Source organism: Kibdelosporangium banguiense (assembly GCF_017876405.1).
In the GTDB taxonomy this organism is placed as follows: domain Bacteria; phylum Actinomycetota; class Actinomycetes; order Mycobacteriales; family Pseudonocardiaceae; genus Kibdelosporangium; species Kibdelosporangium banguiense.
This window is the reverse complement of record NZ_JAGINW010000001.1, coordinates 11,428,689-11,485,812: the sequence shown is the minus strand read 5'-3', so window position 1 is coordinate 11,485,812 and position 57,124 is coordinate 11,428,689. Positions and strand designations below refer to the sequence as shown.

The window sequence follows — 57,124 nt, the reverse complement described above, 5'->3', positions numbered from 1 at the left end:
CCTCAAGACTGCGCCTGCCGACATGCAGCTCCTCGGCCAGTACTCCTTGCTGGGCACACCACGCCGTCACGGTTGAGACTACCTGCGGATCGACGCGGCCGGTAACGATGTATGTACCCAACGCGGCCTCGGCCACGTGGCACCCTTCCGGCAACGCAGCGGTCAGCAGGGAGGTGTCCAGCCCGGCCCGCGCCTTGAACCGCAACTGCTGGCAGTCCGGGTCCTCGGTGGTCAGCTGCGCCGGGCTGCCCTCGGCGACCACCTTGCCGTGATCCACGATCACCACGTGGTCGGCCAGGCTTTCGGCCTCTTCCATCAGGTGCGTGGTCAGCAGGACGCTCACGCCGTCGTTGCGCAGGGCCTGCACGAGGTCCCACACCAGCCGCCTGGCCTGCGGGTCCATCCCGGACGTCGGCTCGTCGAGGAACACCAGCTCAGGCCGTCCGACCAGGGCACAAGCGAGCGACAACCGCTGCTGCTGGCCGCCGGAAAGCCGTTTGTACGGCGTGCGCAGCGCGTTGCTGAGGCCCAGAATGTCCAGCAACCAGTCGGGATCGAGCGGATTGGCCGCGCAGGAGGCCACAAGTTTGAGCATCTCGCCCGCTCGCACGCCCGGGTACGCGCCGCCACCCTGGGGCATCACGCCGATCCGGGGCCGCAGCTTGTCGCCGTCGGAATGCGGATCGAGGCCCAGGACCCGGATCCGGCCCGCGTCGGCTTTCAGGAAGCCTTCACAGACCTCGACCGTGGTGGTCTTGCCCGCGCCGTTCGGACCCAGCAACGCGAGCACGTTGCCGTGCATCAGCCGCAGCTCGAGGCCGTCGACCGCGGTCGTCGAGCCGTAGCGCTTGACCAGTCCGGACACCTCGACGGCAGGACGGGTTTCGGACGCGCTCACATCCGCAGAGCCTAGGGGTTGCTCGTCGTGATGTCCCCAGGCCCCTGGGTAGGAGCGACGCCGGTCACCTTGCGCGGCAGGATCGGCACCTTGCGGTTCAAGAAGAACAGCATCACCAGCAGCACCACGATGGCCGCGATGTAGGCGAACACCAGCACGTACGTCCGGCCGGTGAACGTGCTTCCGGTGGGCGGCAGCAGGACGGCCGCGACCGCGCAGCCCAGCGTGGCCAGGTTGCGGAACCGCTTGGTGCCCGCGAGCGACGCGGCCAGCGGGATCGCCGGGAACAGCAGGTACCAGGGCTGCATCGCCGGGTGCAGGATCAGCCACGCGGCCAGGGACGCGCCCAGGCCGGTCATCACGCTGCGCCGCCCGCTCAGGCTGTCCCACAGCAGTTTGACCGTGATCAGGGCCGCGGTGACGTAGCCGAGCAGGGTGAAGATCTCCAGCACGGCTGTGGTGTGGTTGCCCAGGCCCAGCGTTATGCCCAGGATGCCGCCCAGGTTGCCCAGCTCGGAGATCGGCGACATCCAGCTGCGCACCAGGCTCGGCGTGTCCAGCGCGCCCACCCAGCCGAAGCCCAGGCCGGTGCCGAAGCAGGCGATCGCCATCGTCACGCCTGCCGTGGCCACAAAAAGGAAGCCGACGGCGAAGAACCGGGGTATCCCACCGCCCCATCTGCGGGTCACCGTGACGCCGACGAAAGCAGCCGCCACCAGCGCGGGCAGTTTCACCGCCGCGCCGAGCGTGATCACCGCGACGCCGAGCAGGACGAAGGTCCATTCCTTGCGTAGCGATGCCAGCGGTGGATCCCCAGGCCGTGGCAGGTAGCGCAGGGCGATCTCGAAGCCGGCCATCATCAGGCCGATCGCCAGTGCCTCGTTGTGCACGCCCGCGACCAGGTGGAACAGCACCAACGGGTTCGCGGCGCCGAACCACAACGCGGTCACCGGCTGCACACCGAACCTGCGCGCCAGCCGCGGCAGCGCCCAGACGAACAGCGCGATGCCCGCGATGGCCAGCAGGCGCTGCATGAGCACGCCCGTGATCACGTGGTTCCCGGTCACGGAGTTGAGCAGATGCCCCAGGTAAAGGAAGAGCGGGCCGTACGGCGCGGGCGTGTCACGCCACATGTTGGACACACCGCGTACCAGCGGGTCGTCCTGGCCGAGTGCCTGGCCGGGCCCCAGTTCGTACGGGTCGAGCCCGCGCGACACGATCGAGCTCTGCGCGAGGTAGCTGTAGACGTCCTTGCTGAACAGCGGCATGACGAAGATCAGCGGCGTGCCCCACATCAGCAGCGTCCGGTTGAGCTGGGCCCGGCTGATCAGCCGCGGCCTGCCTGGGTGCGCGAACCGGCCGAGCAGCAGCCAGCTGCTGATGATCATGCCCATGCCCAGCAGCGCCAGCGCCAGCGAGACACCGAGCATGCGGGCGAACAGGCCGAGCACGGGAACGCTCGGCAACGGGTTGTAGACCGGCGAGGCGCCGGCGCCGAGCGCGCCGAACGCCAGCAGCAGCGAGCCCATCGTGCCGAACCGCCGGATCAGATCCAGCCGGCGGCAGTCGTCGTCGTTCAGCGGCGGGGGCTGCTTCACGACAGCCGGTACCGCGACATTGACCGGCACAGGATCGCTCACCACCACGTCCGAAGCGTATCGACCGGCCCCGGCTGAGGGGCCAGGACTCCGGCAATCTTGGGCTGGGCCGGCTGCGCGGGCCGGCGGGAATCAGCCCTTGACCTGAACGGCTGTTCGCCCTTGAGACCGGCAAGCCCACCGCCCGCTCCGGCCGGCTTGGGAGCGGGCGGTGGGCACGTCCTCGCGCATTCAGCCACAGGCGGCGGGATCCACCTGGAACACCGCGGCGTCGGACGTCCCGGCCGCAGGCGTGCGGGCGGTCTCGACGGCGACACCATTGCGAACGGAATATCTGATCCGCTCGCCGGAATAGACCATTGTGGTCTCATTGGTCAGCTGGGCATTCACGACGACCAATTGTCTGCGTTTGCCGACTGACTCGCAGCCATAACGGTTGATCTCGCGGACGCTGCCGCCTTCGATCAAGTACAGCCGTGTCCCGTCGGTTTTCCGCACAGCTCGCAACCGGCCGCCCGTGAGCCCCCAGAGCGAGGAGAATTCGGTGCTGGCTCCAATGACCTCGATGGCGGCGACTTCTTCTCTGCCATCATTGTTGACGTCCGTCACCCGTAACGGCTGGACGCCGTAGTAGGGGTCGACAGGCAGCCGGGCGGAGTATGTCCGGCCCCGCACGGTGGCGGTAAGCACCTGCTCGTTGGGGTTGCTGCCGTCGACCTCGGCGGCCACAAGATCTGCCCGCCCGTCACCGTTGAGGTCGGGCCGGGCGACCACGCCAGGCTGCGTGGCGTACGCCGGTGTGCCGAACGCGAGAAGCCCGGTAAGTCCGAACAGGGCAATGACAGTCTTCATCACGAATTCCCCTCGTGAATTGGTACCGCGTAGGGCGGTCCCATTCTTCACGCAATTCCTGCGCCTACTGTGATGGACGTCACAGTGTGATCCATGTTGTCGAATGTGACGCGGATCACATTCGCCGTTCGCCTTCGCGTGGCGGGTCCGTCCGCGCGTGATCGACAAGGCGGCTCTTGGGTCGGATGGCGTGTTCGCGGCCCTGGCTCGAGGCGTTCGGAGAAGGTGGCGAGGGTGTCCAAACATGACCTGGGTCACTGTTGACCCTCGTTGAGCAGGGTGCGGGCAATTAGGTAACATCAATGTTGTGAAAAAGATCGGGCCTGCTCAACAGGCGGTGGACGGCAGCACGAGGCTTGCTGTCGCCCGGCTGTTGCTTGAGCAGGGACCGGTCAGCGCGGTGGCGATCGCTGAGCAACTTGAGCTGAGCGGACCGGCTGTGCGTAGGCATCTGGACGCGTTGCTCGCCGACAACCAGGCGTGCACCCGGGACGCTCCGCAGGGTAAGACCCGGGGGCGTGGCCGGCCGGCCAAGCTTTTCCTGCTGACCGAGGCGGGGCGGGCGCGGTTCGGTCATGCCTACGACGACCTGGCGGTCGCTGCTATCAGGTTCCTGGCCGAGACCGGCGGGGAGGAGGCCGTGAAGGCCTTCGCGGAGCGACGGATCAAGACTCTCGTCGATCCCCACCGCACCGCCGTGACCTCGGCTGACACTCCGCTTGAAAAGGCGGAGGCTCTCGCCGCCGCGTTGAGCAGAGAGGGCTACGCTGCCTCGACTCGCAAAGTCGGGGCGGGGGAACAGCTGTGCCAGCACCACTGTCCGGTGGCGCATGTCGCGGCGGAGTTCCCCCAGCTGTGCGAGGTCGAGACGGCGGCGTTCGCCGACCTGCTCGGCACCCACGTACAGCGGCTGGCGACCATCGCACGTGGCGACGCCGCGTGTACCACGCACATACCGGTGGAGCCTTATTCCACCTCCTCAGGCCCACCGACTCCGGATGGAGGGAATCCCGCATGACTGCCGCTGCTGAGCAGCGCACACCCACCACAGCTGTGCCGATGACCCAGGACGAGACTCTGGCGACCCTTGGTCGTTACGAGTACGGCTGGGCTGACGCTGACGTGGCCGGGTCCAGCGCTCGCCGTGGCCTGAACGAGGACGTCGTTCGGGACATCTCCGCCAAGAAGAGCGAACCCGAGTGGATGCTGGAAAGCCGCCTCAAGGGCTTGGCGCTCTTCGACCGCAAGCCGATGCCCAACTGGGGCGCGGACCTGTCGGGCATCAACTTCGACTCGATCAAGTACTTCGTGCGCTCGACCGAGAAGCAGGCCCAGAGCTGGGAGGACCTGCCCGAGGACATCAAGAACACCTACGACAGGCTGGGCATCCCCGAGGCGGAGAAGCAGCGCCTGGTGGCCGGTGTCGCCGCGCAGTACGAGTCGGAGGTCGTCTACCACCAGATCCGCGAGGACCTGGAGGAGAAGGGCGTCATCTTCCTCGACACGGACACCGCGCTCAAGGAGCACCCGGAGCTGTTCAAGGAGTACTACGGCTCGGTCATCCCGCACGGTGACAACAAGTTCTCCGCGCTGAACGGCGCGGTCTGGTCCGGCGGCTCGTTCATCTACGTGCCGAAGGGTGTGCACGTCGACATCCCGCTGCAGGCCTACTTCCGGATCAACACCGAGAACATGGGCCAGTTCGAGCGGACGCTGATCATCGTCGACGAGGACGCCTACGTGCACTACGTCGAGGGCTGCACGGCGCCGATCTACTCCTCGGACTCGCTGCACTCCGCGGTCGTGGAGATCATCGTCAAGAAGGGCGGCCGCTGCCGCTACACGACCATCCAGAACTGGTCGAACAACGTCTACAACCTGGTCACCAAGCGCGCCAAGGCCGAAGAGGGCGCGACCATGGAGTGGATCGACGGCAACATCGGTTCCAAGGTCACCATGAAGTACCCGTCGGTGTTCCTGATGGGCGAGCACGCCAAGGGCGAGGTCCTCTCGATCGCGTTCGCGGGCGAGGGTCAGCACCAGGACGCCGGCGCGAAGATGGTGCACATGGCGCCGCACACGTCCTCGACCATTGTGTCGAAGTCCGTGGCCCGGGGCGGTGGCCGCACTTCGTACCGCGGCCTGGTCCAGGTCAACAAGCGGGCGCACCACTCGAAGTCCACTGTGAAGTGTGACGCGCTGCTGGTCGACCAGATCTCGCGGTCGGACACCTACCCCTATGTGGACATCCGCGAGGACGATGTCCAAATGGGACACGAGGCCACCGTCTCGAAGGTCAGCGAGGACCAGCTGTTCTACCTGATGTCCCGCGGCCTGACCGAGGACGAGGCCATGGCGATGGTGGTGCGCGGCTTCGTCGAGCCCATCGCCCGTGAGCTGCCAATGGAATACGCGCTCGAGCTGAACCGCCTGATCGAGCTGCAGATGGAAGGGGCCGTCGGCTGACATGGCGGAGCTAGTCAAGGAGCACTCGCACGGTGCGGGTGCGGTTATCCCGGCTGCCTCCAGGGCCGCCCAGTTCGCGTCGTTCGATGTGGACGCGTTCGAGGTTCCTGGTGGCAGGGAAGAGATCTGGCGCTTCACCCCGTTGAAGCGTTTGCGTGGCCTGCACAGTGGCGCCGTCGCCGATGGCGCGGCCAGTGTGTCGGTCGACGCCGGTGATGAGGTCGTCGTGGAGACCGTTCAGCGTGGCGACTCCCGGCTCGGCACGGCGGGCACGCCGGACGACCGGATCGCGGCGCAGGCCTGGTCGTCCTTTGTGGACGCCACGGTCGTGACGGTTCCCAAGGAGGCTCGTCCGGCCACGATCACCATCACGGTGGACGGCCCGGGTGAGGGCAAGCTGGCCTACGGGCACCTGCAGGTCCGCGCCGAGCAGTTCGCCGAGGCCGTCGTGGTCGTCGACCACCGCGGTTCCGGGACCTACGCGGACAACGTGGAGTTCATCGTCGCCGACGGCGCACGGCTCACTGTTGTGTCCGTTCAGGACTGGGCCGACGACGCGGTGCACGTGTCGTCGCACCACAACAAGCTGGGCCGCGACTCGACGCTGCGCCACACGACGATCACCATCGGTGGCGAGGTCGTGCGGTTGTCGCCGACCGTGACGTACACCGAGCGCGGTGGCGATGCCGAGATGCTGGGTCTTTATTTCGCGGATGCCGGTCAGCACTTCGAGAACCGGACGTTCGTGGACCACGCGGTGCCCAACTGCAAGTCCAATGTGGTCTACAAGGGCGCGCTGCAGGGCGAGGGCGCGCACACGGTGTGGATCGGTGACGTGCTCATCCGCGCGGCCGCCGAGGGCACCGAAACCTTTGAGCTCAACCGGAACCTGGTGCTCACCGACGGCGCCCGCGCCGACTCGGTGCCCAACCTGGAGATCGAGACCGGCGAGATCGCCGGCGCCGGCCACGCCAGCGCCACCGGCCGGTTCGACGACGAGCAGCTGTTCTACCTGCAGGCCAGGGGTATTCCCGAGGAGCAGGCCCGCCGGCTGGTCGTGCGGGGCTTCTTCCACGAGATCCTGGTCAAGATCGGTGTTCCCGAGCTGCGCGAGCGGCTGGAAGCGGCGATCGAGGCCGAGCTCGAGGCGGTCGGCGCATGATCCGGGCCTGTGCACTGTCTGATTTGGACGACAAGAAGCCTCTTGCCGTCGAGGTCGGCGACGTTGCCGTCGTGCTGGTGCGCGAGGGCGACGAGGTGCACGCCCTGCGAGACGAGTGCTCGCACGCTTCGCTGTCGTTGTCGGAGGGCGAGGTCACCCGCAAGGGAATCGAGTGCTGGCTGCACGGTTCGTGTTTCGACCTGCGCACCGGGCAGCCGTCCTCCCCGCCCGCCACCGAACCCGTGGATGTCTACGCGGTTCGCATCGACGGCGACGACGTCTACGTCGACCCCACCACCACCCTGAACTGACTGCGTTAACTGGAGAAGTAGAGCCAATGGCCACCCTGGAGATCAAGGACCTGCACGTCTCGGTCACCGCCGACGAGGTCGAGAAAGAGATCCTGTCCGGCGTCAACCTGACGATCAACGCAGGCGAGACCCACGCGATCATGGGCCCCAACGGGTCCGGCAAGTCCACTTTGTCCTACGCGATCGCCGGTCACCCCAAGTACACCGTGACCTCCGGCCAGATCCTGCTGGACGGCGAGGACGTGCTGGAGATGAGCGTGGACGAGCGCGCCCGCGCCGGCCTGTTCCTCGCCATGCAGTACCCGGTCGAGGTCCCCGGCGTGTCGATGTCGAACTTCCTGCGCACCGCGGCCACCGCCGTGCGTGGCGAGGCCCCGAAGCTGCGCACCTGGGTCAAGGAGGTCAAGACCGCGATGTCCGACCTGGACATCGACCCGGCCTTCGCCGAGCGCAGTGTGAACGAGGGCTTCTCCGGCGGTGAGAAGAAGCGGCACGAGATCCTGCAGCTGGGCCTGCTCCAGCCGAAGATCGCGATCCTCGACGAGACCGACTCGGGCCTCGACGTGGACGCGCTGCGCGTGGTGTCCGAGGGCGTGAACCGCTACCGCGCCTCCGGCGAGGCCGGCGTCATGCTGATCACGCACTACACCCGGATCCTGAACTACATCAAGCCGGACTTCGTGCACGTCTTCGCCGGCGGCAAGATCGTCGAGTCGGGTGGCCCCGAGCTCGCCGACCAGTTGGAGAGCGAAGGCTACGTGCGGTTCACCGGCAAGCGCGAGGAAGCCGTCGCACAGTGACCGACACCCTGGATGTAGCCGCCATCCGCAAGGATTTCCCGATCCTGCAGCGGACGGTCCGCGACGGCAAGCCGTTGCACTACATCGACTCGGGCGCGACTTCGCAGCGGCCGCGTCAGGTCCTCGACGCCGAACGCGAGTTCCTCGAGACCTCCAACGCGGCCGTGCACCGCGGCGCGCACCAGCTCGCCGAAGAGGCAACGGACGCCTACGAAGGCGCGCGGCAGAAAATCGCCGACTTCGTGGGCGCCAACGCGGACGAGCTGGTGTTCGTCAAGAACGCCACCGAGGGCATCAACCTCGTGGCGTACGCGATGAGCAACGCGTCGGTGGCGGGCCCGGAGGCCGCGCGGTTCCTGCTCGGCCCGGACGACGAGATCGTCATCACCGAGATGGAGCACCACGCGAACCTTGTTCCGTGGCAACAGCTCGCGCTGCGCACGGGTGCGACGTTGAAGTGGTTCGGTGTCACCGACGAGGGCCGCCTGGACCTGTCGAACATCGACGAGCTGATCAACGCCCGCACCAAGATCGTCGCGTTCACCCATCAGTCCAACGTGCTCGGTACCGTCAACCCGGTTGCCCGGCTTGTGACGCGCGCCCAGGAAGTCGGTGCGCTGACGGTGCTGGACGCGTGCCAGTCCGTACCGCACCAGAAGGTGGACTTCCACAGTCTGGGCGTGGACTTCGCGGTGTTCAGCGGGCACAAGATGCTCGGCCCGTCGGGCGTTGGCGTGCTCTACGGACGGCGGTCGCTGCTTGAGGCCATGCCGCCGTTCCTGACCGGTGGCTCGATGATCGAGATGGTCCAGATGGCCAAGTCGACCTTCGCGCCCCCGCCGCAGCGCTTCGAGGCAGGCGTGCCGATGACCTCCCAGGCTGTGGGCCTGGGCGCGGCCGTGGACTACCTCTCGGTGGTCGGCATGGACCGGGTCAACGCGCACGAGCACGCGCTCACCGAGGCGGCCATCAAGGGCCTGCTGGAGATCCCGGGCGTCCGGATCGTCGGCCCGACTTGCATGGAGGACCGGGGCGGTGCCGTGTCGTTCGTGATCGACGGCGTGCACCCGCACGACGCCAGCCAGGTCCTGGACAACCTCGGCGTCGCGGTCCGCGTCGGCCACCACTGCGCGTGGCCGTTGCACCGGCGACTGGGAATTCCGGCGAGCATCAGGGCGTCGTTCTACTTGTACAACGACCTCGACGACGTAACCGCGCTGTTGGACGGGGTCCGGGAGACCAAGCGGTTCTTCGGGGTGAGCTGACGATGCAGATGGAGCAGCTGTACCAGGAGATAATCCTGGACCACTACAAGAACCCGCACGGCCGCGGCCTGCGGGACCCCTTCGACGCGGAGTCCTTCCAGGTCAACCCGACCTGCGGGGACGAGATCACGCTGCGGGTGAAGCTCGACGGCGAGACAGTCAAGGACGTCTCCTACGAAAGCCAAGGCTGCTCCATCAGCCAGGCCTCGACGTCCGTGATGAACGACCTGGTGGTCGGACGCACCGTGGGCGAGGCGTTCAAGACCCTGGACGCCTTCACCGAGCTGATGCAGAGCCGTGGCCAGGTCGAACCGGACGAAGACGTACTGGAGGACGCGGTGGCGTTCGCCGGCGTTTCGAAGTATCCGGCCCGCGTGAAATGTGCTCTCCTAGGGTGGATGGCATTCAAGGACGCGGTGTCCCGGGCGGAGGCGGCATAGATGGCAGCACCTTGGAATGACCACCTTCTGACGCTGGAAGAGTACGACGAGCTCCCTTACGACAACAGCAGGCACTACGAACTTCATGAAGGCGTCCTGATCGTGACTCCGCGGGCCATCCCGTTGCATCAGAAAGTGGCCTATCACCTCGAGAAGGCACTGGATGCTCAACTGCCCTACGACTGGGACGTTTTCAACGATGTCGAAATCGTTCTCCGGTCGACCTTCCCGTCCATTGTCCGAGCGCCGGACGTGGTGGTCGTGTCGGCCGAAGCGGCCGAGGCCAATCCCCCTCGTTTCACCCCCGACCAGGTCTTGCTTGCGGTCGAGATCATCTCGCCAGGGTCTCGGAATACCGACACCATCACCAAACCGGTGGAGTACGCCGCAGCGGGAATTCCACACTACTGGGTCATTGACCTTGACCCGCCGTTGTCGCTGACTGCCTACCACCTGGCGGGTGACCTTGGGTATCAAGAAGCGCCGGCTGTGACCCAGTCTTTTAGCACGAGCGAGCCGTTCCCACTGGACATCGACTTGACCGCGTTGCCGGTCTTGCGGGCAGAGCGCAGGAAGAAGGCGGACCAGTGACTGACACCAACGAGACTGAAGTGGTGCGGGGCGCCGCCGGCATGCCGGAAGCCCCGGTGTCCGCGGACGTGGCCGCGATCGACGACGTTGAAGAGGCCATGCGTGACGTGGTCGACCCCGAGTTGGGCATCAACGTGGTCGACCTGGGCCTTGTCTACGACATCAAGGTCGAGCAGGACAACACGGCGACCATCGACATGACGCTGACGTCGGCGGCCTGTCCGCTGACCGACGTGATCGAGGACCAGACCCGGACGGCTCTGACGGGCGGGCCGGGTGGCGGGCTTGTGCAGGATTTCCGGATCAACTGGGTCTGGATGCCGCCGTGGGGTCCGGAGAAGATCACCGAAGACGGTCGTGAGCAGCTTCGCGCGCTCGGCTTCACGGTGTGATCGAACGAGGGTGACGGTTCTTCCTGACGTCATTGCCCCGGGTTTGTCCGTGTTGTTCTGCGGGATCAACCCGGGGCTTTTGTCTGCGCAGCGCAAGCAGCATTTCGCTCGTCCTGGTAACAGGTTCTGGCCGGCGTTGCATCTTTCGGGGTTCACGCCGCGCCGGTTGCATCCGTCTGAGCAGTTCGAGCTGCTGGACTACGGGCTCGGCATCACCAACATGGTGGCTCGTGCCAGTGCGACCGCTGCTGAGCTGTCCAAACAGGAATTCGTCCAGGGGGCCGAAATCCTGACCGCCCTGACTGAGAAGTACGCTCCGCAAACGGTTGCGATCGTCGGGATCGGTGCCTACCGGACCGGCTTCAACCGTCCCAAAGCGACAATGGGCCCTCAGTTGGAGAAGCTCGGCCCGGCCCGTCTCTGGGTTCTGCCCAACCCGTCCGGCCTCAACGCCCACTACCAACTGCCCGCACTCGCCGACGAGTTCCGCCGCCTCCGGGAGGCTGTCCTCGATTGATTACTGTTCGGGGATGGCTGAAGAACAGTACGACGAGGAAACCACCACGCGGGGACCGTTCGACAGGTGGTGCGTCCTGATCGAGGAGACCGTCGGCAGCGGTTCGTACGTGCGCTGGGAACTCACTCACATCAAGTCGTTCGGCAATCGCGCCGACGCGCTGGAGGAAGCCGCGAACCTGGCGAAAGGCCACGCGCCCGAGAACCCGGCGAAGCCGCGCGGCCGCAGGATCTTCCGGTCGGGGGAGGACCTGTGGATCGTTCAGGTTCGGGGTGCCGCCGACCAGAACTTCCATTTCCGGGTGACCCTTGCGAAACCTGAGACGGCGTAGCGGAAAGGGCTTCACTCCGGGTTGTCACGCAGCGTGTTCTCGATCATCTCCCGGGTCGCGGCAGTCGCTGGATGCCCCGCACCCAGTATCCGTGTTCGGTCGGCCAGCAGTTCCCGCAGGATGCGCAGCGCACCGGGGACGTCAGGGACGTCAATGAGCAACGTGGCCAGGTCGTGACGGGCGGCCAGTGCTTCCAGGCGGTCCGGATGCAGAAACCTGCCATAGTCGGCGATCAGCAGAGTGAATTCCCTGATCGCCTCCGTCAGGTATCCGGCCTCGCCGAGCAGCATCGCGATGTTTCGGCGGGTGGTCAGTGTGCGCTCACTGGCGGCGCCCAGCCTCGTCATCTGCTTGGGCAGCAACTGCAGGTATTCCGCGAGTCCGGCCAGGGGATCGAGCTCGCCCACCCAGCTGGCGTGGTTGCTGAGCGTGATGAGCGTCTGGTGATCCAAGGGCCCGCATACCCGGGCGACGAGCGGAACGAGTTCGGAGAACGCCTGGATCGCGCCGGGGATGTCGCCGGCCTCGCCGCGCCAGCGGGCCAGATTGGATCGCGACATCAGGGTGTTGCGATGGTTGGCGCCCTGGATCCTGGTGCGGAGTCCGACCAGGTGCTCATAGTCCCGTACGGCCCCTGCGATGTCGTCGGCGCGGCCACGGTGACCAGCCAGATTGCCCATGTGGTTGAGCGTGGTGGGGTTCTCGATGCCCAATGTGCGTCCGCAGTCGGCGACGATCTGTTCCATTTCGGCGACCGCGAGCTTGGGCTGCCCTGTCTCCTCGAGACAGGTCGCATAGCGGGCCCGGGCCAGATACGTGTCGACGTGCGTGGCCCCCAGGCGCTCGCACGCGGTATCCGCGAGAATTTTGAAGTAGGCGGCGGCGTCGCCGGCATGGGAGAAGCGAAGGAGCATTTCCCCGACGCCGAACAGCACCACGTGTCCGTCGGGCGTCCAGAGCGCATCGCCGCCATGCCCGATCAGTACCTGCGCGTTCTGCCGTAACGAGTTCAGCAGATCTCGGTTCGTGCTGTTGATCCGGTCGTTTCCAGCGGCCGCGATACCGTCCGCGGCCGCGTGGACCAGCTGGTGCCAGGCCTCCGGCGCGGTCAGTTCAGTCCGTGCTGCTTCTCTGGTCGTCCGGTGCACCAGCGCGTGCATGCGAACCATGAGCCCGTCGACGGTGACGAGGTTCAGCCGGTGCAGCACCCATAGAGCCTCGTGCACGGCGTCCGAATCGACCCTCTGGCCGAGATACCGGGCCACCTGGGCGTTGCGCAGCACGCTGTCAGGGATGCCGGTCGGGTCCAGCAGCGACGCCACCGCCAAGAGCGGGCGGGCCAGCCCGGGGGGTGTCAGGGTGTCGGCAAGCTCGATCGACAGCGACCAGATCTCCGCCACCGTGTAGGGCTGGTCGTCGGGGAGGAGCTCGGCCGGGCCGGGCAGCACATCCCTCAGCGTCCTGCGCTGGTCGGTGAGCCGGTCGAGGTACTGATGGCCGGACAGCCGCCGGCTGAGCTGGTAGGCGGTGGCCTGGGCGAGGGCGATCGGGAGATGCCCAAGCGCGGCAGCGAGCTCAGCGGCGCCGTCGCCGAGTTCGGGCGATCTGGCGAACTTGTGGGCGAGATAGGCCGCGGACTCGTCGGGGGTGAATACGTCGACCGTTATTACGCCGCGGTCGGTCCGGTTCCAGGACTCGTCGCGGTAACGGGTGGTGACCACGACCCGGCCTGCCGAACCGGGTTCCGGCCATAGTCCTTGCAGGTCCGCGGGATTCTGCACATCGTCAAGCACCACGACCCAACGCTCGCAGCCGCGCGCCAGCCACGCCTGCAGCTGTTGAGCCGCATCAGCCAGCGGGGCGTCCGCATCGGCCAGGCCAAGTTCGAAGGCCGCCGCGGCATAGGCGGACAGGACCGTGTCACGTGACCCGGCCGAGGCCCACAGCACCAGCCGGATCTCCTGGTCGCCGGCAATCCGGCGAGCGAAGTCGGCGGCAAGCTGGGTCTTGCCGACCCCGCCGGTGCCTTCCAGCACGAGGGTGCGCTGGGTCAGCTCGATGGCTCCCGCGCAGCGCGTCGCCTTGTCCAGCTCCACCACGATGTCGCGCTCCTGGAGCGGGTCGGCCGTCATCGGCAACGGCCACCCGATCCGCACCGGCGACCCGGCGCCCTCAGTCGTGGCGGCTACGAGCAGCAGGTCCTCATAGATGACGCGTCGTTGTTCCCACTCCGCCAGCAGGGCCAACAACGCGTGCCTGGGCGGCTTCGGGCCTCCGTGATACTGGCGCCACGCCACACAGGCCAGTACGAACATCTTGACCGGCCAGGCCGCCGGGCCTTTGACAGTCTTGCAGCTGAGCAGGTCGTGAAGCGTCGATCGACTCAGTTCCTTCGGCGGCGGAAGCCCGGCTTTGTCGGTCAGATTGTTCAGGACGGACCAGTACTTGGACTTCTTTCTCGTACTGGCTACCAGATCCCGGATCGAGGGCGATCCCGACTGCCGCCGCAATCGATCCAGCTCAGTGCGGAACCATTCCCTCGCGACATCTGCCGACACACAGACCTCCGTGACCGCGCGGCTGTGACCGGAGCACGCCGGGCGGACCAGTGAATCTACTCGCACGGCCTGATGTGATCGTCACCGGTTTGTGCGGAGGTAGCCGGTGAGCATCGCTACGAGCTCGTTCTCCAGCCGGGTGATGTCGATGGAGTTGGTCATGGCGATGAGCTGGTGCACGGTCAGCTCCATGGTGAACGCCACGAGCCGCGCGGCGGTGTCCTGGTCGTGGACCTGGACTTCCGGGTGGCGTTCGAACAATTCCCGCAGGTCGGCGATCATCTCCCACTCCACCTGGGTGACCCGCTCCAGCACCTCGCTGGAGCGGGGTGCCTGCTCGATCATGATCCGCAGCAGTTGCGGGTCGTCGAGGTGGTTCTCGATCACTGTTCGCACGAGCACCCGGATGATGTCCTCGAGTGGCTCCGTCCGGTCTTTGTACTGCCGCAGCGTTTCGGTGGCCTTGTCGCCGTCGAGGTGACGGGTCAGCAGTTCGGCGAGGATCGCGTCCTTGTTCGGGTAGTACTGGTACAGCGAGCCGATCGAGACGCGCGCCCGCTCGGCTATCCGATTCGTGGTGCCCGCGGCGTAGCCGTACTCGGCGAAAATGTGAGCAGCGGCCGTGAGGATGCGCTGCCGGGTGAGTTCGGCTCGGACCTGGCTGGGCTGTTTACGTGGCTGAATCCGGCGCTGCTCCGACGTCATGACACCCCTTGTGAACCGGCGCGAAAGCGAGTAGCGCGCAAACCGAATGATTGCTCATAATTGTGCCATGACCAGCAGTAATGTTGTACTGGCGAGTCGCCCGAGACGAATTTCCTTCCCAGAGGTGCGCGCCCGGCTCGGCGAGCCCGAGGCCATGATCAAGGCCAAGGTCCATGATCGGATCGACCGGTATTCCCGCCGCTTCATCGCCCATTCCCCGTTCGTGGCGATGGCCACGTCGGACGCGACAGGCCTGCCGGACTGCTCGCCGCGTGGCGACTACCCGGGATTCGTCAAGGTGCTCGGCGAGCGCATGCTCGCGATTCCCGACCGGCCCGGCAACAAGCTGGCCGACTCGTTCCGCAATCTCGCCGAGAACGACGGGATCGGGCTGATGTTCGTCGTCCCCGGGGTGCGGGAGGTGTTGCGTGTCAACGGTCGTGCGTATCCCACCGACGAACCGGACGTGCTCGCCCGGATGCGGATCGAAGGCAAACAAGCGGACCTGGCACTCGTCGTGGATGTCGCTGAGGTCTTCTTCCACTGTGGACGTGCGCTGATCCGGTCGCGGCTGTGGGATCCGGCGAGCCAGGACCTGGCCGGGGAGCTGCCGTCGGTCGGCGAGATCGCGGCCGAGCAGATGGGGCTGGACGTCGACCCGGCGACGATGGACAAGCTGTTCGAAGTCGGCTACCGGCAACTGTACTGAGGGGAATCCACTGATGCAGCGAACAGTTCTTGAACAGGTGGAGCCGGTCGCCGGGGACACCGTCTCGCTCGTCCTGCGCGGTGCCGATGGCCCGCTGGCACCGTGGGAGCCAGGTGCGCACGTCGATCTGGCCCTGCCCAACTGGCTGACCCGGCAGTATTCACTGTGCGGGGACCCGGCCGATCGCGACAGCTACCGTGTCGCCGTCCGTCATGACCGGCTCAGCCGTGGCGGCTCGGAGTACGTCCACCTTTTCCTCCGCACGGGTCGTACGCTCGAAGTCTCGGTGCCACGCAACAACTTCCCCCTGCTTCCCGCGCCCGAGTACCTGTTCCTCGCCGGAGGGATCGGCATCACTCCCATCGTGTCGATGCTGGCGGCGGCGGTCGAGGCGGGAGCTTTGGCAACGTTGGTGTACGTGGGCAGATCGGTGGCCACCATGCCTTTTGCCGACGAACTCCGGGCTGTCCATGGTGATCGGGTGCGCGTCTACGCCACCGAGGAGGACGGCAGGCCCGACTTCGCCGCGCTGGCGGCAGCGCTGAGCCCTCAAGCACTGGTGTACTGCTGCGGCCCAGCGTCGATGCTGGACGCGGCCGAAGCGGCGTTTGCCGTGCAGCAGCTGCACATCGAGCGTTTCAAGCCGGCGGTCAGGGAGTTCGCGCCCGCCAAGCCGTTCACAGTGGACTGTGTCCGGTCGGGACAGACTGTCGAGGTCGGTGCGCAGGAGTCCATGTTGGACGCTTTGAACTACGCCGGGTACCGGGTGCCGTCCGGCTGCCGCGAAGGGGTTTGCGGCAGCTGCGAGATCGCCGTTGTCGACGGGGAGCCGGAGCATCGCGACGACATCGGCGCGCCGCCCGGCCGCATGTACAGCTGTGTCTCCCGCGCGTTGTCGTCCCGCCTCGCTGTCGACCTCTGACCCGAAAGCGAGGAATGGGAACTTCATGCCCAAAGCACCCGCGGTCATCGGCAGCCTCTTCGAATCCGTTTTCGGACGGCCAAGTCACGTGCTCGATGTCGCCGAACCCGCCCCCGGCTTTCTCGAGCTCGAGGTGCGTGCCGCCCCGCCGATCGGCGGCTGGCATCCCGGTCATGAGATTCAGCTCCGAGTTGCTCCCGGCCTGACTCGCCGCTACACAGTGCGGGCGGTGAGCGGTGCGGATGCCGACCGCATCGGAATTCTCGTTGCCACCGATGCCGAAGGCCCTGGCACCACCTGGATGAGACGCCTGCGGGCCGGCACGGGGACAACCCTCCTGGCTGGCCCTCACCTGCCGCTACGCCAGAACGGAACCCGGCGTCTCTACCTCGGCGACAGCTCCGCTCTGGGTGCGATCAACGCCTATGCCCAGAGCAGCGACGGCCACGTCGTAACCGTTGAGACGTCGGCAGAGGCCGTCTCGTCCCTCACCAGTCGTTGGCCCCGCTATACGTTCCTGGCCGCTACATCGACGCCGGGTGACGCACTACAGGCCTGGCTCGAACGCGCTGTCGACGACGGCACGCTCACAGGCCTGGACGCGGCTGTGTTGCTGGGGCACGCGCAATCCATTCAGCGCCAACGGCGTGTACTCATCGATCGTCAAGTCATGCCGCGTCGCGCCCTCACGACGAAGCCATACTGGGCGAACGGCAAACAAGGTCTGTAAGCGGCTGTTCTTGACGGGATCGATACACCGGCACGCCCACGTGATGGGGCAGCGATGCTCTAGCGTTCGGATGTGACAGCGGAGCGGGAGCGGGCCGATGGTGGCTGATATGTCGCCAGTGGGGCGAATCGGCGTGCTGCTCGTCGCGACTCGAGGTGCCGGCGGGCCTGGTGAGGTCCAGCTCAAAATCCGCGGCGGTACCGAGACATTCCTGGCCTATTCGGACGAACCGCTCCCCAAAGGCGCGACCGTGCTGGTCGTCGGGCAACGCGGCGCCCGCACGGTCGACGTCGTTCCGTGGTCTGATCCGTCGACAGTCAGCTAGGGGAGATACAGATGTTCGGATACCGCGTCCCAGCGCCTGATCAGGCGATGCTCATCTCCGGGGGCAAGATCAAAGGTGCCACGGACGCGCCGTTCCGGGTGGTCACCGGCCATGGCGCCTTCATCATGCCGTTTTTCCGCAAAGTCCGGTTTCTCTCGTTGAGCATGGTGGAGGCCGAGATCGCCGAGACCTGCGTGACCAAGCAGGCGATCGCGCTCAACGTGCGCGCGGTGATCGCGTTCAAGGTCGGCAACGACACCGAGAGCATCATCAACGCAGGCCAGCGGTTCCTCTCCGACCAGAGCCAGATGTCGGTGCTCACCGGCCGGATCTTCGCCGGGCACCTGCGGTCGATCGTCGGCTCGATGACCGTGGAGGAGATCATCACCGAGCGGCAGAAACTGGCGATGGAGGTGCTCGACGGCTCGGCCGCCGAGATGGCCAAGATCGGCCTGACCATCGACTCCCTGCAGATCCAGTCGATCGACGACATGAAACTCGGCTACATCGCCGCGATGGCGGCGCCCCACAACGCCGCCATCCAGCGCGAAGCCCAGATCGCCCAGGCACAGGCCGACCAGGCCGCCGCCGAGGCGGCCCAGGAGTCGCAGCGCAAGCAGGCCGAGTACAGCCGCCAGACCTTCATCGTGCAGGCCCAGTACAAGGCCGAAGTGGACAAAGCCCAAGCCGAGGCCGCGCAGGCAGGTCCGCTGGCCGAAGCCATGGCCCAGCGCGAAGTGATCGCCGCCCGCACGGAACTGGCCGAGCGCGAGGCGACCCTGCGCGAACAGCAACTGGTCGCCGAGGTCGTCAAACCGGCGCAGGCCGAGGCCGAGAAGGTCCGTCTGCTCGCCCGCGCCGACGCCGAAGCCATGGAGATCCAGGCTGCGGCGGCCTCGTCGAACAACCGGGTCGCCCTCGACCAGCTGATCATCGAGCAACTGCCGAAGATCGTCCAGGAAGCGGCCCGAGGTCTCGCCGGTGCCAACGTCAACATCATCAACGGCGCCGACGGCCTCGGTGAAATGGCAGCCGGCCTGGTCGGCCAAGGCCTGGCCATCCTCGACTCGGTCAAACGAGGCCTCGCCGGCACCGAATCGAACACAGAAACCCCGCCCCCGGACCAGATCAGCGGCAAACCGGCCTAACCGGTCACCAGCGACACTGCTGCCTTCTCGATCGTCTCCTCGTCCAGCAGGACGTGGTTTGCTGCTGGGCCAAGGGGGATGAAACTGTCGTCGCTGGTCACGCGTTGCAGGGCGCCCCGATAGCCGCCGTCGATCAATGCCGTGAAGACGGCCTCGGAGACGCCGCCGGTGCGGCGGGTTTCGTCGGCGACCAGGACTCGGCCGGTTTCCGACGCGTGCGCCAGGATGTCGGCCACGGGCAGAGGCGCGAGCCAGCGCAGATCCAGGACTCGGGCTTCGATGCCTTGGGAGGCAAGCCTTCGGGCGACGCGGAGGCTCATCGGGACGCCGTTGGCGAATGTGACGATGGTCAGGTCTGTGCCCGCGCCGTAGACGCGGGCGCGGCCGACTGGGGCGGATTCCGATGAGGATGCGAGCCAGCCGTTGTCGCCGGGGGAGTACAGGTCTTTTGTGTGGTACAGGGCGATCGGTTCGAGGAAGACGCAGACCCGGCCGTCGGTGCGGGCGGCTGAGGCGCAGGTGTAGAGCATGGCGGCGGCGTCGTCGGCGCGGGATGGCGCGGCGATGAGCAGGCCGGGGATGTCGCGCAGGGCGGCGATCGAGTTGTCGTTGTGGAAGTGGCCGCCGAAGCCTTTCTGGTAGGCCAGGCCGGCGATCCTGACGATCATCGGGTTCCGGTACTGGTTGTCGGAGAAGAATCGCAGGGTCGCGGCCTCGCCCCGGATCTGGTCCAGTGCGTTGTGGACGTATGCCAGGTACTGGATCTCGGGGATCGGCAGGAAACCGGTCAGGGACGTGCCCAACGCCATGCCCAGAATGGACTGTTCATCCAGGACTGTGTCGAACACGCGTGCGGAACCGAACTTCTTGTGCAGGCCCCGGGTCACGCCGTACACGCCACCTTTGCGGGCGACATCTTCGCCGAAGACGAGCGCGCCCGGGTCGGAGGACATGATCCAGCGCAACGCCTGGTTGATGCCCTGCGCCAAGGTCCCGGAGACCGGGACGAACGGCGCGTCCACAGTGGATGCCACGAGTGGCTTCATCACCGCGGCGGAACTGGCCAGTTTGGGGCGTTTGACCGCTTCGGCGGCTAGTGCAGCCACTTCGGCGCGCTTGGCCTCGTAACGGGAAAGGACATCCGAGGAAGTCAAAGTCCCTGAAGTAACGAGCAGGGAAGCGGTCCGTACCAACGGGTCGAGTGAGTAGTCCGCGGTGATCTCCCCGGTGGAACGGTACGCCGATTCCACATCGGACCCGGCGTGACCCATCAGGCGGACGGTGCGTAAATGCAGGAAAGCAGGCGCTCGGTTGGTCCGGACCCAGTCCGCGGCCTCCTGTGCGACCGGGACCACTGAGGACAGATCGGTCGCATCCGCGTGGAAGTACTTCAGCCCTGACGAGTGCGCCGCCGAGATCCAGCCGGGTGGCGTCCGCACGCTGATTCCGATTCCGTTGTCCTCGCACACGAACAGTAACGGCAGCGGGAGTCGTTGGTACGCGCAGTGCCGGGCGGAGTTCAGTGCGCCGACCGCGGTGGAGTGATTGGCCGAGGCGTCGCCGAAGCTGCAGACGACGATGGCGTCCGACGGCGCGGACAGTCCCAGCTTGGCCGCGCGGTCCAGCCCGAAGGCCAGTCCGACCGCCCGCGGCAGGTGTGAGGCGATCGTGGAGGTCATCGGGATGATCGACAGCGCTTTGTTTCCGAACACCTTGTGCCGGCCGCCGGAGATCGGCTCGTCGGCCGCCGCGGTGATGCCCAGAAGCATGTCCGTCAACGCATTTGTTCCGGTTACCTGACGTGCCCGCGCAATGTAAAAAGCACCCGATCGATAATGCAGCAAGGCTGGATCAGAAGGCCGCAACGCGGCCGCAACAGCCGCGTTCCCTTCGTGACCCGACGAACCGATGCTGTAGAACCCGTCGCCCTGCGCACCCAACGCCCGGGCAGCCAGGTCGACGTGCCTGCTGCCCAACTGAGCGTCGAACAGGTCGAGAAACGGCAGGTCACGCCGGGGACCTGCCGGTTTCATGGCGGCTACCGCGTGGACGAAGTGCTCGTCGATGGGCTCACTCACCGTACCCAGGATGGCCGCACCCCCTGAGAGTATGCAACCAACCGGTTTGTCAAGAGCGAAATGTGTCAAGAGGGGTGGACGAACTCTTCAGTCGGCGTGAAATTTGTGTCACAACGTGGAACAGGGGTTGAGAGTAGTTCCTCATTTCGCTTCCATGAATTCATCAGGTGTGCCACCGAGCAGAACGGAGCCTGCGATGACCGCCATGCGAGACAGACTGTCGTACGAGGAGGACGCCGAGACCGCACCCGAGTTCGAGCTGCCCAGCCAGTTCAACGCTGCGCAGCTGGACGACGATGACGCCTTCGAGCCCACCATCGTCCGCGGCCGCGAGTAGCCCATCACCCGCAAGACCGGCGCAACGACGCCACCAGACCGTCCGGATTGGACAGCACTGTCCGGTCGAACGGTCCGGACCCTGCCTGGCTTCGCACCCAGTTGCCTAGGCGAGGGTCCCGAGGGAAACCTCACCGGCAGCACTGCCACGCCACGAGCTGACGGCAGTGCCAGGTCGGTGGGAATTTGTATCTCCCCCACAAGCCGCGTTCCCGTGTCCGCTCCGGCTCGCGGCGTCCGGTGGATCGATACAGCGATATTCACACGATCCGGTGATCTCAGCCTGTCTGCATCAGCAGTGCGCGAGCTTTGCGTAGTTCGCGAGGCATGTTCCAGGACAGCACGCCGACGAGCTTGCCCTCGCGGGTGTAGTGCGCCATGAACTTGCCTGATTCGGGGGTTCCCTCGGTGACGGTGACGTCCCCGGTGAGCAGGCCGAACGCGGCGATCTTGGTGTCGTACTGGTCGGTCCAGAAGTACGGGATCGGGCAGAAGGGCACTGAGGCGCCGAGCAGGTTCCGGGCGGCGGCCATGCCCTGTTCGGTGGCGTTCATCCGATGTTCGACACGCATCTGTTCGGCGTAGCCCTGGTGGTGCCAGCTGGCGACGTCGCCGGCCGCGTAGACGCCTGGCGCGGCGCGGCAATAGGCGTCGCAGACGATGCCGTTGTCGAGAACCAGGCCGCTGCCGGAAAGCCAGTCCGTGGCGGGCTCGGCGCCGATGGCGACCAGCACGACGTCAGCGTCCAGGACCGTCCCGTCGGACAGGACGACGCCGGTGACGTGCGAAGACCCCTGGAACGACGAAACCCCGACTCCGGTGCGGACCGAAACACCCTCGGCCGTGTGCAAGGACGAGACCAGACCACCGATCATCGGCCCGAACTGCCGGACCATCGGCTGCGGCAGCGGATCGACCAGGGTGACGTCCAAACCCAGCCGCCGCGCCGAAGCCGCGGCCTCACAGCCGAGAAAACCCGCTCCGACAACAACAAGCCGCGAAGACGAAGCCAGCGCCTTCTTCAGCGAGACCGCGTCGTCCAGCGTCCGCATCACGTACACGCCGGTCAGGTCGTGCCCGAAAGGCAGTAGCCTGGGCCGTACGCCGGTCGCGATGATCAGCCCGTCATAGTGCAGCGAGTCGCCGGAAGCCAGCTGCACGACCTGCGAAGAGGTGTCCAGGCCGGTCGCCCGGACACCAAGACGCACGCCGATGTCGGACTCGGTGTACACGGAATCCTTGCGCAGCGCGATCCTGTCGGTCTCCCACGCGCCTGACAGGACCTGTTTCGAAAGCGGTGGCCGGTCGTACGGCAGATGCAGCTCGTCCCCCACCAGCGTGATCTGCTTCTCGAAACCCTCCCGCCGTAACGTTTCCGCTGCGGTGAGCCCCGCGGCGGCGGCTCCGACGACTACGATCCGGTCCATCATTCCTCCCAGGTGACCGGCAATTTCTCCACACCGTAAACCAGGGCCTTGTCCTTGAACTCAACGGTGTCGAACGGCACAGCCAACCGGAGTGTGGGGATACGCCGGAACAGCCGCGCGTAGACCTCCTGCAGTTCGACCCGCGCGAGCTGCTGGCCGACGCACTGGTGGATGCCGAAACCGAACGCCAGGTGCGTCTTTGCCTTGCGCTGCAAGTCGATCGAGTCGGGGTCGGAGTACACGGCGGCATCGCGGTTGCCGGAACCCAAAGCGGCGACAAGCCATTCGCCGGATTTGACCGCCAGCGAACCCACTTCGAGGTCCTGCGTAGCCTGGCGCAGCAAGCCGAACTGGATGACCGACAGATACCGCAGCATCTCCTCGACCGCCGACGGTGCGAGGTCGGCGTCCGACCGCAGTTTGCCGAGCTCAGACGGGTGCTGGAGGAGTGCCGCGGTGCTCAGGGCGATCATGTTCGCGGTCGTCTCGTGCCCGGCGATCAGCAGGGTCGTGCCGAGCTCGACCATCTCCGGCACGGTCAGCGGCTGCCCGGATTCCCTGCTGCGCTCGATCATCCGGCTCATCAGGTCGTCTTGCGGCTCGGCGAGCCTGGCCTCGAACAGGGTCCGCATGTAGGCCCGCATCTGGCCGTACGCCGCGAAACCGATCTCCCGGTCGAAGTCGATGCGCATCACGGCGGCGCTCTGCTTGTGGAACGTGTGCCGGTCCGCGTAGGGCACGCCCAGCAGCTCACAGATGACCAGCGACGGGATCGGGAGCGCGAAGGCCTCGTAGAAGTCGGCTGGCTTCGGTCCCGCGAGCAGCGCGTCGATGTGCTCGTCGACGATGCTCTGGATGTACGGCCGCAGCGCCTCGACCCGCCGGACGGTGAACTCGGCGGTCAGCATCCGCCGGAGCCGCGCGTGCTCCGGGCCGTCCAACTGCAGCATGTTGCCTGGCATGACCTCGCGCGCCAAGTCCGCACCAGGGGTGATGTGCATCGAAGGCGCGCAACGGGAGCTGATGCCGGGCGCGGACAACACGGTCCGGACATCGTCGTAACGGCTGACAACCCAGGCGTCCACACCGGCGGGGGTGGCGGTCTTGGTGGCGGATTCCTGGGCGCGCAGCTCGGTGAACTCAGGCGGGGGCTCGAACGGGCAACCAGGCGCACGTGTGGCAGGGAAGGCTGGAACTGTCATCTGGGAGCCCCTTTCAAAAAGTGGCAGTGTGTGCCACAAGGCCCAGACTGTCACCAGGCAATGACTGTCGCAAGGTCGCGTGATCTGGCCCACAGGGCAGGACCTTGCGCACTGTTACCCTGACGGCGAATAGGGCCTGGTAGGAGGAACGACTTGGGGCTGCGCGAGCTCAAGATGGCGCGGACGAGGCAGCTGATCGCCGACAAGGCGTTCGAGCTGTTCGTCGAACGCGGTTTCGACCAGACCACGGTCGAGCAGATCGCCGCGGCCGCCGAAGTCGGCCCACGCACGCTGTACCGCTACTACCCGACAAAAGAAGCGCTGATCGTCAAGTTCGTCGAGGCGCACCTGCTGGTCGCGGTGGAACGCCTGCGCGAGCAACCCGACGACGCACCGCTGTCGGAAGCCTTGTACGCGTTGATAGACAGCGTGATCACGACGACCATGGAGAACGCCGACCGCGTGCTGGCGATCTACGAGATGGCCGGACGCGCCCCGGGGATCCAGGCGCAGTTCAGCGAAGTGTGGAAACGTTGGTGCGACTCGGTTTCCGACGAGGTCGCACGACGCTACAAAGGACGGTCACCGGAACTTGCCGCCCGCCTTGCCGCCGCGAGCGCCAACGTCGTGATCGATGTGAGCATCCGGACGTGGGCGGAAAGCGGCGGCACGGCGAACATCCGGCGAGTGGTCAACCGGTCGTTGGAGCTGATCCGCGCGGGCGACGTCCCGATCGCGGAACCTGCTGTCAAGCGATAGTTTTTTCGGCCCAGTCGGCGAAGCCGGTCAGCGGGATGTCGAGTGCCTGAGCGAATTCCGGCCGGGCCGGCTGCCCGACCTCGTTCTGCCATTCATGCGGCCTCACAAGGAATTCCGGCATTCCGGCGGCCACCGCCTCGCTTGCGCTCATCTCGGGGGCGGTCAGGGTCGTTCCAAGGGCGTGGGAAAGCACCTCGGCGATGCGGCGCATCGACATACGGTCACTGGCGAGTTCCAGTTCGACCTTGTGGAACCGCTCCGGATCCGCGAAGGCGGCTGCCGCTGCGGCGCCGATGTCGGCGACGGCCACAAGGGACAGTTCCGTGTCGGGTTTGATCAGACCGACCAGCCCGCCTTCAGGCCTGTTGGGCATCAGCAGCGACGGTGGCAGGAAGGTCTCCATGAAGAACGCCGGTTTGAGCAGCGTCCAGTAGCGGAAACCGGCGTCACGCACCCGATCCTGGAGGGCTTTTTTCGTCCCGAGGGAGTGCTCCATCGCCGCCCAACGGCCGTCTGCCCAGCCCGGAGCGTCGACGTGCTGCCCCACGCCGGACGCGGACGTGTGCACGAACTGATCGACTCCCGCGTCACGGGCGGCGTCGACCAGGTTGCGCCCCTGGACCCATTCGGAGTCCCCGGCAAGGTCGTTGAGGTCGGGCATCTGCACGGAGAAGACGGCACGTGCGCCCTCAGCGGCCCGGCGGATGGAGGCCGGGTCGTCGAGGTCGCCAGTGACCAGTTCGGCGCCGAGCGCCTCGACGGCCTTGGCGCGTTCAGTCGCCGGGTCACGAACAAACGCTCGCACGGGGCTGCCCGCTGCGAGCAAGGCGCGCGCCGTGGCACCGCCTTGCTTGCCGGTGGCGCCGGTGACCAGAACAGGTTCGGTGGCCATGCTCGCTCCTTGGCTTAAGTGGCGGGGCCCGCCATTTACGTTCGCTACGATATGGCGGTCCCCGCCACTTGGCAAGGAGGTCACGTGATGACGGCTCAGCGCGCGGACGCTCGGCGCAACTACTCGCGCATCCTGGCCGCCGCCGAACAGGAGGTTGCCGCGCACGGCGTCAACGCGTCCCTCGAGCAGATCGCCCGCACGGTCGGAGTCGGCTCGGCAACCGTGCGACGGCACTTTCCGACTCGGGTCGCCTTGCTGCAGGCGGTTTTCCGTGAGCGGATCGAGGCCCTGTGCGACAGTGCCCGGGAGCTGACGGAGGCGCCGGACGCGCGGGCGGCCTTGCTGGAATGGCTTGTCGCGGTTGCCGACTACGCGATCGAGGCACGTGGCCTGGCGGCTGCCCTGGTGCTGGACGAGCCGGTCGAGCGGGGACATCCGAACGCCTGCACAGCGAAGCTCGCCGAAGCAGGCGATCCTCTGCTGGAGCGCGCCGTGCAGGCCGGGACCGTGGCTCCTGGCCTGACGACCGCCGACCTGCTCACGCTGATCGTCGGAATCCTGCTGGCCACCGAGCATGGCCCGGACCAGGCCGATACCGTTCGCCGGCTGTTCGGTGTGGTGGTGGCAGGCCTCAGCCCTTGTGGATGACCGACGGGCTTCGGTCGAATGTGGACAGAATGGCGGCGACTTCCTCGGTACGGCCCAGGAATGTGCCGTGGCCACCGGACGCTGAATACACCTCGAACGGGTTGTCCGGGGTGAGGGCGTCGGCTTCCTTGATGTACATGTCCTGGACGGCGGGCGGCATGCTGCGGTCCTCGGTCAGGCGGATGTAGGTGCGGGGGATGCGGCCCCAGGTGTCTTTGCCGGCGGTGAAGGCGAAGGTCGGGTTGGTTTGCCAGAAGACCTCGTCGGGTTGCATGCCGTTGAGGATCTGGACGAAGAGTTCGTCGTCGGGCACGCCGAGGGCGGACTTCAGGCGCTCGATCACGGCCCGGTCGGTGGTTCGCCAGTTGAGGCGGATGTAGCCGAGTTCGGCCGGGTTGCCCATGATGATCGGCTTTGTCGCCGGGAAGAGTTCGCTGGTTCCCCATTCGGGGGCGGAGAGATATCCGGCCGCGGGTTTGGTTACGGGGATGTGGGCGGCGATGTAGACGATGTGGTCGATCAGGTCGGGGACTTCGTTGCCCGCGCCGGTGATCGCGAGGCCCCCGAGGCTGTGCCCGACGAGGATCACCGGCCCGTGCTCATGCACCCTGCGGACAACGTCGACCACGCTCTGCACGGTTTCCGGTCCGGTCACGCCTGCCAATGGCGACGGTTCGGCTGCGAATGCGGCAAGGTCCTGCGTTTGGTAGGCCATGGAGAATCCCGCGCCACGGCCGGGAAGATCGACCGCGAGCGTCCGGTGGCCACGCAATGCCATTTCTCGCTGCATTGCCGCCCAGATGCCCGCGTTACCGGCTGAACCATGCACGAAAACGTAAGTAGGAACCATGGCGTCGAGTATGCCGAAATGACGGCACACAACGGCTGGACCCGCGCTTTTGGGCGATAAATCAGACCTGAAAGGGTGTTCCGGTGAATGTGAGTGAAAAGACTCGGTAAGCCACCCCTGGCTCTGGCAAAATGATAGCACAGAAAAGCGGGCCCGGTCGGGCCCGCTTTTCTGGGTCGGATTTGTCAGGCTTGTGCGGCTGCCTGCGTGGCCGGCATGCCGATCGACAGCTTGGCCAGCAGGTTGCGGGCCGCTTCGGCCTGCCGCGGCTGGCACAACACGTCGTAGCGGCGGGCGACGATCTGGCTGTGCGACACGAAGTCACGGCGGCCACGAGTGGCGCTGTAGTTCATGGCCGCGAACACCATGCCGAAGACCGTACCGGCGACCAGGCCGGTCAGGATCGGTCCCCACGCGAAGCCCGGCGTGAAAAAGCCGAGCAGCAGGCCGACAAAAAGGCCGAACCAGGCGCCGCTGGCGGCACCCGTGCCCAGCACGCGGCCCCAGCTCAGCCGTCCGGCGACGCGCTCGACCAGGAGCGGCTCGACACCGACGATGGTGACGTCCTGAACCGGGAACTTCGCGTCCGCCAGGTAGTCGACGGCCCGCTGGGCCTCTTCGTACGTGTCGTAAGAGCCGATCGGCCAACCTTGCGGCATCGTCGGCAACGAAGGGATGGCGTTGGTGGGACGAAAGGCTGTGGTCATCTTCCTCACCTCTGGGGTGTGTGGTCCTTACATCCCATTGAACGTGAGGTGGTCGCGAGTTGTGCCCATTGCCGGATACCCACAGCGACCTATCAGGAGCCTCTCAGAAAAGACCCCGGAGGAAGTTGTCCCAGGCAGGGGGAGGTACGCGGAGAGTAGGCCCAGGGTTCTTGGAGTCACGCACAGCGACGACAGGGGAGGAGGTCAAGGACACCTCCACACAATCGTCGTTGCCGCCTGCGCCGCTGAAGCTGCTCCTACGCCAAACCGGCCCCATGGTGGCCTTTCGTCACAACTGGGCGATCACCTCCTCGGTGAACGCCCGCGAGTCCTCCGGGCTGAGCGCCATCTTGGCGATGTGCTCGAAGTCGAGCCTACAGTCCTGGACCGCCTCCAGGTCATCCAAGTGTGCTGCTCCGGCCGCATGTGGGATGTACGCGATCGACCTTTCGTTGGGATCGGAATAGTCGAGAACCACGAATGACCCGTTCCAGCCCACATATGGACCACGGTCGACAGGCACTATCTGAACTGTCACATTCGGCAGTGCCGCTCGCTCCAGTACCAATTTCAGCTGCTCTACCATGATCTTTCGGCCGAAATTCATCCGCAGGCAGCGCTCATCCACCACCGCGTGCAGCTTCAGGGGGTCGTCGCCGCCGAGTCGCTTGGCTCGCCGGAGCCGGACTGTGATTTGTTTGGTGAGCCATTCCTTTGAATGGCCTCTCCTGGTTCCCTTGGTCAGGAGCATTCGCATGTATGCCTCTGTCTGCAGCAGTCCTGGAATGAGGTCCAGTTGGAAGTTCTGGACCAGGCAGGCGTCGTGTTCCAGCGCCACGTACCCTCGGTTGTCGATGCCGAAATCTCGCCACCAACCCCTCTGCCTCGCCCTCTTCCACAGGTTGAGCATCGGTTCCCAGTCGTTCACGATGACCCCGTAGAGATCCAGCATCTCTCTGAGTAGCGAGACCTCGGGAATCTGGCCTGTCTCGATACGGCTGAGCTTGCCGTGGTCCATCCACAGTTTGTCGCCGGCCTCCATCTGGCTCAACTTGGCCTTGATCCGGAGTTCCTTGAGATTCCGAGCCAGCTGGCGACCGGCTAGGTTCGGAATTGCACGCTGTCCTGGGGGCACGTCGCCGACACTAAATGCCCCCTCTGACAGTTGACATTCTCAGCACAGCGCCTGGTCACACTGCATTCACGACTTCACCCGCGACTCACCGGATCGGGTGTTACCCACATGGCCTAGTCGTCACGCCTGGCGCTCAGGAGCGCCAACGCGCCGTCGAGCAACGCGTCGTGCAGCTCCTTTTGGGGGACATTCGGGAAGAAGCTGATCGGATCAGTGGCGGCGGCGAACGCCTGGGCCGCACGCAGCCGGTCCTGCCAGTCAGGCTTCGGCGGCGCGAGCAGTTCGGTGGCCTGGTTGACGATGTCGAGCATCTCCGTCATCGTCTTCGTGCTTTCCTCGCCGTAGACCGAGGCGTCCCGCAGCAGCAACGTCATCGTCTCGCGGTGCTTCAACATCACCGTGATGCAACCGCTGAGCACGTCCTTCGGTGTCGCCGGGTTCAGCAGCACGTCGTGCAGTTCGTCGATCGGCGGGCGCACCAGGCTGTCGAGGATCTCCGCCTTGTTGCTGAAATGGTGGTACATCGAGGGTTTCGTGATCCCCACGCGCTCGGCGATCTCCCGCATCGACGTGGCTCCATAGGTCCGCGCCGTGAACAGATCCCTCGCCGCCTGAAGAATCCGGTCGCGCGTATCCCCACTCACCGCGCCAACCTACCACCCGCCCGACCGGTAGGTAGGTGGCGAGCGCTACGAGGCTTGCTGGGTGACGCGAGCGAGGACGGTCTGGTGCAACGCTGGGGTCTGTGCTCCCAATCTGCTCAGGACGTGAATCGCGACCCCTTCGCGTTCGGCGAGCAGGCCGAGTAGCAGGTGCCCGGTGTCGATGTGCTGGTGCCCGAGGGCCTGCGCCTCCTGTGCGGTCCGATCGAATATGACCTTGGTTCGTGGAGTGAAGGTGAAGCCTGGCCGAGGGAAACGGAAGGCGCCGGGACCGAAGTTGTCGTCGGCTCGACGCTGGATTTCGGCAACATCGATACCGATCGAGGACAAGGCGTCCTTGGCCGCCTGGCTCCCGGTCGCGGGGACCCCCTTCTCGGCCAGCAGGCGGATGGTCTCCTCGCGCACCTGCTGCGACTCGATGCCGTGCTCGCGGAGCAGTTCGCTGGCCATACCCGGGGTGCTGGTCAGCCCGAGCAGTAGGTGCTCGGTGCCGATGGAGTCGTGCCCCATGGCGAGGGCCGCGTCCTCGGATGCGGTGACCGCCTGCTTGGCCTGTTCGGTGAGTCGTTCCAACACGGTTAGTTCTCCTTGCCGGTCAGTTTGCGTCGGGTCGCGTGTTTCTCGTGCACGGTCTGCCTGCTGACCTGCAGTTCTGATGCGATGTTCTGCCATGTCCAGCCTTGACGGCGGGCGTTGTCCACGTGCAGGCGTTCCAGTTCGTCCAGCAGCCGGCGCAGCGCGGCAACGGCTTGCAGCCCGACGGCAGGGTCCTTGTCGGTCACTCGCGCGGCCAGCTCGCCGACCGTTGAATCCTCAGCACTCACGGCTGTCAGGATCTCCTGACACGCAGATCCTTGTCAAGATGTCCTGACACGCGAGCAGGGGGCGCGTGACGCCCGACCGACCGGTAGGTAGGCTGGCGCTCTACCGACCCGACCGACCGGTAGGTAGGGAGAGGATTGTCATGATCAACGGCACGGCAGACCCCAGGTTTGCCCAGGTCCAGGCCGCGTTCGAGGAGAACTTCACCAACCACGGCGAAGTAGGCGCAGGCCTCGCTGTCTTCCAGTACGGCAGCCCAGTGGTCGACCTCTGGGGCGGGCCCGCCCGTCCGGACCGGAATTCTGAGCCGGGCGGCGAACCTTGGCGGCAGAACACTCTCGCGCCGATCGCCTCCGTCACCAAAACCCTTGCGGTCACGGCAATGCTCGTGCTCGCCGACCGGGGCGAGATCGGTCTGGACGACCGGATCGCCCACTACTGGCCGGAATTCGCCGCCGAAGGCAAAGGTGACATCACACTGCGCACCCTGATGAGCCATCGCGCCGGAATCCCGAGCCTGGCGCACAGCCCGATGACCTACGAAGGCCTGCTCAAGGGCACGCCGATCTTCGAGGCGATCGCGGCCGCGCGTCCCGAATGGGAGCCGGGCACCGACCACGGCTACCACGGCGTCACGATCGGCCACGCGTTAAGCGCGGTGATCCAGCGGATCACCGGTCTGACCGTGGGCAAGTTCTTCGCCAAGGAGGTCGCCGGCCCGCTCGGCCTCGATGCCTACATCGGACTGCCGTCCTCCGAGCTGCCCAGGCTGGCGAGCCTGGTCGTGCCGGACGACCCCGAGTCGGTCCAACTTGGCATGAACGTGCCCGAGCTGCGCGGCCTCTACGAAGGGCTCAACGACCCGGAATCCCTGACCTACCGGGCGATGTACGGCAGTATGGCGATCGGCTGGGAATCCGCCGACGATCCCAGGTTCGTGCAGGTCGAGGGTCCGTCCACCGACGGTGTCGCCAGTGCGCACGGACTTGCCGGGCTGTATGCCGCGTTGATCGAGGGCATGGTCAGCCGGTCCACAATGGAGCAGGCGTGGCGGGAACATTCGTCCGGAATGGACCGCGTGCTGCGCGTGCATACCCGGATCGGGCTGGGATTCATGCTTCCCGGCGGGCCGCTGTTCCCGGAGCCGGCAGGGCCGGGCGCGTTCGGCCATGGCGGGGCGACGGGTTCGTTCGCGTTCGCCGACCCCGACCACGGCATCGCGTTCGGCTACGTCCCGAACCGGGGCTCGGAACTGCTGGAGGGCCACGACCTCCGTGTGTCCACAGTGGTCGCTGCCCTCTATCGTTGTCTCTAGTTGCCGTTGTACTGCTGACGTGCCGGTGCCCGGAACGCCCGGGCTCCGGTGCCCGCGATCTTGTCGACCGCGCGCAGGAACTTCGGGCCCATCTTGGCGTTGGCCTGGCGGACCGGGTGCGTGGCACCGAAGTCCTCCGGGCTGGCCTGGCCGTGTGCGAACATCGAGTAGGTCAGCACCGGCTTGCCCGTCGAGTCGAACATGATTCCCGCTTCGTTGCGGCCGTCGTTGAGCCAGCCGGCCTTCGTGACGATCCTCGCCCGATCGGCCGAAGACATCTCACGGCGGATACCGTCCGTGAACGCCACCGGCGAGCGCAGGATGCCGAGCAGGTAGTCCGTGGACGCCGGGCTCAGCAGCGTGCCTGCGACCAGCGCCTGCAGCAGGTCGTGCGTTTCCCGCGGCGTGGTCTTGCCGAGGAAGTAGCGGTTCGGGTTGGCCACCGGCGTGACCTGGGTCTTGGGGAAACCCTTGGTCACGAGGATCTGGTTGATCTCCGCGGCCGGAACCACGAGTCCCACCAGCCGGACGCACGTGTCATCCGAAACGGTAAGGAACAGTGACAGGACGTGTCCGAGCGTGAACGCGCTCGGGTACGCCTTGTCCAGGATGATGATGCCGTCGCCACCCGGCACGACGATGCTGGCCGGGACCTGGACCTGCTGATCCAGCGTGAGCAGGCCACGGTCGATCTTGTCCATCAGCGTGACCGCGACAGCGACCTTGTTCACGCTGTAGGCCTCGACGATCTCGTCGGACGCCACGTCGACGGCTGCTTCACCGGCGACGCTGATGTACGAGTTCCAGATGCCGCCGGCCTCGCCGGCCAACTTGTCGTAGACGCGCTTGACCTTCTGCCTGACCCGGTCCGGTGTGGCCGGGCTGGCCTCGATGTCGGTTTCCTGCGCGAGCGCGGGAGAGCCCGCGAGAACTGTGCCTGCAGCCACTGCGGTCCCCAAACCGAAGGCTGCTCGCCTGTTGAGTCTGTACCCCATGGCAAAGATCAAACCACGAATGGGTGAACCGAACCGGGTGCGGGCTACGTATAGCAAGACAGATGGGAGGGGTGTGCATGAAAACCGCAAGAAGCAGAACCGCGGCGACACCCGGAGCGGTCTTCACGATCTCCGACCTGGCCTACCAGGTGTTATGGGAGTACTTGGGCCTGCCTGACATGCCTGAGACGCTGACTGTGTCCCGATTCGGTCCCAACGACGACCGCAACGGTGTCGTCTCCAAGGCATGGGCTGAGCTGCAACGTGCCGGCCTCGCCGACGCCGCCGCACCACACCCGCGGCTCGTCTCGTTGCTCAACATCCTGGCCCGTCCGCGCCGCGCAGTCGGCGCACGCCTATGGCTCGGCGGTCCCGTGCGCGCCTACGCCGCGTCCGTCGGCGACCAGGCGGCATTCGGTGTGTATGTCGGTGGCTACGTCAACGTCCACGCCATCCGCGCCGAGGACCTGGCTCGCGCCCCAGTCTCGCTCCTGCTCGAATCCAACCCGGGCCCCGGCTGCACGGTGTCACTGCCCAACGAGGTCATCGCCGACGCCCGCTACCGCTCGATCTCAGGCCCCGGCGACCACACTCCGGCACGCGCCCCCCGAATCGGCTCCGAAGAGGCGAACTGGCTGGCCGAGACGATCTACGGAGCCGGAGACCGCGGCGAGTTCACCGCTGCCGTGATCGACCACATGGGCTACTCGGTCCGCGACGACGAGCTGGTCGGCTTCTTCGACTCGCCCAACGGGCGCTACCTCATCGAGGAATACCGCGCCAACGACGGCCGCGACTGGACAACCGTCGAACCCGCCAGCGGCAAGATGCTCGTCGAATGCATCGAGCGCACCCTGCTGACCCTCGACGGTCACCTGATGAGCGAACTCGCCCGCTTCAATCAGCAACAGCCAGCCTTCACTCGATAGGTCCGTTTGCTTACTTGATGCAACCCCAGCGCACGCCGCGCATGTCGTTACCGGCGACAAGTGGCAGTCGATCAAGCACTGCCGCGCGACTGGGGAGAGTGCATGAAACGCAGACTGCTCGTTGCCGTGCTTGTGGGCGCGGCGGTGATGGTAGTCCCGCAGACCCCGTTATCAGCGGTTGCCGAACCACGTGCGGCGGCCAAGGGCCCAGACGGCCAGGTCACGCTGGTGACCGGGGATCGAGTGACTGTCCGCTCTGGCCAGGCGCAAGTCCAGCCCGGCCCGGGTCGGGCCGGTATTTCGTTCTCGATGCGTACCGACGCACGGGGTGACCTGCACGTCGTACCGGTAGATGTGCAGGGCGACATCGCGGCAGGACGGCTCGACAAGCGACTGTTCGCCGTGAGCGCCCTGATTCGCGACAGATTTGACGACGCGTCGACGAAGGTGACGCCGCTGATCGTCACGTCCAGTAACGCCCGGATCGCCGGGCGCGCGCTACCGAGCGTGAACGGTGTCGCTGTCAAGGCTGAGAAGGGAAAGCCGTTCCTGTCGGGCGCGCGGTCCGCGGGCGTGACGAAGGTGTGGCTGGACGGGGCCGTCAAGGCGACGCTCGACCGGAGCGTGCCGCAGGTCGGCGCGCCTGATGCGTGGCAGGCCGGGCACACCGGCGCGGGTACCAAGGTGGCCGTGCTCGACACCGGCGTCGACAGCACCCACCCGGACTTGGCGGACGCCGTCGTCGACTCGCGGAACTTCACCTCCAGCGACACCACCGATGACCTCGTTGGCCACGGCACCCACGTCGCCGCCACGATCACCGGCTCCGGCCAGTACAAGGGCGTCGCACCGGACGCAAAACTGCTCAACGGCAAGGTGCTCGACGACGCCGGCTACGGGGCCGAGTCGCAGATCATCGCGGGCATGGAGTGGGCGGCGGCCTCGGGCGCCGACGTCGTGAACATGAGCCTCGGCTCCAATCAGCCGAGTGACGGGACAGACCCGATCTCGCAGGCGCTCAACCGGCTCACCGCCGACACCGGCGCGCTGTTCGTCGTGGCGGCGGGCAACAAAGGCCCGTCGGAGGGCACGATCGGCAGCCCAGCCGCAGCCGACGCCGCGCTGACGGTCGGCTCTGTCGACCGTGCCGACGCGCTCGCCGAGTCGTCCTCGCGCGGCCCCAGGCTCGGTGACGGTGCGATCAAGCCCGACATCACCGCGCCGGGTGTGGGCATCGTGGCTGCGAAGGCGGCCAATGGCTGGGTCGGAACCCCTGTGGGAGACCGGCATGTCGCCTTGTCCGGCACTTCCATGGCGACCCCGCACGTGGCAGGCGCCGCGGCGATCCTCGCCGGACAGCATCCAAAGTGGACGGCAGAGCAGCTCAAGGCGGCGCTCGTCGGCAGCGCCAAGCCCAATCCCGCAGTGAGTACTCATTATCAGGGCACCGGCCGGCTGGATGTGGCCCGCGCGTCCCGGCAGAACGTGACCGCGTCGCCGACCGGTTTCGCCCTTGGCACCGCGAAGTGGCCGCACAACGACGATGCGCCGATCGTGCGCAAGCTGACCTACACCAACTCCGGTGACACCCCGTTGAATCTGCAGATCACCGCGGACGTCCGGAGCCCGAACGGCCCCGCTCCCGCCGGAATGGTGACCGCGTCGCCGTCAGCGGTCACTGTGCCCGCAGGTGGCATGGCCGAGATCGCCGTCACGACAATCACTTCGCTGGACTCGCCGGACGGCCGTTACACCGGTGTCGTTGTCGCCACTGGGAACGGCGTGTCGGTGCGGACGGCGCTGTCCTTCACCAAGGAGGTCGAGAGCTACGACGTCAAGCTCACTGCAATCGACCACAGTGGACAGCCGTCGCAGTACTTCTACTATGGATTCAATGGTCTCGACCAGCCTCTGGACGTCAGCGAGATCGCGGCAGGCGAAGTCGTCCGGCGGCTGCCCAAGGGGCGGTACTTCTTCGACTCGCAGGTCATTACCCAGCTCGACGCGTGGTGGAACACGCAGTTCGTGGAACCGGCCCAGGTCGTCGACCGGGACACCCACCTCACCCTGGACGCCCGGCAGGGCCGCAAGGTGTCGATCGCCGTGGAACGCCCGAACGCTCAGCCAGGCAACACCGTTATGCTGGCGGAGGCCAACACCGCCTCGGGTTACACGAACGCAGGGTTCGGCGGGGTCGACTTCGAACGCCAGCTGTGGGTGCCGTCGCGGACATCCTTGCCCGGTGCGGCCCGGTTCCTGGTCCAAGCCAGGCTCGCCGAGCCGGACGGCAAGGGCGGATTCGAGGGCAGCGACTACCAGTACAACGTTTTCTGGGAGAACGACGGCCGGGTACCCGACAACCTGCACCGCGTGTTCAAGGACCGCTCGTTGGGGCGAGTGAACACGGTCTCCGCGGCCCAGGCACCGGACAAGATGGGCTACCGGGACCATATGGCGGGCGGTCCGATGCCGCTGCGGGTGACCGAGTACTTCTCGCCAGAACTCGAGTGGGGAATGCTGTTCGCGCAGATGAGGATGGCAGAGTTCTTCCAGGAGACTCTGATGTTCACCGCCCGCCCGCGCAGGTTCGCCGCGGGCACAGAGCGCACTGAGAGGTGGAACCTCGCGGTGTTCGGCCCCGCACTGCCGGACAACCCGGTGCCGGACAGGTGGGCCGGTCGGCTCGGTGACTACATGCAGGTGGCCCTGCCCATGTTCACCGACCAGTCCTCGACGCACGTCGGCTATTCCGAAGTGGACAGCGCACGCACGACGCTCAGCCGTGACGGCAAAATCATCGGACAGTCCAACCTGGCAGGCACATGGGATGGCGAAATCCCCGCAGACCGCGGCACATACAAGCTGGACGTCGCGACAAAACGCAGTGGCATAGCCGAACTGTCCACAGCGGTCCAGACCACCTGGACGTTCGCCTCGGAAACCGTGGCAGGCAACACTCCCGCGCCGCTGCCACTGCTCGTGGTCCGCTTCGCCCCCCTGCTGGACGACAACAACCGAGCACCAGCCGGAAAACCGTTCATGATCCCGGTCTACGCGCAGCGCAACGGCACAACCTCGACCGAAGGCGTGCAGACGCCATCGATCCAGGTGTCCTATGACGACGGTGAGACCTGGCGTCCAGCCGGCGTAAGCCGGTTCGGCTCACGCTGGATGGCACTCGTCGACCACCCAGCAGGCGCGAAGTACGTATCACTGAAAGCCCGGACCCAGGACGCCGCCGGCAACGCGGTGGACCAGACCATTATCCGGGCGTACGCACTGAAGTGATCTGTCCGTCGGCTCAGTTCTCGGTGGTCAAACCGCTGAGAACCGCCGAACCAGTCTCGGCGGCGGTCAGATAGGGGCGGATGTCATGCGCCTTCGCCCCGTTCTGCACCAGGACATCGACGACAGAGCGCTCGAACAGCGGAGCCAGATTCTTTGTAAGGGCAACGACGTCGCCTTGGTCCGCGATGTTGGTCCAGCTCTCTATGGAGCTGGGCCAACATCCGACGCCGTCGCGTGGCGCTGGTGTGAGCCTGTCGAATATCAGGTGGCGAACGCCTAGTGGTGAGCCGAGCGTGATGAGCGCTTTGGCAGGTGTGTTTGCACTTGAGCTGAGTGCTTCGTAGGCGATGACTGAGCCAAGCGAGTGGCCGATTACCACTCTCGTTTCGGGTGCGATGGCCGCTTGGACGCGCTCGCGGATCTTTGCCCGCACGTTTGGGTCGCAGAAGTAAGCGCGTACTTGCTTCAGGCTTCCGACCATGGCGCGTTCGCCAAGGCCGGCGAAGAAACTCGTGCCACTGAGCACGGACAACGCTCGCTGAATCCATTGCGGGGTCCGGGCTCTGGTCGGATGCTGTGGTTGGCTGTCTTGCCACCACGCCAGCAACAGATCCGCCTCGAAAGTCTCGTCCACATCGGACCAGTCGTAGTCGGGCCAACCGATTGATCGGGATCCAGCTGGGCGGAAGAGGTCACCATAGAACGCTGCGGAGATGTCCTCGACCGCAAGCTCACCACCCGCGAAACGGACGCCGTCGCGCAGTGCAGGTGTGCATTCGGTCAGCATGGACTCGGGCCCTTTGTACTGCTGGCCGATGCCATGGACGAGCAGCACACGGCTCACCCCTGGGTCTCCTTCATCCAGTCCTGGATGTTCAGTGTCAGGACGCCCATTCCCGTTGCTACGCATACATCGCCGTCCGGAAACATGACGACATCATGTGGGGTCGTGTTGAGCTCTAATTGGGCAATTATGTGATTTGTGGTTTGGCACCAGAGGCGTATGGTGCCATCGCCGCTGCCGATAGCGAGGACGGGGTGGCCATGTAGTTCTCCGCCGCTGAGGCATTCTATCCATTTCTGTGCAGGTGGAATACTCGACTCGAGTAGTTGTCCGGTGACGGGATTCCATGCGCGCACGACACCATCACCATCGCCGGTGAAGGCGACAACCTCGCCGAGGCGTTGTCCCCAAGTGGCCACTACTTCGCCGTCATGGCCGGTGAGGGGTGGGTCCAACGCGGTGAGAGTGTCGAGGTTCCATAGTCGCGCCGTTGAGTCGACGCTTCCGGTAAGGGCGACCGGCGTTCCGTTCAGCTGGCCCACGACTATTGACCGGACCCGGCCGGTGTGGCCGGTCAATTCGGCAAGTAGTGATCGCGAAGCGAGATCCCACACTTGTATTTCTGGGCCTGCGGCGATAGTTAAGGTTGGTTTTTTGTTTCGATCGTAGATCGCCAGTGTTCGCTGAGTATCGTAAACGAATCTCATATTTTGTTTGTAGGCCCAGTGGAATCGCTCTCTGTATGTTGTGAGGTCCCAGATTCGGATGGTGCAGTCAAGTTGTCCTGCTGATACGGCGACGGGTCCATTCAGTTCTGTATATTCTACTCCTTCAAGAAAAACTTCATGACCATTTAGGGTTGGTCCGTTCAGTTTTCCGGAATTCAGGTCGTGCACTCTGACTGTTCCGTCGCGTCCCGCTGTGACAATTGTTTTGCGATCTCCGCTATGGGCGGGCGTAACGCAAAATGTATAGTTTTCGTGGCCGTGTAGCGCTTCGCCGACCTGTTGGAAATCTGTCAGCGACCACAGTCTGATTTGGCGTCCTACTGTGATCGCTGCGGTTCCTTGGGAGGTCGGCCCTGTCGCTAATGATAGCCCGCTTCTGTAGTCAAAGATGCTGGTGAGTGTCGGTCCGAGAGGGTGGCCGCTGTTGAGACTCCATGTTATGACATTTCCGTCTGTGCTTCCAGTTGTGGCGATTGGTTCGCCATTTAGTTCACCCAGGACGCCAACGGTGACGCTGTCGGTATGACCCGTCATGCGATTACCGATTGCTTGTCCGGCGAGCAGGTCCCACAGCAATAACGTGTTATCGCTTGCGACAAAGAGCGCTACAGCCTTTCTGTCGATGCAGCCCACGTCCAGTGCGCTCCATCGATCAGGATCTGGCTGCTGGATCTCCAGCGGTTCACGGGTTGAGAGGTTCCAAACTGTGGCAAGGCCCTGCTTCGCTGCAGCGATGACTAGTTGGTGATTCTCCACAATCTCCACTGCGAGCATGTCAACGTTTGCGTTGTGGCCGACCAGCGGCGGAGATATCAATGTTCCTGTAACTGGGTCCCAAAGGCGGACGGTGCCGTCTTTGCTTCCCGTCGCCAGGCGAACTGCGCCGTCACTGCGGTACAACGTGACGGCGCCGACTGGGCCGGTGTGCCCTACCAACTTTTGGCCAATCCGGCTTCTGGTGATTAGGTCCCAGACAAGAACCGTTGCGTCTTCATCTCCTGTGACTGCTGCGGGTCTGCCGTCTATCTCGCCCAGGGTTACAGCAGTCACTGCGGACCGGTGGCCAGACAAGGGGGGGCCGTCCTGCGACCCGCCGGCGTCGAGATCCCACAGCACGACAGTGGTATCGTTACCTCCAGTGGCGGCGAGGCAGCGGCCCTTGACCTTTCGCATTGCCACGCAATTCGTAAAGTCTGTATGGCCGCTAAGTGGCTGATCTGCTGTCAGGTCCCAGATCCGAGCGATCCGGTCTGTTCCACCTGTGATCGCTACAGGTCTGCGGTCGACAGATCCGACGAGGACGGAGTGCACCAGTCCGTCCTGTCCGGCCAACGGCTGACCCATTTGCTGTCGGGTCTGGAGATTCCACACCCGAGTGAATGTGCGGCCGGAGCTTACGGCGATGGGGACACCATCGACTTCGCCTGTGGCTACAGCGTGCACGCCGAATTCGTGAGCGACGAGGGGCGCTCCGACCTGCTGCCGAGACCTTAGGTCCCACAGGCCGAGCGTGCCGTCTCCGCTTCCGGTTACCACCAGAATCTGTCCGTTTACCTCTGCCAATGCCACAGCCGTGACGGCTTTTGTGTGTCCGATCAGTGATTGGCCTACTGGACGTTTTGTTTCCGCATCCCACAGCTGGACCTGGTGATCCTCGCCACCGGTCAGCGCCAGGATTCGTCCGTCCACCTCAGTCCACGCCACGGCTTTCACTGGCCTGCGGTGCCCAGTGAACGGCTCGCCGAGTTGAGTCCCGCTGGTGAGATCCCACACCCGCGCGGTGCCATCCAGACTGGTGCTGATTGCGAGTGTTTTGTTGCTGTTGCGGGGATTGCAGAGGACGATCGCGGTGATCTCGTTGGTGTGGCCTTCGAGGGGATTGTCTATTGGTCTGCCGGAGGACAGGTCCCACAGGCGGAGCTTGCTGTCGTCGCCGCCTGTGACCGCGATTGTGTAGTCGCCCATCTCGCCGACGGCCAATGCTGTGATTGATCGGCTTCCGTGGCGGATCGGTTCGCCGATTGGGCGTTGGGTTATCAGGTCCCAGATCCGTGCGGTTCCGTCGTCGCCGCCTGTCAGCACGATGGGCCTGCCGTCCATGTCGCCTGTTGCCAGGCCGCGGATCGCTTTTGTGTGGCCGATCAGTTGACGGTGGACTCCGGTTGGCGACCACCATGCCCATCTGGTGCGCCACGGCATCGTGATCTTCAGTGTGTCGATCCGATCCGCAAGATCCTTGGCACCGCATCGATGCGCGGAGAGCTGCAAATACGCAGCGCGGTCGCCCAGAGGCATACCCGCCACCAGCAGATGTGCGACCTGTTCGTAAGCACTGCGGGCTTGCCGACTATCCGCAGTTTTCACTTGAGGGAACGCGCGAAGTAGCGCTAGTTGTTCGGCGACAAGGAGGAAGCTCGGGTCGGCGACCAAGTTGTCCAGGCAACGGGCCGCAGCGGCGTGTGTTGAGAGATGGGCATGCAGATATCGATGTGCTGCCAGCCAGTCGAGGTCTCCAGTGGCGGTTCTGGGCACCGTTGCCAGAAGGGCTTCTACTATTCGGCGCTGGGCGAGTACTTGGCCTGGTCTGTAGGCGGCGCGTAGATGTTCGGCGAGGGCTTGGTGGTACAGGCGGTAGACCGAACGATCTTGGTCGGAGACCTCTGCGATGTACGCCGCCGCTTTGTCCAGCAACCAGTCTATGTCGTTCTCGCCGAATTGGCGTCCACCTAGGACAGAGGACATTCCGGTCCAGAGCGTGCCGCGGGGCAGGCCTTGGCCTTCGGCGAAGGCCAAGGGAGTGAGCATTGCGCGGACACGGTCTTCGTCCGGGCCGAACCAGGAGAGGTAGTCCTCGAATGCTTCGCCGATCTCGCTCGGGAGTTCGTCTTGCCACCCGGGCTTTTCTATGTCCATTGGGTGGGTGGCGGAACGCAATCCACGTGCGGTCATCCGGGCTACGAGGAAGACCCCCGCGGCGCGGCCGGCCACCGCCTCACCGACCTGGCGCGCCAGGTCTGGGCGGTTGCGGTACGGCGTGACGACTTCTGGTTCGTTGCTGGCCAACAGAACTTTGGTCACATAGCCCGCAATGTCCTTGCCACCGAGATATTTACGGTCGTCGAGGTCGAGTACCTGCATTGCCGTGCCGAGGCTGCTGACCAGCTCACGCCGGGTTCCCACGATCAGTCGTACACCAGGGACTTCGGACAATGGGCGCAACAGCTCTCGTGCGATTCGACGAGGTTCGCCCTTGCCGCCCGCATCGGCCACGGTGCCCGAGCCGGCCTCGTCCAAGGCGTCGATGACCACTACAACCGACCCGCGGGCCCGGGCGCGTTCGCTGATGTCGCGCAACAGCTGGCCTGGGCCGTCCACGTCCAGTCCGAGGTCGGTCGCGATCTGGTGAACGATCTCGGGTAGAAGTTTGTGCCGCGAGTGGACGGCGACATCCACCAGCTTCGCCGTGACGCCCGCCGCTGCCGGAGCAGGTTCGTGCAGGAGGTGCCTGCGGTACTCCGGGTCCGACATCGCGACGATTCGGCCGAGGACGGCCGATTTCCCGCATCCGGGACTTCCGGTGACGACCCGGCCTTTGCCGTCCTTGTTCGGTGCGGTCAACCAGCTCACCAGTTCACCGAGGATTTCGTCGCGGCCGTGGAAGTACAGACCAGGTTCGGAGTCGAATTCCACACCCCGGGACCGCGGACCGAAATGTTCGTGCAGATCTCTTTTGGACAGCAGGCGTTGAAGCTCGAGGTCGGTGTCCTCGGTGGGCAGATCGCTGCGGTATCGCTCGTTCTTCAGGAACGGGGCCAGCCCGGTGACCACGCCTGCCGCGATCTCCGCACGTTGACGTACCTGTTGTCGCTGGAAGCGCCGGTTCACCTCTTCGACCACGTCCAGCAGGTCGAGATAGCGCTGGCGCTGGCCGGTTCGTTCTTGCACCTCTGTCAAGGCCGGAATCAGGACATCGACAAACGTGCCATCGCCGGCCTCGTCTTTTGCTCGTGATGACGACAACAGCCATACCCCGCCCGGCCCATTGTCGTTGAACTGACGGGCGAGTGTGCGGAGCACGATCTGAGAGCCATCGGCCGCACCGGCTCCGCCGTAACAGGTGTCGAGGACTATCAGGAGATTTCTGAGCCCGGTGCGAGTAAGGATACGAACAAGGTCTTCAGTGGCCAGTGCTGTCGACGCCGGATCTTCCTCGTTGCTGTTCCAGCACATCAGGTAGTGCCGGTCCCGGTCGGCCACCATGCCGTGACCGGCGAAGTAGAAGACAACCACGTCGTCGGCGCCGAGTTTGGTGTCCTTCAACCATTCGCTCAGGGAAAGCCGCACGTGTTCGGATGTCCAGTAGTTGCCCATTCCTGGGAGGGCGTGCTCATAACCCGAGGCGCACAGCAACTGGGCCAGGCTTGCCGCATCGACAGAAGGTCTGACCAGACGGCCGTCCTCGGGCAGTTCGCGATATCTGTCGACTGCCATGCCGAGAAAGATGCGACGTCCTTCGGCATATTTGTTGGTCGTACCGCCGGCCATGCCCACCTCCAAGGCATCGCGTACCGACAGCAGTCAACACGACGGTGATCCGGGTGGCCAGTCAATCTCATCCGCATCGCCCGACTGGATCAGTAGATCTGTAGAAAGTTCGTAGCATTGCGAATGTGAGGGAGTTTTCAAGTGGTGAAGAAGTCGCGCAAGGCTTCGGCGACACGTTCCGGATCGCCGTCGTCGTCCGGACCTGAGTGGCCCAGTCCTGTGAACGTGATCCGTTGTGCGTGGGGGATCGTGGCGGCAAGTTCGTCCAATGTGACGCCGAGGAACGCCGGGCTCTTCGCGCCGCCGAGCAGCAGAACCCGCGAGCCGAGCGACGAGTAGTCCTGCGCTGTGTCCGCCATTTCCTGGACCAGTTGTATGTCGAAGTGAAACGTGGGGACGAGGGCCGAGATCGGCACGTCATCACTGGACCCGTTGCCCTGCAGGCGACTGCCGACCGCCATGAGCGGTACGAGTACGAACCGTGGGAGTCTGCCAAGCCAGGGCTCGATCTTCAGCCCTTTCAATGAAGTGACCAGTGCGGAGGCAATCCTTCCTCTGGCGATCTCGCGGTCGAAGCGCGGCACCCAGGCCAATGGCACCGAATCGTTGACCGACAGTGGGGGCTCGTACAGCGCGATCGCCTCCAAGCCGGCAAGGGCCGTGCGCAGTGTGACAAGCGCCCCCGAGCTGAGGCCGAAGACTCGCGATGCCCCGGTCGCGGCGATCAGTGCCTGAAGATCCTCAACCTCCCGCGTGATGCTGTAGTCACCGTGGGGTCCGCTCAGGCCGCGTCCACGCCGATCGGGCACGAAGACGGTGAAGTCGGCCGACAGTGCGACGGCGAGCTTCATGAGGTGCTGGGACGCCTGCATTCCTCCGTGTATGAGGAGTACCGCGGGGCCGCTGCCCAGCCAGCGATACCCGATGACCGTCCCGTCGGCGGAGTTGACCGAACCGACGTTCACAAGCTTCCCCCAATACCCGGGCACAGTGTTCGCATAAATTTGACCGTAGTTTACCGCGTACAGTGTTCGCAATAATGTGCGGAAGGGGTCTCATGGTTGACCAGCCGATCTGGTTGCGGCCGGAACGTGGCGCCCGGGGGCCGCGCCCGGCGCACAGTCGAGCCGACATCGCGGCCGCGGGTATCCGTATCGCCGACACCGAAGGCATCGAAGCCGTGTCCTTGCGCCGTGTCGCCAGCGAGATGGGGACCGGTACGACAACGCTGTACCGCTACATTGCCACGAAGGATGAGCTGTTCGACTTGATGATCGACAGCGCGATCGGTGAACGTGAGCCACCCGCACGGACCGGCGACTGGCAGGCGGACCTGCGGGCTATCGCGTACGAACATCGCGCCAGGGTGTTGCGGCATCCGTGGCTGGCCGCGCTGCCCGCGACCCGTCCGACGCTGGGGCCGAACAGTCTGGCGTGGCTGGACGCGGCATACGCGACGGTGGATGTGCTGGACTTGAGTGCCGACGAAGTCCTTGCGCAGGTTGGAACCTTGCTGACCTTCGTACGCGGACATGTCCTCGACGAGCTGGCTGAGAAGGAAACGGCCCGGCGGTCCGGAGTGGACATGAAGACTTGGCTTGCCGCGCAGGCGCAGTACGGCGATATGATCATCGGTGGCGGCAACTACCCCCACCTGAGCCGGATCATGATCGAAGCGGACGCACCCCATGCCGACGACCGCTACGAACTGGCCTTCCGTCGCGGCCTTGACCACATCCTCACCGGTCTCGCGCACAGCAGCCGATAGTCGTACCACGATCACCCCCTCCTGGTCACGTCGACAGAATTACCTATAGCCGTGGGAAACCCGTATGCCCTATGGTCGGAAACTCATCCACCGGTGGAGGGGCACGACGGGGAGGTGGCATGGATTCCTCGCGGGTGCTGTACGTGACAGGGTGGTGCCGCAGCGGGACGACTCTGATCGGCAACCTGCTGAATGAACTCGACGGCGTTGTGCACGTCGGAGAGCTGTACTACTTGTGGCGCAACGGTGTACTCCGTGACGGGACCAATTCCACGTGCGGCTGCGGGACACCTGTACTGCAGTGCCCGGTGTGGCGCGACGTACTCGAACAGGTGGGCGGCGTCGACCTGGTCGGCACGGCTCGCGCCTGGATGCGCGCCCAGCAACAGTTGGTACGTACCCGGCACACGATGGCCCGGCTCGCCGAGAGTTCGGGGCGAAAAACCGCACCGCCCGCGGTGCGGCAGCTGGGTGACCGAATGAATGGTTTGTACCAGGCGATCCGCGGTGCCACGGGTGCGCGGGTCGTTGTGGACAGTTCGAAATACCCCGCCGAGGCGGCGTTGCTCGCCGGGCGGCAGGAGACGAACATCCGGATTCTGCACGTGGTCCGGGACCCTCGGGCCACCGCGAACTCGTGGCTGCGGCCCAAACTTTACATTCCCGCGATGAGTCCGGCCCGCAGCACGTTGTACTGGACCGGGTTCAATGCCGCGTCGGAGCTGATCTGCCGGATGTTCCCGGAGATCTCGCTGCGGCTGACCTACGAGGATTTCGTCCGCGACCCACGCCGGGCGCTCCGCGCGATCCTGGGACTGCTCGATCTCGACGCCGAACCGCCGGTTGACGCGAATCGGATTGCGTCGCTCGGCATCAACCACACCGTTACCGGCAATCCTGACCGGTTGCAGCGTGGGGATGTCCAGGTACGGCCAGATGACCGATGGCCGGCTCAACTTCCCCGTCGGGCTGCCGTCACAGCCACTGCGCTGTCCCTGCCGCTGCTCACTCGCTACGGATATCCCGTCACTCCATCGAGTAAAGCTTCCGCTGTTCGTCAGGGGGTGTGATGGATCTCGGTCTCGCCGGCCGGGTCGCCTTGGTTGCCGCGGGTACGAGCGGGCTCGGCCTCGGCGCGGCATGCGCGCTCGCGTCCGAAGGTGCGCATGTCGCGTTGTGCGGACGTGACCCGGACCGGCTTGCCGCCGCGTCGCAGAAAGCCGACGCACTCGGCCCCGGCCGGGTGCTCGCCAGCACCGTGGACCTGCTTGACGAAGCGGCGGTCGCCGCATGGGTTAAGTCCACAGTGGAGGAATTAGGTGAGTTGCATGTGGTGGTCACCAACAGTGCGGGACCGCCGCCTGGTGTGGTGACCGGCTTCCGGCTGCCTGACTACCGGCAGGCGCTGGAGACGTCCTTGCTGCCGCACATCGGCCTCGCGCTGGAAACCCTGCCGCATCTGCGCGCGGCAGGCTGGGGGAGGCTGCTGATGATCACATCGGAGACCGTGCGGCAGCCCATTCCGCGTTACGGATTGTCCAATGTGGTCCGAGTCGGTCTTGTCGGGTTCGCCAAGTCGCTGGTTTATGAGCTCGGCGCGACCGGGATCACCGTCAACGTGCTCGCGCCCGGCTATCACCGCACCCCTGCGGTCGACCGGCAACTGGGCGACGAACCAGAACGGCAGCTGGCCGAGTTCACCGCCGAGATCCCACTGGGGCGGCTGGGGGAACCGGCTGATTTCGGTGCGGTGGCGGCGTTTCTGGCGAGCGAGCACGCGAGCTTCGTGACCGGCGAGGTCCTGCTGGTGGATGGCGGTGCTTACCGCGGCATCTGACCCCCGCTTGAATCGACAGGCATGGAGGTGCCCCTTGACCGACACTTCGCTACCTGACTCACTGTCTATTACAGACGCGACACTCGCCGCCGATGGCGGGCGTCCGGTTCGTACAGCCGAATGGCCGACATACGACAAGGGCGATGTCTTCATCTGCCCCGCCGACGAGCAAGCCGGGATCGACGCGATCAAACGAAGGCTGTACTTCCGTTACGACTATCGTGCGGTTTCTGATACCGAGACCGGCCGGTTCGAGTCCGCATTGTGCGACTATTTCGGTGTACCTCACGCACTCGGCTGTACCAGCGGCACCACGGCTATCGCGCTCGCTCTACTCGGGCTCGCCCTGCCGCCGCGATCCGTGGTGCTGTGTCCTGCGTTCACCTTCGCTGCCACGCCGTCGGCGATCCAGCTGGCAGGGCACCGGCCGGTCTTCGTGGAGTGCGACGAGAATCTGAATCTGGACATCGACGACCTGCGTGGCAAGCTGACCGACGAGGTCAAGGCTGTCGTCGTTGTGCACATGCGAGGTGTTGCCTCGGATGTGGACGCGGTGCGGGCGTTGACCGATCCGTTGGATATTCCCGTGATCGAGGATGCGGTTCCTGCCCTTGGTGCACGATTACGTGGCAGGCAACTGGGAACGATCGGCGTCGCGGGTGCGTTCTCCACTCAGTCCGACAAGTCGATCAATACTGGTGAGGGCGGCTTTCTGCTCACCGCTGACACCGAGTTGTTCGCTCGCGCAACCGTCTACAGTGGAGCTTATGAAGGCCGGATGCGGCGGCATTTCGAGCCTGCAGGCCTCCCGCCGATCGCAGTCAACGACCTGGACCACCCGATTTTCGGCTGGCGGATGGACGAGATCAGGGCGGCGATGGCCACGTCCATGCTGAACCGGCTGGACGAGCGGGTCGCGGCGCATCGGCGCAACTACACGGTGGTCGCGGAAGGCCTGGCCGGGGTGTCCAGGATCGCGGTGCGCCAACCGGTGGAGCCCGGCGCGTTGCTGGGGGAGTCGATGATGTTTCGCGTGCTCGATGTCCACGAGGGCACTGCGGCCAGGTTCGCGTGCGCGCTGCGGGCCGAAGGAATCTGCGCGCGCAATATCGGCGACGTCGACGACTGCAACGTACGCGCGTTCTGGAACTGGCGGTTCTGCTTCCCGGACGCCGCTCAGGCCAGGCGCAGCCTGCCGCGGACCGCCATGCTGCTGGAGCAAACGGTGGACATTCCGTTGTCCGCCAACCTGACCCTGGATGACTGCGCCGACCTGGTGGAAGCCGTCCGCAAGGTCGCAGCTGGGCTGGGGACAGGCCGATGACCGCCGAGCTCACCCGAACCGGATCCCCCGGGCAGGAGTTCGCGGCGGCAGTGTTCGCGGCGTTCGGCGAGGACGTGACGGTGTCGCTGCCGTGCGCGCTCCCGGCGACCTTCCCGTTTGCTGCGAACCGGCCTAGGTACACCGTGCGGCACCTGCTCAAGACCCGCGAAGTGACCGAACCGACCGGGTACCTGCGCGAGGAACACCGGGGATCGGATACCTCAGGCGCGTCCTACGGCGCCACACCGGAGGCACGGTTCAGCACGTCGATCTCGACCGCGGCGATCACCACTCTCACTGCGTCGCTCTCGGTCCCGCGCGGCATCACGGCGAACGAGCAGACGCTGGCGAACGTGGTGGATCACCGCTTGATCGTCCGGCTGTGCACTGTGGAGAACGACGCCCTGCTCAACGGCACTGAGGACGGTGTGATCCCGGGTATTCGCACACTGGCGGGGAGCCGCCAGGCAAAGCCGTCCACCGATCTTGGCAGGGTGATCACGCAGACCGCCGCGCTGGTCGAGGAGACGGGCGGATCCTGCGACGGAGTCATCGGGCATCCACGGCTGTACTGGGAGCTGGTCCGCAACGGGTTGCTCGGCAGGCTCGCAGAGGCGGGCGTCCGGGTTTCGCGAACCAGGATGCTCCCACCCGACGAGCTGATCCTCGCCGATTTCCGTGCCGCTTTCACGCTTCTGGACACGCTTGATTCCACAATGGAAATTCGGCGCGGCGCTGGAGCCGACGGGCAGGACCTGCTGATCGCATCGGTCCGGATCGGCCTCGCAGTGCACCTGCCGCAGCACGTGCTGCTGGGCACCATCTCGTGGTGAGTCCCCGGGCCGCACCGGTGTTCCGGCTCTGGCTTGCCGTGCTGCTGGGCAATCTCGCCTTCGGCGGGAGCCTGCAAGCCTTGCCCGAGCTAGTGGTGCAACGTCTCCACAGTGGACCAGTCCTGCTCGGCTTCGCTGTAGGCCTCGCCTTCGCGGCCACGGCGCTGTCGCGTCCGGTGGCGGGCTACATCGCCGATTGCGGCTATTCCCGTCGTGTGGTTCTGGCCGGCTCCCTGCTTACCGCGATCGGTGGGATCGGCCAACTGCTGGCCTCGAACGCGGCGATACTTCTGGCCGCCCGAGTCCTGATGGGTGTGGGTGACGCGGCTCTGTTCTCTGGCGCGCTGCCCTGGGTCCTGGCGGGCACGCCGGAGGAACGACGTGGCCGCGTGGCCAGCTGGTTCGGCCTGTCGATGTGGTCCGGGCTCGCTCTGGGCCCGGTCCTGGCCACCTTGCTGCAGCACTGGACAGGCGACGACAACGCTGTCTGGGTATTGGTGATCGCGCTTGGTGCAGCAGCAGCGGTTCCGGTCCTCACCACAGCGCGGCCGCCTGCCCCAAGCCAGGAAAGACCCCGATGGCGCGAGATCATCCCGCGCGGTGCGGCTAGGCCTGGCCTTGTGCTCTGGCTCGCCAGTTACGGCTACGGCACCGTCAGCGCGTTCGCAGTGCTTTTCCTGCAAGAGAATCACGGCAGCGGTGAGACAGTGCCGCTGACTGTGTTCGCAGCCGGATACGTGCTCACGCGGGTTGCCGGCGGGGGATTGATCGACCGGTTCGGTGGAGAGTTGGTGGCGGGCGTCAGCTTGCTGGTCGAGCTCAGTGGGCTTGCGGTGGTGGCTGTATCGGCGAGTCCGCTGGTCACCCTCGTTGGGCTGGCGCTTGCCGGAATCGGTACCGCGCTGGTCTATCCGAGCACTGTGATCATCACGCTCAAGCGGGGCGGGTTGATGCGAGCCGGGGCGTCGGTCGGTGCCCTGACGTCCTGTTGGGATCTGGGCGTCATGGCCGCCGGGCCGTTGGGCGGGATCTTTGTCGCGGCCTTCGGTTACCCGGTCGCGTTCGCCGTCGCCGCGGGGTCCGCCGGGGCGTCCGCGCTGGTGGTCCGCTGGATGATCACGCGCAGGGCGGTCACCGCAGGCTGAGCTGCAACTGGGTGATCAGGCGCTGTTTGGGGTCGTCGAGGTCGATTCCGGCTGTCTCGGCGGCTTTGCGGACCCGGTATCGGAGGGTGTTCGGATGGATGTGCAGCCGGTCGGCGGCCGCGCGGACGTCTCCCAGGGCTTCGAGGTAGGCCAGGACTGAGGGGACCAGGATGCCCTTGGTGTCCTCGGCTGTCAGGTGGTCGAGTCTGGGGTCGCGGATTTCGGGGTGCTCGGCCAGCAACGCGAGCAGTTCGGCGACCATGACCTCGGCGCGGACGTCGTTGATCGACGCGACCGGGGCGTCGAGTTCAGCGTCGAGAACGCGGTCGGCCTCACGCCGGGCGGAGGCTGTGCGGCTCAGATCGGGGGCCAGTCCGACCGCTGCCCGGACCGCTATTCCTGCGTGCTTTCGGGCTGCGGCAACAATTTCCTTGGTCAGGGTGAGCATTCCGTCGGTGCCGTGCAGGTCGGGCAGGAGGGCATAGATACGGGCGCCGAGAGTGGTCACCAGTGCCGCGCGGCGGTATGAGGCTGTGTGGACGGCGATCAGGTTTGTGAGTTCCGCGCGGCGGAGCTCCAAAGTGGACCGGTCGGCGTCGTCGGTCAGGGCGAAGGCGACGACTCCGGCCGGGCGTTTCGGGTCTGTACCAATGTTCGCGGCGACGGCGGCCGCGGTTGTGTGACCGTCGAGCAGGCCTTCGAGGAGGCTCTCGCGCAGGCGCAAAGGGGCGGCTGGATTGTTGCGGCTGCGCACCAGATGCAGGGCTGTCACGCGGGCGGCGCCGAGGAGAGCGCGTTCGGCTTGTGTGGTGAGCGGTGTGGCGCCTTCCTGGACCCAGATGGCGCCGAGGGACTGGTCGCCAGCGTGGATACCCACCGCAATGCGTCGGCGGATGCCCAGTTCGGGACGTTCCTCGATGCGTTCGACCTGTTCGCTCTCGCGTAGCCGCTGGTAGACGCCCCATTCGCGCAGCAAAGCCAGGTATTGCTCGGGGCCTTGGCGGCCCAGGATCGACAAGCGGCGTAGCTCGTCGACCTCGTCGGATGAGCGCGAGTATGCGAGCACGCGGCTCGCGCTGTCCTCAATGCTGACCAAACCGCCGGTCAATGCGGCGATAGTCTGCGCTAGGGAGAACAGGTCACTGACAGTCTCATCGTCAGCGTCAACTCCGGCGAGAATGCTAGCGCGCGCCAACGACTCGACCTGCTCCCAACGAGCGTCGGGACGAACCGCGAGCAGTGCGACGCCGATGTCGGTCGCGGTCTGTTGCAGAGCATCGTCACGGCCCTTGACGGCGACGGCCAGGGCGCCACGGCGTGCGGCCGCGCGGACGGTCGGGATGGCGGCACGGCCGCGGAGGCCGATGACCAGTACGACGTCGCCTCGGCGGACGTCGGGGTCGTCTTCGGGGTCGAGGATGACCACGTCGCGAACCACGTCGTCCAGCCCGCGAGGGGCCGTGAGCACCTCGACCAGGGGATCTCCGAGCGCCTGCAGGACCTGGCGCAACGTTTTGTCCGATCGGCTGACCATGATGGTCCGATTTTAGCCAACTGGACAAAATCTGCAGGTCAAAGCGGTCCTACCGTTAGTCCATGGATGCAGTGACTCGAGTTCCCGCCCCGGTCAACGAGCCGGTCTTCGACTACGCGCCCGGCACCGCCCCCAGGACTGCCCTGGAAGCCGAAATCGCAGCTCAGGCTAAGGAAACCGTCGAGTTCACCCTCACCATCGACGGCGAGCAGCGGATGGCGGGCGGCGAGCGCATCGACGTTGTGCAGCCTCACAACCATCACCACGTCCTGGGCACGCTCGCCAACGCGACCCACGACGACGCCAAAGCCGCGGTCGCCGCCGCCAAGCGCGCCGCCGCTGACTGGCGCTCGCTGTCCTTCGACTCCCGCGCCGCGATCTTCCTGCGTGCCGCCGACCTGCTGACCGGCCCGTGGCGGGCCCGGCTCAACGCCGCGACCATGCTCGGCCAGTCCAAGACCGCCATCCAGGCCGAGATCGACGCCGCCTGCGAGCTGGCCGACTTCTGGCGCTTCAACGTGCACTTCGCCCGCCAGATCCTGGCCGAGCAGCCGATCAGCTCGCCGGGCATCTGGAACCGCACCGACCATCGGCCGCTTGAGGGCTTCGTCTACGCCATCACGCCGTTCAACTTCACAGCCATCGCGGCGAACCTGCCGACCGCGCCCGCGTTGATGGGCAATACCGTCGTGTGGAAGCCGTCGCCCACGCAGTCGCTGTCCGCACACCTGACCATGCGCTTGCTCGAAGAGGCCGGCCTGCCCGCCGGGGTGATCAACCTGGTCACCGGCGACGGCCTCGCGGTCTCCGACGTCGCGCTGACCGACCCTGACCTGGCCGGCATCCACTTCACCGGGTCCACCAAGACGTTCCAGCACCTGTGGGGCCAGGTAGGCGCCAACATCGCCGGCTACCGCTCATACCCGCGGATCGTGGGGGAGACCGGCGGCAAGGACTTCGTGCTCGCGCACCCGTCGGCCGACATCGACGTGCTGCGGACCGCGTTGGTGCGCGGTGCTTTCGAGTACCAGGGCCAGAAATGCTCGGCGGCTTCACGTGCGTACGTCCCGGCTTCATTGTGGAAGCGTCTCTCCGGCGACTTCCTGTCCGAGGTGGACAGTCTGACTGTCGGTGATGTCACGGACTTCGGCAACTTCATGGGTGCAGTGATCGACCGCCGCTCGTTCACCAAGCTCTCCGGCGTTCTGGACCGGGCTGCTGCCGACCCGGCTCTGACTGTGGCCGCCGGCGGAACCGCTGACGACAGCGAGGGATTCTTCGTCCGGCCGACGGTCCTGCTGGGCACCGACCCGTCACACGAGGTCTTCACGACCGAGTACTTTGGACCCGTCCTGGCTGTGCATGTCTTTGAGGACAACAAGTTCTCCGACGTGCTGACTCAGATGGAGAGCGCCGCGCCGTACGGCCTGACCGGTGCCGTGATCGCCAACGACCGCGCCGCGATCGAGCGGGCGACCGAGGATCTGCGGTTCGCCGCGGGCAACTTCTACGTCAACGACAAGCCGACCGGCGCCGTGGTCGGCCAGCAGCCGTTCGGCGGCGGCCGGGCCTCAGGCACCAACGACAAGGCCGGTTCGCCGTTGAACCTGCTGCGCTGGGTCAGCCCGCGCTCCATCAAGGAGACCTTCGTCCCGCCGACCGTGTCCCGTCACCCACACCAGGGGTAATCATGTTGCGTACCAGCCTGCTCGCCGCGGCGCGCTCGCCGTGGGCCCGGAATGTCGTCGAGCGCAATCCGCTCTCACAGCCCGTTGTCAACCGGTTCGTCGCCGGGGCACTGACGCCGGACGCGGTCTCCGCGACGCGCTCGTTGGTGGAGTCGGGCCGTGCGGTGACTATCGACTACCTCGGTGAGGACACCACCGAGGTCGCCGATGCCAAGCACACGGTCGAGGCTTACTCGTCGCTCCTGTCGGCGTTGTCCGAGCAAGGGCTGGCAGCTGGTGCGGACGTGTCGGTCAAGCTGTCCGCGGTCGGCCAGGCGTTGCCGGGTGACGGTCACAAGATCGCCCTGGACAACGCCCGGCTGATCGCCGAGGCCGCGTCGGCTGTGGGCGCGACACTCACGCTGGACATGGAGGACCACACCACCACGGACTCGACCCTGGAGATCCTGTCGGAACTGCGCGTCGACTTCCCTTGGGTGGGCGCGGTTCTGCAGGCGTACCTGTACCGGACCGAGGCGGATGCCCGGGACCTGGCGAGCGCCGGGTCCCGGGTCAGGCTTTGCAAGGGTGCCTATCGTGAGCCTGATTCTGTTGCGTACCAGGACAAATCGGAAGTGGACCGGAATTACGTCCGGGTGCTGAGGATTCTGATGCAAGGCGACGGGTACCCGATGGTCGCGTCGCACGATCCCAGGATCATCGCGATCGCCGGTGAGCTGGGCGCGGGGCGTGATTTCGAATACCAGATGCTCTACGGGATCAGGCCTGGCGAGCAGGAAACGATCGCCCGGCGCGGAGACAAGATGCGGGTGTATGTGCCGTATGGAGTGCAGTGGTACGGGTACTTCATGCGCCGTTTGGCCGAACGCCCTGCCAACCTGGCGTTCTTCCTGCGTGCGCTGGCGACTCGGGGGTAGGTTGCTGCAAGTCGTGTATTAAGGAGCCTTGATTTGGGACACCATCACTCTGCCGAGCTGCCCCGCTCCATGGATGTGACCGTTCCCGACGAGGAACTGAACCACGACGAGTTGTCCCGGCGTTCAGTGTTACGCCGGGCCGGCCTGCTCGGTGCGGCGGTCGGCAGTGTCCTCTCGAGCCCGGCCGCTGCCGCGCCCGTCCCTCGCGGTGGTTTCCGATGGCTGGCCGGCGACCACCACGTGCACACGCATTACAGCGAGGACGGAAAGTACCGCGTCATCGACCATGTGCGCCACGGCAATGCCTACGGCCTGGGCTGGCTCGTCATCACCGACCACGGCGGTGCGACACACGCCAGAATCGGCGTGGAGAAAGTAAACCCGGACATCAAAACCGCCCGTTCCGCCTTCGGCTCCACATTGGTGTTCCAAGGACTGGAATGGAACATACCCGGGGCTGAACACGGAACTGTGTTCGTCCACCCGGGCAGCAATGAGGTCTCGCTGCTCAAGCAGTTCGAGAGCACATATGAAGGCCGTCTCACCGAAGCGAACCCCAACAAGGAAGCGCTGGCCATAGCCGGCATCAACTTCATGGCTGACGCGGTCCGGAACAAGCGCGTCGAGGACGCCCTGATGCTGGCGAACCACCCGGCGCGCAAAGGACTGGACTCCCCACACGAGTTGCGCAACTGGCGTGACACCTCCCGAATCTTCGTCGGAATGGAAGGCGCGCCGGGCCACCAAGCCGCTGGCATTCCCGCCCCACACGGCGGTGGACGCGCCCGCGGCTACTACGACGGCTCCCACGGTCCGGACGCATTCCCAGGCTATCCAGCCGAAAGCTACTTCACCTACGGCGGATTCGACTGGATGACATCCACGGTGGGCGGCGTCTGGGACAGCCTGCTGGCCGAGGGAAAACCCTGGTGGATAACCGCGAACTCAGACTCGCACAGTGTCTACGCGGACAACTCGGTGCGCGGCCCCGGCGGTGACTTCGCTGCCAACGGACGTCATCCCGACCCGGTCTACAACGCCGCCCTCGCCATTGGTGAGGCAGACTTCTGGCCCGGGTGCTACAGCCGGACTCACGTTGGCGCCACCGACTTTTCCTACCGCGCCGTAATGGACGGAATCCGCGCCGGGCGAGTATGGGTCGATCACGGCGGCCTGATCAGCGGACTCGACATCAGGCTGCGCATGGTGGGAAACCGGCTAACCAGCGCCACTTTGGGCGGCTCCCTGCACGCCCGCCGGGGAACTCCCATCGAACTCGTGATCTCCATCGACCTGGCCAACGGCCCAAACTGGGCGCAGTTCGTTCCAATCCTGTCCCGAGTGGACGTCATTCAGGGCGACGTCACCGGCCCCGTAACCGACCGCGACACAATGACCGCGCCGTACACCAAGGTCGTGAAGTCTTTCGACGTCAACAAGTCCACCGGCACCGTGACTTTCACCTACTCACTGGGGCGCCTCGACCGGCCAGTCTATGTCCGGCTCCGCGGCACCGACGGCAACCGATCCGCCCCCGGCTACCTCGGCGCAGCCGTGGACCCCGCCGGCCCCGCAATCGACGTCGTGGGAAACGCGGACCCATGGAAGGACCTCTGGTTCTACACCAACCCAATCTGGGCCCTGCCTTACTGAGTGCGGCCTCGGCCCACGAGATCCAGCGTAGTGAGGGGTACCGACAGAAACTACGCGACGGGGAGCTTGCTGTGGACAGGTGGGCCCGTGGCCGTCTGTGGTTGCTGTTTCTGTCGGATCCCGCCGGTAGGCTGGGAATCGGGGGGCCGAGGGTCGTCCTGAGACTAGTTGTGCATTGCGATCAGGTGTCGGGCGGCGGTGGTGGCGCCGTCGGGGTTGACTTTGTCGGCGGTTTGTTTGGCTCGGGTGGCCTTGGGGGCGGTGAGGGTTTGGGCGAGGGCTTCGGTTAGGGAGTCTGCTGTGGGGGTGCCTGAGGTGTGGGCGGTTCCGATTCCCAGGGCTTGGACCTGTTGGGCGAAATAGTGTTGGTCCACGTGCTGGGGGATGACGACTTGGGGTGCGCCGGCCTGGGTGGCTGCTGTTGTTGTGCCGGCTCCGCCGTGGTGGACTGTGGCGGCGACTCGTTTGAAGAGGGCCTGTTGGTTGACCTCACCGATGGAGAGGCAGTCGGGTTCGTTGTCCACCAGGGACAGTTCGGCCCAGCCGCGTAGGACTATGGCGCGGCGGCCTAGGTTCCGGGCGGCTTCGATCATGTTCTTGCTGAGGTTCTCCGGGGCGCGGATGCTGCCGAAGCCGAAATAGATCGGGGGCTCGCCCGCGTCGAGGAAGGCCTCCAGTTCTGGTGACAGTGGACGGTCGTCCGGGAGGATCCAGGCTCCGGTTTGGACGACGTCCACGTCCGGTGGGGCCGGGGCCAGCGTCGGATCAGCCGCGAGCCATGGTTTTTCGGTGAACAGGTGGCTGCGTACGTCTTCGACGGGGGCCAAGCCGGCTTCGGCTCGGTGGGAGTTGAGCAGCGCGCTCCAGGTGTTGTTCCAGCGTTGGGTGTCGAGTTCCCAGAGGGCTTCGTCGGAAGCCGGTTTCTGGCCGAGCATTGGGTAGACGGGTGGGGCGTGGTGCGCGGAGGGCAGGAACACCGGGCAGTACGCCGCCATGACGTACGGGATGCCCATCTGCTCAGCCACTGTTCGGGCGGCCACCACGAGATAGCCGCCGTGCACGATGACATCACAGCCCTCCGCCGCCGCGCGGACCGCTGCGAACTGGGCGGCGACTGAGTCTTCCACCATTTTACGGGCCTCGTCGGCGGTGGGCGGCTTGGACTTGCCGGTCGAGCGCAGTTCTGGGCCGAGTGGGGTGAACGGGATGTCGAGATCCGCGAACTGACTGCGGAAGTCGGGCGGGACGCAGGCACGGACGTCCTGGCCCAGGGCCTTCAGCTGCGCCGCCAGCGCTACCACTGGCTGGACGTCGCCGCGTGACCCGATTGTCGTCAACAGCAAACGCATTGAAACTCTCCCCTGTACGTGTCTCCGGCGCAGAAGTCTGGACCAGGACCGGGGTCTTGCCGCAAGCCCCCCACTCTGATATACGTTTCAATGGGAGGGATCAGGGGATCCGCTGGTACTCCGTCAACGCCGTCCGGAACGAGTCGGGCTCCACTCTGATCAAACCGCGGAACGGCTGGTCGAGTTCGATGGCGAAGTAAACCGTGAAGGCCAGGATGCCGGCCAGTGCGGCCAGGCTGAGGATGTGCCGCAAG

The 57,124-nt window shown here is 65.6% G+C and carries 54 protein-coding genes (2 of these 54 only partly in view); 31 read left to right on the top strand and 23 right to left on the bottom strand.

Translation table 11 applies throughout. The features are described from left to right. The 3 genes from JOF56_RS51355 to JOF56_RS51345 form a co-directional block, all read right to left on the bottom strand. On the bottom strand, positions 1-898 hold the 5' portion of the coding sequence (locus JOF56_RS51355) for an ABC transporter ATP-binding protein (RefSeq protein WP_209646722.1). It extends 38 nt beyond the left edge of the window; 898 of the gene's 936 nt are visible here — the first part of the coding sequence; the start codon lies at positions 896-898; its stop codon lies beyond the left edge, outside the window. An 11-nt stretch (positions 899-909) separates the two neighbouring features. Beyond that, entirely contained in the window at positions 910-2,541 is a 1,632-nt protein-coding gene (mptB, locus tag JOF56_RS51350; protein WP_372448411.1) for a polyprenol phosphomannose-dependent alpha 1,6 mannosyltransferase MptB, read from the bottom strand. Positions 2,542-2,727: 186 nt separating this feature from the next. Then, positions 2,728-3,348 carry an FG-GAP repeat domain-containing protein gene (locus tag JOF56_RS51345; RefSeq protein ID WP_209646721.1) on the bottom strand — a complete coding sequence of 207 codons (621 nt, stop codon included), beginning with the start codon at positions 3,346-3,348 and terminating at the stop codon, positions 2,728-2,730. A 307-nt stretch (positions 3,349-3,655) separates the two neighbouring features. Between JOF56_RS51345 and JOF56_RS51340 the strand changes: the two genes are divergently transcribed. Genes JOF56_RS51340 through JOF56_RS51290 form a run of 11 tightly spaced genes read left to right on the top strand, consistent with a single transcriptional unit; the run spans position 3,656 to position 11,623 of the window. Beyond that, positions 3,656-4,366: a helix-turn-helix transcriptional regulator gene (locus JOF56_RS51340; RefSeq protein ID WP_372448337.1), complete on the top strand. Its 711-nt coding sequence runs from the start codon at positions 3,656-3,658 to the stop codon at positions 4,364-4,366. Continuing rightward, entirely contained in the window at positions 4,363-5,814 is a 1,452-nt protein-coding gene (gene sufB / locus JOF56_RS51335) for a Fe-S cluster assembly protein SufB (RefSeq protein ID WP_209646720.1), read from the top strand. Before JOF56_RS51340 ends, sufB begins: the two co-directional genes overlap by 4 nt. Position 5,815: 1 nt before the next feature. Further along, the gene (gene sufD / locus JOF56_RS51330; protein WP_209646719.1) at positions 5,816-6,976 is read left to right on the top strand and encodes a Fe-S cluster assembly protein SufD; all 1,161 of its coding nucleotides are present in this window, start codon (positions 5,816-5,818) and stop codon (positions 6,974-6,976) included. Next, positions 6,973-7,287 (top strand): non-heme iron oxygenase ferredoxin subunit, encoded by a 315-nt coding sequence (locus JOF56_RS51325; protein WP_209646718.1) that lies wholly within the window; start codon positions 6,973-6,975, stop codon positions 7,285-7,287. Before sufD ends, JOF56_RS51325 begins: the two co-directional genes overlap by 4 nt. Positions 7,288-7,313: 26 nt before the next feature. After that, complete coding sequence (gene sufC, locus JOF56_RS51320; RefSeq protein WP_209646717.1) at positions 7,314-8,087, top strand: Fe-S cluster assembly ATPase SufC; 774 nt, start codon at positions 7,314-7,316, stop codon at positions 8,085-8,087. Then, entirely contained in the window at positions 8,084-9,352 is a 1,269-nt protein-coding gene (locus tag JOF56_RS51315) for a cysteine desulfurase (protein WP_307855655.1), read from the top strand. Before sufC ends, JOF56_RS51315 begins: the two co-directional genes overlap by 4 nt. A 2-nt stretch (positions 9,353-9,354) precedes the next feature. Beyond that, a complete protein-coding gene (gene sufU, locus JOF56_RS51310) occupies positions 9,355-9,792 on the top strand; it encodes a Fe-S cluster assembly sulfur transfer protein SufU (protein WP_209646716.1) in 438 nt (145 codons plus the stop codon). Then, on the top strand, positions 9,793-10,383 hold the full coding sequence (locus tag JOF56_RS51305; protein ID WP_245378763.1) for a Uma2 family endonuclease: 591 nt from the start codon (positions 9,793-9,795) through the stop codon (positions 10,381-10,383). Positions 10,384-10,424: 41 nt separating this feature from the next. Continuing rightward, positions 10,425-10,775, top strand: coding sequence for a metal-sulfur cluster assembly factor (locus JOF56_RS51300; protein WP_209648986.1), 351 nt, complete (start codon positions 10,425-10,427; stop codon positions 10,773-10,775). A gap of 10 nt (positions 10,776-10,785) precedes the next feature. Then, positions 10,786-11,292 (top strand): G/U mismatch-specific DNA glycosylase, encoded by a 507-nt coding sequence (gene mug / locus JOF56_RS51295; RefSeq protein ID WP_209646715.1) that lies wholly within the window; start codon positions 10,786-10,788, stop codon positions 11,290-11,292. Positions 11,293-11,305: 13 nt separating this feature from the next. Continuing rightward, positions 11,306-11,623: a hypothetical protein gene (locus JOF56_RS51290; RefSeq protein ID WP_209646714.1), complete on the top strand. Its 318-nt coding sequence runs from the start codon at positions 11,306-11,308 to the stop codon at positions 11,621-11,623. A gap of 11 nt (positions 11,624-11,634) precedes the next feature. Here JOF56_RS51290 and JOF56_RS51285 read toward each other — a convergent pair whose 3' ends face one another. Further along, positions 11,635-14,181, bottom strand: coding sequence for a tetratricopeptide repeat protein (locus JOF56_RS51285; protein WP_209646713.1), 2,547 nt, complete (start codon positions 14,179-14,181; stop codon positions 11,635-11,637). 81 nt (positions 14,182-14,262) lie between these two features. Beyond that, the gene (locus tag JOF56_RS51280; protein WP_209646712.1) at positions 14,263-14,886 is read right to left on the bottom strand and encodes a TetR/AcrR family transcriptional regulator; all 624 of its coding nucleotides are present in this window, start codon (positions 14,884-14,886) and stop codon (positions 14,263-14,265) included. Between the two features lie 67 nt (positions 14,887-14,953). Here JOF56_RS51280 and JOF56_RS51275 point away from each other — a divergent pair, with 67 nt between their 5' ends. The 5 genes from JOF56_RS51275 to JOF56_RS51255 all read left to right on the top strand — a co-directional run bounded on the left by JOF56_RS51275 (position 14,954) and on the right by JOF56_RS51255 (position 18,720). Next, on the top strand, positions 14,954-15,595 hold the full coding sequence (locus JOF56_RS51275; RefSeq protein ID WP_209646711.1) for an MSMEG_1061 family FMN-dependent PPOX-type flavoprotein: 642 nt from the start codon (positions 14,954-14,956) through the stop codon (positions 15,593-15,595). 13 nt (positions 15,596-15,608) lie between these two features. Then, positions 15,609-16,517 carry a PDR/VanB family oxidoreductase gene (locus tag JOF56_RS51270; RefSeq protein WP_209646710.1) on the top strand — a complete coding sequence of 303 codons (909 nt, stop codon included), beginning with the start codon at positions 15,609-15,611 and terminating at the stop codon, positions 16,515-16,517. Positions 16,518-16,542: 25 nt separating this feature from the next. Continuing rightward, the gene (locus JOF56_RS51265) at positions 16,543-17,247 is read left to right on the top strand and encodes an SIP domain-containing protein (RefSeq protein WP_209646709.1); all 705 of its coding nucleotides are present in this window, start codon (positions 16,543-16,545) and stop codon (positions 17,245-17,247) included. A gap of 109 nt (positions 17,248-17,356) precedes the next feature. Continuing rightward, positions 17,357-17,572 carry an NfeD family protein gene (locus tag JOF56_RS51260; protein ID WP_245378762.1) on the top strand — a complete coding sequence of 72 codons (216 nt, stop codon included), beginning with the start codon at positions 17,357-17,359 and terminating at the stop codon, positions 17,570-17,572. A gap of 11 nt (positions 17,573-17,583) precedes the next feature. Continuing rightward, the gene (locus JOF56_RS51255) at positions 17,584-18,720 is read left to right on the top strand and encodes an SPFH domain-containing protein (RefSeq protein WP_209646707.1); all 1,137 of its coding nucleotides are present in this window, start codon (positions 17,584-17,586) and stop codon (positions 18,718-18,720) included. Here the strand turns inward: JOF56_RS51255 and JOF56_RS51250 are convergent. Next, the gene (locus JOF56_RS51250) at positions 18,717-20,798 is read right to left on the bottom strand and encodes a thiamine pyrophosphate-dependent enzyme (protein ID WP_307855654.1); all 2,082 of its coding nucleotides are present in this window, start codon (positions 20,796-20,798) and stop codon (positions 18,717-18,719) included. The genes JOF56_RS51255 and JOF56_RS51250 overlap by 4 nt on opposite strands. 196 nt (positions 20,799-20,994) lie before the next feature. Between JOF56_RS51250 and JOF56_RS51245 the strand changes: the two genes are divergently transcribed. Further along, a complete protein-coding gene (locus JOF56_RS51245) occupies positions 20,995-21,135 on the top strand; it encodes a hypothetical protein (protein WP_209646706.1) in 141 nt (46 codons plus the stop codon). Between the two features lie 277 nt (positions 21,136-21,412). Here the strand turns inward: JOF56_RS51245 and JOF56_RS51240 are convergent, their stop codons facing one another. Both JOF56_RS51240 and JOF56_RS51235 read right to left on the bottom strand, forming a co-directional pair. Beyond that, a complete protein-coding gene (locus tag JOF56_RS51240) occupies positions 21,413-22,561 on the bottom strand; it encodes an NAD(P)/FAD-dependent oxidoreductase (protein ID WP_245378761.1) in 1,149 nt (382 codons plus the stop codon). Continuing rightward, complete coding sequence (locus JOF56_RS51235; protein ID WP_209646704.1) at positions 22,561-23,763, bottom strand: cytochrome P450; 1,203 nt, start codon at positions 23,761-23,763, stop codon at positions 22,561-22,563. The genes JOF56_RS51240 and JOF56_RS51235 overlap by 1 nt, the downstream gene beginning before the upstream one ends. Before the next feature lie 153 nt (positions 23,764-23,916). Between JOF56_RS51235 and JOF56_RS51230 the strand changes: the two genes are divergently transcribed. After that, positions 23,917-24,522 (top strand): TetR/AcrR family transcriptional regulator, encoded by a 606-nt coding sequence (locus JOF56_RS51230; protein WP_209646703.1) that lies wholly within the window; start codon positions 23,917-23,919, stop codon positions 24,520-24,522. On the opposite strand, the gene JOF56_RS51225 is transcribed toward JOF56_RS51230, so the two are convergent. Next, positions 24,512-25,414: an NmrA family NAD(P)-binding protein gene (locus JOF56_RS51225; RefSeq protein ID WP_209646702.1), complete on the bottom strand. Its 903-nt coding sequence runs from the start codon at positions 25,412-25,414 to the stop codon at positions 24,512-24,514. The two genes, JOF56_RS51230 and JOF56_RS51225, sit on opposite strands and share 11 nt — an antisense overlap. A gap of 87 nt (positions 25,415-25,501) precedes the next feature. On the opposite strand from JOF56_RS51225, the gene JOF56_RS51220 reads away from it, so the two are divergent. Then, entirely contained in the window at positions 25,502-26,062 is a 561-nt protein-coding gene (locus JOF56_RS51220) for a TetR/AcrR family transcriptional regulator (protein ID WP_245378760.1), read from the top strand. Here JOF56_RS51220 and JOF56_RS51215 read toward each other — a convergent pair. The 7 genes from JOF56_RS51215 to JOF56_RS51185 form a co-directional block, all read right to left on the bottom strand. Next, on the bottom strand, positions 26,046-26,912 hold the full coding sequence (locus tag JOF56_RS51215) for an alpha/beta hydrolase (protein WP_209646700.1): 867 nt from the start codon (positions 26,910-26,912) through the stop codon (positions 26,046-26,048). The two genes, JOF56_RS51220 and JOF56_RS51215, sit on opposite strands and share 17 nt — an antisense overlap. A gap of 185 nt (positions 26,913-27,097) precedes the next feature. Next, entirely contained in the window at positions 27,098-27,619 is a 522-nt protein-coding gene (locus JOF56_RS51210; RefSeq protein WP_209646699.1) for a general stress protein, read from the bottom strand. Positions 27,620-27,722: 103 nt separating this feature from the next. Then, complete coding sequence (locus JOF56_RS51205) at positions 27,723-27,896, bottom strand: DUF397 domain-containing protein (RefSeq protein WP_209646698.1); 174 nt, start codon at positions 27,894-27,896, stop codon at positions 27,723-27,725. Positions 27,897-27,908: 12 nt separating this feature from the next. Beyond that, entirely contained in the window at positions 27,909-28,754 is an 846-nt protein-coding gene (locus tag JOF56_RS51200) for a helix-turn-helix domain-containing protein (protein WP_209646697.1), read from the bottom strand. A gap of 113 nt (positions 28,755-28,867) precedes the next feature. Next, a complete protein-coding gene (locus tag JOF56_RS51195) occupies positions 28,868-29,398 on the bottom strand; it encodes a TetR/AcrR family transcriptional regulator (protein ID WP_209646696.1) in 531 nt (176 codons plus the stop codon). A gap of 45 nt (positions 29,399-29,443) precedes the next feature. After that, positions 29,444-29,992: a Clp protease N-terminal domain-containing protein gene (locus JOF56_RS51190; protein ID WP_209646695.1), complete on the bottom strand. Its 549-nt coding sequence runs from the start codon at positions 29,990-29,992 to the stop codon at positions 29,444-29,446. A gap of 2 nt (positions 29,993-29,994) precedes the next feature. Next, complete coding sequence (locus JOF56_RS51185; RefSeq protein ID WP_209646694.1) at positions 29,995-30,240, bottom strand: helix-turn-helix domain-containing protein; 246 nt, start codon at positions 30,238-30,240, stop codon at positions 29,995-29,997. A gap of 140 nt (positions 30,241-30,380) precedes the next feature. Here JOF56_RS51185 and JOF56_RS51180 point away from each other — a divergent pair, with 140 nt between their 5' ends. After that, positions 30,381-31,553, top strand: coding sequence for a serine hydrolase domain-containing protein (locus JOF56_RS51180; RefSeq protein WP_209646693.1), 1,173 nt, complete (start codon positions 30,381-30,383; stop codon positions 31,551-31,553). Here the strand turns inward: JOF56_RS51180 and JOF56_RS51175 are convergent. Then, positions 31,550-32,512, bottom strand: a complete 963-nt coding sequence (locus tag JOF56_RS51175; RefSeq protein WP_209648984.1) for a serine hydrolase — start codon at positions 32,510-32,512, stop codon at positions 31,550-31,552. The genes JOF56_RS51180 and JOF56_RS51175 overlap by 4 nt on opposite strands. Positions 32,513-32,625: 113 nt before the next feature. On the opposite strand from JOF56_RS51175, the gene JOF56_RS51170 reads away from it, so the two are divergent. Both JOF56_RS51170 and JOF56_RS51165 read left to right on the top strand, forming a co-directional pair. Then, positions 32,626-33,477 (top strand): ESX secretion-associated protein EspG, encoded by an 852-nt coding sequence (locus tag JOF56_RS51170; protein ID WP_209646692.1) that lies wholly within the window; start codon positions 32,626-32,628, stop codon positions 33,475-33,477. 102 nt (positions 33,478-33,579) lie between these two features. Further along, entirely contained in the window at positions 33,580-36,765 is a 3,186-nt protein-coding gene (locus tag JOF56_RS51165) for a S8 family serine peptidase (protein WP_209646691.1), read from the top strand. Between the two features lie 13 nt (positions 36,766-36,778). On the opposite strand, the gene JOF56_RS51160 is transcribed toward JOF56_RS51165, so the two are convergent. From JOF56_RS51160 to JOF56_RS51150, 3 genes are all read right to left on the bottom strand, one after another. Further along, the gene (locus tag JOF56_RS51160) at positions 36,779-37,609 is read right to left on the bottom strand and encodes a hypothetical protein (RefSeq protein WP_209646690.1); all 831 of its coding nucleotides are present in this window, start codon (positions 37,607-37,609) and stop codon (positions 36,779-36,781) included. Next, positions 37,606-42,822, bottom strand: coding sequence for a caspase family protein (locus tag JOF56_RS51155; protein ID WP_209646689.1), 5,217 nt, complete (start codon positions 42,820-42,822; stop codon positions 37,606-37,608). Before JOF56_RS51155 ends, JOF56_RS51160 begins: the two co-directional genes overlap by 4 nt. A 137-nt stretch (positions 42,823-42,959) precedes the next feature. Next, the gene (locus tag JOF56_RS51150; protein ID WP_209646688.1) at positions 42,960-43,787 is read right to left on the bottom strand and encodes an alpha/beta fold hydrolase; all 828 of its coding nucleotides are present in this window, start codon (positions 43,785-43,787) and stop codon (positions 42,960-42,962) included. Positions 43,788-43,879: 92 nt separating this feature from the next. On the opposite strand from JOF56_RS51150, the gene JOF56_RS51145 reads away from it, so the two are divergent. From JOF56_RS51145 to JOF56_RS51120, 6 genes are all read left to right on the top strand, one after another. Beyond that, a complete protein-coding gene (locus tag JOF56_RS51145) occupies positions 43,880-44,590 on the top strand; it encodes a TetR/AcrR family transcriptional regulator (protein ID WP_209646687.1) in 711 nt (236 codons plus the stop codon). A gap of 119 nt (positions 44,591-44,709) precedes the next feature. Then, on the top strand, positions 44,710-45,660 hold the full coding sequence (locus tag JOF56_RS51140; RefSeq protein WP_209646686.1) for a sulfotransferase: 951 nt from the start codon (positions 44,710-44,712) through the stop codon (positions 45,658-45,660). After that, positions 45,660-46,427 (top strand): SDR family oxidoreductase, encoded by a 768-nt coding sequence (locus tag JOF56_RS51135; protein WP_209646685.1) that lies wholly within the window; start codon positions 45,660-45,662, stop codon positions 46,425-46,427. The genes JOF56_RS51140 and JOF56_RS51135 overlap by 1 nt, the downstream gene beginning before the upstream one ends. A gap of 34 nt (positions 46,428-46,461) precedes the next feature. Next, complete coding sequence (locus JOF56_RS51130) at positions 46,462-47,751, top strand: DegT/DnrJ/EryC1/StrS family aminotransferase (protein WP_209646684.1); 1,290 nt, start codon at positions 46,462-46,464, stop codon at positions 47,749-47,751. Next, positions 47,748-48,584, top strand: coding sequence for a family 3 encapsulin nanocompartment shell protein (locus tag JOF56_RS51125; protein ID WP_209646683.1), 837 nt, complete (start codon positions 47,748-47,750; stop codon positions 48,582-48,584). The genes JOF56_RS51130 and JOF56_RS51125 overlap by 4 nt, the downstream gene beginning before the upstream one ends. Next, complete coding sequence (locus JOF56_RS51120) at positions 48,581-49,729, top strand: MFS transporter (RefSeq protein ID WP_209646682.1); 1,149 nt, start codon at positions 48,581-48,583, stop codon at positions 49,727-49,729. Before JOF56_RS51125 ends, JOF56_RS51120 begins: the two co-directional genes overlap by 4 nt. Here the strand turns inward: JOF56_RS51120 and JOF56_RS51115 are convergent. After that, positions 49,716-51,263, bottom strand: a complete 1,548-nt coding sequence (locus JOF56_RS51115) for a PucR family transcriptional regulator (protein WP_209646681.1) — start codon at positions 51,261-51,263, stop codon at positions 49,716-49,718. The genes JOF56_RS51120 and JOF56_RS51115 overlap by 14 nt on opposite strands. Positions 51,264-51,325: 62 nt before the next feature. On the opposite strand from JOF56_RS51115, the gene pruA reads away from it, so the two are divergent. The 3 genes from pruA (at position 51,326) to JOF56_RS51100 (ending at position 55,521) form a co-directional block, all read left to right on the top strand. Then, entirely contained in the window at positions 51,326-52,951 is a 1,626-nt protein-coding gene (pruA, locus tag JOF56_RS51110; protein WP_209646680.1) for an L-glutamate gamma-semialdehyde dehydrogenase, read from the top strand. A gap of 2 nt (positions 52,952-52,953) precedes the next feature. Next, entirely contained in the window at positions 52,954-53,868 is a 915-nt protein-coding gene (locus JOF56_RS51105; RefSeq protein WP_209646679.1) for a proline dehydrogenase family protein, read from the top strand. A gap of 69 nt (positions 53,869-53,937) precedes the next feature. After that, the gene (locus JOF56_RS51100) at positions 53,938-55,521 is read left to right on the top strand and encodes a CehA/McbA family metallohydrolase domain-containing protein (protein WP_209646678.1); all 1,584 of its coding nucleotides are present in this window, start codon (positions 53,938-53,940) and stop codon (positions 55,519-55,521) included. A gap of 164 nt (positions 55,522-55,685) precedes the next feature. Here JOF56_RS51100 and JOF56_RS51095 read toward each other — a convergent pair whose 3' ends face one another. Both JOF56_RS51095 and JOF56_RS51090 read right to left on the bottom strand, forming a co-directional pair. Next, positions 55,686-56,870, bottom strand: coding sequence for a glycosyltransferase (locus JOF56_RS51095; protein WP_209646677.1), 1,185 nt, complete (start codon positions 56,868-56,870; stop codon positions 55,686-55,688). A 100-nt stretch (positions 56,871-56,970) separates the two neighbouring features. After that, positions 56,971-57,124: the end of a bestrophin-like domain gene (locus JOF56_RS51090; protein WP_245381014.1), read on the bottom strand. Its footprint extends 620 nt past the window's final position; the window shows 154 of its 774 coding nt (coding positions 621-774); the start codon falls outside the window, past its right edge; the stop codon is at positions 56,971-56,973.

Coding starts and splice junctions, on each gene's coding strand:
- JOF56_RS51135 (WP_209646685.1), top strand. CDS start 45,660: ATGGATCTCGGTCTCGCCGGCCGGGTCGCCTTGGTTGCCGCGGGTACG.
- JOF56_RS51265 (WP_209646709.1), top strand. CDS start 16,543: ATGCCCAAAGCACCCGCGGTCATCGGCAGCCTCTTCGAATCCGTTTTC.
- JOF56_RS51305 (WP_245378763.1), top strand. CDS start 9,793: ATGGCAGCACCTTGGAATGACCACCTTCTGACGCTGGAAGAGTACGAC.
- JOF56_RS51095 (WP_209646677.1), bottom strand. CDS start 56,870: ATGCGTTTGCTGTTGACGACAATCGGGTCACGCGGCGACGTCCAGCCA.
- JOF56_RS51125 (WP_209646683.1), top strand. CDS start 47,748: ATGACCGCCGAGCTCACCCGAACCGGATCCCCCGGGCAGGAGTTCGCG.
- JOF56_RS51240 (WP_245378761.1), bottom strand. CDS start 22,561: ATGGACCGGATCGTAGTCGTCGGAGCCGCCGCCGCGGGGCTCACCGCA.
- JOF56_RS51100 (WP_209646678.1), top strand. CDS start 53,938: ATGGATGTGACCGTTCCCGACGAGGAACTGAACCACGACGAGTTGTCC.
- JOF56_RS51235 (WP_209646704.1), bottom strand. CDS start 23,763: ATGACAGTTCCAGCCTTCCCTGCCACACGTGCGCCTGGTTGCCCGTTC.
- JOF56_RS51325 (WP_209646718.1), top strand. CDS start 6,973: ATGATCCGGGCCTGTGCACTGTCTGATTTGGACGACAAGAAGCCTCTT.
- JOF56_RS51165 (WP_209646691.1), top strand. CDS start 33,580: ATGAAACGCAGACTGCTCGTTGCCGTGCTTGTGGGCGCGGCGGTGATG.
- JOF56_RS51270 (WP_209646710.1), top strand. CDS start 15,609: ATGCAGCGAACAGTTCTTGAACAGGTGGAGCCGGTCGCCGGGGACACC.
- JOF56_RS51205 (WP_209646698.1), bottom strand. CDS start 27,896: ATGGGGCCGGTTTGGCGTAGGAGCAGCTTCAGCGGCGCAGGCGGCAAC.
- JOF56_RS51215 (WP_209646700.1), bottom strand. CDS start 26,912: ATGGTTCCTACTTACGTTTTCGTGCATGGTTCAGCCGGTAACGCGGGC.
- JOF56_RS51300 (WP_209648986.1), top strand. CDS start 10,425: ATGCCGGAAGCCCCGGTGTCCGCGGACGTGGCCGCGATCGACGACGTT.
- JOF56_RS51145 (WP_209646687.1), top strand. CDS start 43,880: ATGGTTGACCAGCCGATCTGGTTGCGGCCGGAACGTGGCGCCCGGGGG.
- JOF56_RS51245 (WP_209646706.1), top strand. CDS start 20,995: ATGACCGCCATGCGAGACAGACTGTCGTACGAGGAGGACGCCGAGACC.
- JOF56_RS51290 (WP_209646714.1), top strand. CDS start 11,306: ATGGCTGAAGAACAGTACGACGAGGAAACCACCACGCGGGGACCGTTC.
- JOF56_RS51280 (WP_209646712.1), bottom strand. CDS start 14,886: ATGACGTCGGAGCAGCGCCGGATTCAGCCACGTAAACAGCCCAGCCAG.
- JOF56_RS51275 (WP_209646711.1), top strand. CDS start 14,954: ATGACCAGCAGTAATGTTGTACTGGCGAGTCGCCCGAGACGAATTTCC.
- JOF56_RS51105 (WP_209646679.1), top strand. CDS start 52,954: ATGTTGCGTACCAGCCTGCTCGCCGCGGCGCGCTCGCCGTGGGCCCGG.
- JOF56_RS51260 (WP_245378762.1), top strand. CDS start 17,357: ATGTCGCCAGTGGGGCGAATCGGCGTGCTGCTCGTCGCGACTCGAGGT.
- sufD (WP_209646719.1), top strand. CDS start 5,816: ATGGCGGAGCTAGTCAAGGAGCACTCGCACGGTGCGGGTGCGGTTATC.
- JOF56_RS51220 (WP_245378760.1), top strand. CDS start 25,502: ATGACGGCTCAGCGCGCGGACGCTCGGCGCAACTACTCGCGCATCCTG.
- JOF56_RS51180 (WP_209646693.1), top strand. CDS start 30,381: ATGATCAACGGCACGGCAGACCCCAGGTTTGCCCAGGTCCAGGCCGCG.
- JOF56_RS51255 (WP_209646707.1), top strand. CDS start 17,584: ATGTTCGGATACCGCGTCCCAGCGCCTGATCAGGCGATGCTCATCTCC.
- sufC (WP_209646717.1), top strand. CDS start 7,314: ATGGCCACCCTGGAGATCAAGGACCTGCACGTCTCGGTCACCGCCGAC.
- JOF56_RS51210 (WP_209646699.1), bottom strand. CDS start 27,619: ATGACCACAGCCTTTCGTCCCACCAACGCCATCCCTTCGTTGCCGACG.
- JOF56_RS51170 (WP_209646692.1), top strand. CDS start 32,626: ATGAAAACCGCAAGAAGCAGAACCGCGGCGACACCCGGAGCGGTCTTC.
- sufB (WP_209646720.1), top strand. CDS start 4,363: ATGACTGCCGCTGCTGAGCAGCGCACACCCACCACAGCTGTGCCGATG.
- pruA (WP_209646680.1), top strand. CDS start 51,326: ATGGATGCAGTGACTCGAGTTCCCGCCCCGGTCAACGAGCCGGTCTTC.
- JOF56_RS51155 (WP_209646689.1), bottom strand. CDS start 42,822: ATGGCCGGCGGTACGACCAACAAATATGCCGAAGGACGTCGCATCTTT.
- JOF56_RS51140 (WP_209646686.1), top strand. CDS start 44,710: ATGGATTCCTCGCGGGTGCTGTACGTGACAGGGTGGTGCCGCAGCGGG.
- JOF56_RS51225 (WP_209646702.1), bottom strand. CDS start 25,414: ATGGCCACCGAACCTGTTCTGGTCACCGGCGCCACCGGCAAGCAAGGC.
- sufU (WP_209646716.1), top strand. CDS start 9,355: ATGCAGATGGAGCAGCTGTACCAGGAGATAATCCTGGACCACTACAAG.
- JOF56_RS51115 (WP_209646681.1), bottom strand. CDS start 51,263: ATGGTCAGCCGATCGGACAAAACGTTGCGCCAGGTCCTGCAGGCGCTC.
- JOF56_RS51345 (WP_209646721.1), bottom strand. CDS start 3,348: ATGAAGACTGTCATTGCCCTGTTCGGACTTACCGGGCTTCTCGCGTTC.